Below are 57364 nucleotides of genomic sequence, written 5' to 3'. Positions count from 1 at the left end.
GGACTGGGAAGGCGCCCTGGTCGTCGGCCCGTGGGGGGACCGGCGCTCCGGGGCGCCTTCTTTTTTTCTCCTTCCGCTTCTTTTCTCCTTCGGCGCCCGCTCGCGCACGCGGAAAGCCCCCGTACCCGGCACGCGGATACGGGGGCCCGAAGCGGTACGGCGTACGGCGCCTCAGCGCTCCTCGACGGGGACGAAGTCGCGCTCGACCACACCCGTGTAGATCTGGCGCGGGCGGCCGATGCGGGAGCCCGGCTCCTTGATCATCTCGTGCCACTGGGCGATCCAGCCCGGCAGCCGGCCGAGGGCGAACAGGACCGTGAACATCTCGGTCGGGAAGCCCATGGCCCGGTAGATCAGGCCGGTGTAGAAGTCGACGTTCGGGTAGAGGCTGCGCGAGACGAAGTAGTCGTCGGAGAGCGCGTGCTCCTCCAGCTTCAGCGCGATGTCCAGCAGCTCGTCGGACTTGCCGAGGGCGGACAGCACGTCGTGCGCGGCGGCCTTGATGATCTTGGCGCGCGGGTCGAAGTTCTTGTAGACCCGGTGGCCGAAGCCCATCAGGCGGACGCCGTCCTCCTTGTTCTTCACCTTGCGGATGAAGGAGTCGACGTCGCCGCCGGAGTCGCGGATGCCCTCCAGCATCTCCAGCACGGACTGGTTGGCGCCGCCGTGCAGGGGGCCCCACAGGGCGTTGATGCCGGCGGAGATCGAGGCGAACATGTTCGCCTGCGAGGAGCCGACCAGGCGGACCGTGGAGGTCGAGCAGTTCTGCTCGTGGTCCGCGTGCAGGATCAGCAGCTTGTCGAGCGCGGAGACCACGGTCGGGTCCAGCTCGTACTCCTGCGCGGGGACCGAGAAGGTCATGCGGAGGAAGTTCTCGACGTAACCGAGGTCGTTGCGCGGGTAGACGAACGGGTGACCGATCGACTTCTTGTACGCGTACGCCGCGATCGTCGGGAGCTTGGCGAGCAGGCGGATGGTGGAGAGGTTGCGCTGGCGCTCGTCGAACGGGTTGTGGCTGTCCTGGTAGAACGTGGACAGCGCCGAGACGACCGAGGACAGCATGGCCATCGGGTGGGCGTCGCGCGGGAAGCCCTTGTAGAAGTTCTTGACGTCCTCGTGCAGCAGGGTGTGCTGCGTGATGTCGTTCTTGAACGCCGAGAGCTGGTCGACCGTCGGCAGCTCGCCGTTGATCAGCAGGTAGGCGACCTCCAGGAAGGTGGAGCGCTCGGCCAGCTGCTCGATCGGGTAGCCGCGATACCGCAGGATGCCCGCTTCGCCGTCCAGATAGGTGATGGCGGATTTGTACGCGGCGGTGTTGCCGTAACCGCTGTCCAGCGTCACCAGACCGGTCTGGGCGCGGAGCTTTCCGATGTCGAAGCCCTTGTCACCGACGGTGCTGTCGATCACCGGGTAGGTGTACTCGCCGTCGCCGTACCGCAGTACTACAGAGTTGTCGCTCACGTCTTCCCTCACCGACGTTGTGCCTCATCTTCGAGGTGCCCTGACTGTCTCTACCATCCCCCACTTGGCTCAGGAGAGTGCACTCGGGGTCGACCATCGGGCCTACTGACGGCACTGAGTGCCGCCAACTTGCCCATCCTGCCCCCTGTGATCCCCTTCCGGAAGTGGCTTGTGACCTTCACGACTCGTTTGATCGATCATTTTTTGCGGAACCGAGCCGGAAGTCGAGTGCCGTGCACCGCCGACCCGCCGAAACCGTGCGCACCGCCTGGCCGATCGCCTTGCGCGAGCCGACCAGGACGACCAGCCGCTTGGCCCGCGTGACCGCCGTGTAGAGCAGGTTGCGCTGGAGCATCATCCAGGCCCCCGTGGTGACCGGGATGACCACCGCCGGGTACTCGCTGCCCTGGGAGCGGTGGATCGTCACGGCGTAGGCGTGGGCCAGCTCGTCGAGCTCGTCGAACTCGTACGGAACCTCCTCGTCCTCGTCCGTCAGCACCGTCAGGCGCTGGTCGACCGGGTCGAGCGAGGTCACCACGCCCACGGTGCCGTTGAAGACACCGTTCTTGCCCTTCTCGTAATTGTTGCGAATCTGGGTGACCTTGTCGCCGACGCGGAAGACCCGGCCGCCGAATCTCTTCTCGGGCAGGTCCGGGCGGCCGGGCGTGACCGCCTGCTGGAGCAGGCCGTTCAGCGTGCCCGCGCCGGCCGGGCCGCGGTGCATCGGGGCGAGCACCTGGACGTCCCGTCGCGGGTCGAGCCCGAACTTGGCCGGAATGCGGCGGGCCGCCACGTCCACCGTGAGCCGTCCGGCGGCCTCCGTGTCCTCCTCGACGAAGAGGAAGAAGTCCTTCATGCCGTCGGTGACGGGGTGCTGCCCGGCGTTGATGCGGTGGGCGTTGGTCACCACCCCGGACTGCTGGGCCTGGCGGAAGACCCGGGTGAGGCGGACGGCCGGGACCGGGCTGCCGTCGGCCAGCAGGTCGCGCAGGACCTCGCCCGCGCCGACGCTGGGCAGCTGGTCCACGTCCCCGACGAACAGCAGGTGCGCCCCCGGCGGGACGGCCTTGACCAGTTTGTTGGCGAGGAGGAGGTCGAGCATGGAGGCCTCGTCGACCACGACCAGGTCGGCGTCGAGCGGGCGGTCCCGGTCGTAGGCCGCGTCGCCGCCCGGCTTGAGCTCCAGCAGGCGGTGGACGGTGGACGCCTCGGCGCCGGTCAGCTCGGACAGGCGCTTGGCGGCCCGGCCGGTCGGGGCGGCGAGCACGACCTTGGCCTTCTTGGCGCGGGCCAGTTCGACGATCGAGCGGACGGTGAAGGACTTGCCGCAGCCGGGGCCGCCGGTGAGGACGGCGACCTTCTCGCTCAGCGCCAGCTTGACGGCGGCCTCCTGCTCGGGGGCGAGCTCGGTGCCCGTACGGCCCTTCAGCCAGGTCAGCGCCTTGTCCCAGGCCACGGTCCGGAAGCCCGGCATCCGCTCCTCGCCGGTGCGCAGCAGGCGCAGCAGCTGGGCGGCCAGGGCGAGTTCGGCGCGGTGGAAGGGGACGAGGTAGACGGCGGTGACCGGCTCCGCGGCGCCGTCGGGGCCGGGGACCTTCTCGCGCACGACCCCGGGGTCGCCGCCGTCCTCGGGGACCTCGGCCAGTTCCGCGAGGCACTCGATGACGAGCCCGGTGTCGACCTGGAGCAGCTTGACGGCGTCCGCGATCAGCCGCTCCTCCGGCAGGTAGCAGTTGCCCTGGTCGGTGGCCTGGGACAGGGCGTACTGCAGACCGGCCTTGACGCGCTCGGGGCTGTCGTGCGGGATGCCGACGGACTGGGCGATCTTGTCGGCGGTGAGGAAGCCGATGCCCCAGACGTCGGCGGCGAGCCGGTAGGGCTGGTTCTTCACGACGGAGATGGAGGCGTCGCCGTACTTCTTGTAGATGCGCACGGCGATGGACGTGGAGACCTCGACCGTCTGGAGGAAGAGCATGACCTCCTTGATGGCCTTCTGCTCCTCCCAGGCGTCGGCGATCTTCTTCGTGCGCTTGGGGCCGAGACCGGGGACCTCGATCAGGCGCTTGGGCTCCTCCTCGATGATCTTCAGGGTGTCCATGCCGAAGTGCTGGGTGATGCGGTCGGCGAAGACCGGGCCGATGCCCTTGACCAGACCCGAGCCGAGATAGCGGCGGATGCCCTGGACCGTGGCCGGCAGGACCGTCGTGTAGTTCTCCACGTGGAACTGCTTGCCGTACTGGGGGTGGGAGCCCCAGCGGCCCTCCATGCGCAGGGACTCGCCGACCTGGGCGCCGAGCAGCGCGCCGACGACCGTGAGCAGGTCGCCGCCGCCGCGGCCGGTGTCGACCCGGGCGACCGTGTAGCCGTTCTCCTCGTTGGCGTACGTGATGCGCTCCAGCACGCCTTCCAGCGTGGCCAGTCGTCGTTCGCCCGGCTGGGCGGCCCCCGCCTGATCGGTCATGATCCGACCGTACCGCCCGGGTACGACAGTGCAGGGGTGCTCACCTTTCACGGTGAATTCACAGCCCCACCGGAAGCTTTACAGTTCAAGCATCCGTGTCGTCCCTTTCGCGGGCGTTTCCCGTAGGACAATTCCAGGGTTGTCGGGGGGCGGACTCGAATTGCGACGAGGAACGATGTCACCCCAGGCCCAGAGTGTCGCCCTGTGGATCCTGTCCCTGGCCGTCAACGTCACGGCGATGTGCGCCGGGATCGTCTGGGGCTGGGAGGCCTTCGCGCAGTTGCTGCCGCCGGCGTTCGGGGCGGTGGTGGGAGCCTCCCTGGTGAGCTACAGCCTGCGGCGGTGAGGGGGCGCGGGCCGACGGCCGTCCCGGGGCCGGCCCGAGCGGCGTTCCCGCCCTGCCGCACGCCCGGCGCGCCGCACACCCCCTGGAGCCGTCAGTGCCCGCCGCTGCGGCGTGCGTACGCGCGGGCCGCGCGGGCGCGGTCGCCGCAGCGCGTGGAGCACCACTGGCGGCGTCCGTGCCGCAGCAGGAAGCGGTTGCAGGGCGGGGAGCCGCAGGCCGTCAGGCGCTCGGCGTCGGGCGAGGTGAGCAGATCGGCGGCGTCCGCGGCGAGCGTCGCCAGCGCCAGGTCCACGATCGCGGTCGTCGGGTGCGGCGCCGTGCGGTAGGGACCGGTCCCGTCGTCCCAGCGCAGCAGCGGGGCCGTCGGCACCCGGGTCAGCGCGTCGTTCACGGCGGCCACGGCCGCGGGGAGCGCGGGCACGCCGTCGGCCCGGGCGGCGAACAGCGACCTGATCTGTTCGCGCAGCGAGCGGAGCTGGGCCGCGCACATCTCCCGCATACCGGCGTCCGCCGGGGCGAGGCCCCGCTGGTTGAGCCACCGGTTCGCCTGCGCCGGGCTGCCCAGGAGATCGATCGTGTGCCCGCCGGGCAGTGCCATCGCGCTGTTGGCGAGAGCGAGCGAGGGGTGGTCCTCCTCGCCCCGGACGGGCGGCGGGACCGGCTGATCGACGACGTGCTCCATGGTTCTCATGGTACGGCTTGCCTCCATCCGTGAGAAACGGCTACGTTCTTCTCACGGTTCGATCGCGTCTATCCGTGAGGTGTCCCATGTCGTCCGTCCTTCCCGTCACCACCGAGCCCGTCCCCGTGCGCGTGTTCGGCGGCCCGACCGCCCTCTTCGACTACGGCGGCCTGCGCTTCCTGACCGACCCCACCTTCGACGCCCCCGGCGACTACCCCCGCGGCGACGGCCGGTTCCTGACCAAGACCGAGCCCTCCGCCGTCACCCCGGCCGACCTCGGCCGCGTCGACGCCGTCCTGCTCTCCCACGACGAGCACCCCGACAACCTGGACACCTCCGGCCGGGCCCTGCTGGCCCGCGTCCCCCTCACCCTGACCACACCAGGCGGCGGCAAGCGCCTGCGCGAGAGCCTCGGCGACCGGGTCAAGGGGCTGGCCGACTGGGAGTCCGTCGAACTGGACCGGCCGGGCGGAGGAACCGTCACCGTGACCGGCGTCCCCGCGCTGCACGGCCCGGGGCCGCGCGAGGAGGTGGAGCCCTTCACCGGCCAGGTCGTCGGCTTCGTCCTGACCGGCGAGGACCTGCCCACCGTGTACGTCAGCGGCGACAACGCCTCTCTCGACGCGGTCCGCGAGATCGCCGCCCGCTTCGGGCCCGTCGACACGGCCGTCCTCTTCGCCGGCGCGCCCCGCTTCACCGTCCTCTTCGACAACCAGGTGATCGTCCTGGACAGTGCCATGGCCGCCGAGGCCGCGCGGATCCTGGGGGCCCGCCGGGTCGTCCCCGTCCACTACGACAGCTGGGCCCACTTCACCGAGGGCCGCGAGGAGCTGCGGGCCGCCTTCACCGCCGCCGGGCTCGCCGACCGCCTGGACTGGGGCAGGGACGGCTGATCGGCCCGCGGCGCCGACGGACTGCCCGCCCCGGGAGCGAGGGTGGCCGATCGACCCCGGGGCAAAGGCGGCCGATCCGCCGGGGCAAAGGCGGCCGATCCGCCGGGGCAAGGGCGACCGATCCCCCGGGGCAAGGGCGACCGATCCCCCGGGGCAAGGGCGACCGATCCCCCGGGGCAAGGGCGAAGAACCCGCCCGGGGCGACGGCGGCCGATCCGCCGTCACTTCCGCCAGAACAGGTGGTGGACCACCCCGCTGGGACTGGGCACCACATCGCAGTGGAAACGGTCCAGCAGCTCCTCGGGGGACTCCCAGAGCCGTGAGCCGGACCCGATGACCACGCCGGGCGAGACCGCCACGTGCAGCGTGTCCACCAGGTCGGCGTCGAGGAACTCGCGGATGGTGGCCGCCCCGCCGCCGAGCCGGACGTCCTTGCCGCCGGCCGCCTCGCGCGCCCGCTCCAGGACCTCGGCCGGGTCGCCGCCGACGAAGTGGAACGTGGTGTCGGAGAGCGTGAACGAGGGGCGCTCGTGGTGGGTCATGACGAACACCGGCGTGTGGAACGGCGGCTCGTCGCCCCACCAGCCCCGCCACTCGTGGTCCTGCCACGGCCCGCGGTGGGGGCCGAACTTGTTGCGCCCCATGATCTCGGCGCCGATGTTGTTGCGGAAGTCGCGCGTCAGATAGTCGTCGAGGCCGCGGCTGCCGCCGGGTTCGGTGCGGTTGGGCCAGCTCGCCGTGGCGCCGGCCCAGGCGAACATCTCCCCGGGGTCGGCGTGGCCGAAGGGCCGCTCCAGGCTCTGGCCGTCACCGGCACCGTAGCCGTCACTCGAGACGTTGAAGTTCTGCACGCGCAGCAGCTGGGACACAGCGCTCCTCCTGTGGTCGACGCGGGGAAGACCCCCCGGGCAGCCGGAACTCATCGGTGCGGGAGCGGCGGCTTCCCCGGCGCCGTCGTCATGACTCCTCCGGTCCCCTCCTCGGACCTCGGGAAACGGCTCCTCTCCGTCCAGCCTGGACCCCCCGAGAGGCCAGCCGCGACATCACGATCCGGTCAAGAGGTGTCGTCGGGGTCTTGATTTACCGGCGTGTAATCGATTCCATCCACCCGTCGATGTAATCGATTCCACGAACCCGTGTCGGGTTCCGTTTCCACAAGGAGGTGGAGCGGCGATGGCGAGCATCAAGGACGTAGCCGCCGAGGCGGGCGTCTCCGTCGCCACGGTCTCGCGCGTCCTGAACGACCACCCGTCGGTCAGCGCCGAGGCACGCACCCGCGTGCTGGCCGCCGTCGAGACCCTGGGCTACCGCCCGAACGCCGTCGCCCGCTCCCTGCGCACCGACCAGACCCACACCCTCGGCCTGGTCATCAGCGACGTCCTCAACCCGTACTTCACCGAACTGGCCCGCTCCGTCGAGGAGGAGGCCCGCGCCCTCGGCTACAGCGTGATCATCGGCAACGCCGACGAGCGGCCCGACCTCCAGGACCACCACGTGCGCAACCTGCTGGACCGCCGGATCGACGGTCTGCTGGTCTCCCCCACCGACGGTGGCTCGCCGCTGATGCTGGACGCCGCCCGGGCCGGGACGCCCATGGTCTTCGTCGACCGGTGGATCCCGGGCGTGGACGTGCCGGTCGTCCGGTCGGACGGGCGGGCGGCGGTGCGCGACCTCGTGGCGCACCTGTACCGGCTCGGGCACCGGCGGCTCGCGATCATCGCGGGCCCGGCGGCGACCACGACCGGCCGGGAGCGCGTGGAGGCCTTCCGGGAGGCGCTCGGCGCGTACGGGCTCCCCCTGCCCGACGCCTACACAGGGCAGGGCGACTTCCAGGCGGAGAGCGGGCGCCGGGTCACCGAGGGCTTCCTCGACCTGGCCGAGCCGCCCGAGGTGGTGTTCGCGGCCGACAACCTGATGGCGCTCGGCGCGCTGGACGCCGTGCGGGCGCGTGGCCTGCGCGTGCCGGACGACCTCGCGCTGGCCGCGTTCGACGACATCCGGTGGTTCGTGCACACCGATCCACCGGTCACCGCGATCGCCCAGCCCACGGGCGAGCTGGGCCGGGCCGCCGTACGGGCCCTGGTCGACCGCATCGAGGGACGGCCCGGCCAGTCCGTGACCCTCCCCGCCCGCCTCGTCGTACGCCGCTCCTGCGGCGAGAACCCCGTAACGAACAGGAGCCAGTCGTGAGCAACGCGGACGAGTTGCTGCGCATCGAGGGCCTGCGGAAGTCCTTCCCGGGCGTGGTCGCGCTGGACGGCGTCGACTTCGACCTGCGCCGGGGCGAGGTGCACGTGCTGCTCGGTGAGAACGGCGCGGGCAAGAGCACCCTCATCAAGATGCTCTCCGGCGCCTACACACCCGACGCCGGCCGGATCCTGGTCGGCGGTGAGGAGACCCGCATCCAGAGCGCGCAGGACTCCGAGCGGCTCGGGATCGCCACCATCTACCAGGAGTTCAACCTGGTACCCGATCTCACGGTCGCCGAGAACATCTTCCTCGGGCGGCAGCCCCGCCGCTTCGGCATGATCGACCGCAAGCGGATGGAGGCCGACGCCGAGGCTCTGCTCAAGCGGGTCGGCGTGAGCGTGTCACCGCGGGCGCGGGTGCGCGAACTCGGCATCGCGCGGCTGCAGATGGTCGAGATCGCCAAGGCGCTGAGCCTGGACGCCCGGGTGCTGATCATGGACGAGCCGACGGCCGTGCTCACCTCGGAGGAGGTCGACAAGCTCTTCGCGATCGTGCGGGCGCTGCGCGAGGACGGCGTCGGGATCGTCTTCATCACCCACCACCTGGAGGAGATCGCCGCGCTCGGCGACCGGGTGACGGTGATCCGGGACGGGAAGAGCGTCGGGCAGGTGCCCGCCTCCACGCCCGAGGACGAGCTGGTCCGGCTCATGGTCGGGCGCTCGATCGAGCAGCAGTACCCGCGTCAACGGCCCGACCGCGGCACCCCGTTGCTCACCGTCGAGGGGCTCACCCGGGACGGCGTCTTCCACGACGTCGGCTTCGAGGTGCACGCCGGTGAGGTCGTCGGCATCGCGGGGCTGGTCGGGGCCGGGCGGACCGAGGTCGTCCGGGCGGTCTTCGGGGCCGACCCGTACGACGAGGGCAGCGTGAAGGTCGCCGGCAGCCCGGTCGCCAAGCACGACGTCAACGCGGCGATGACCGCGGGCATCGGGCTCGTCCCCGAGGACCGCAAGGGCCAGGGCCTGGTGCTGGACGCGTCGGTGGAGGAGAACCTCGGGCTGGTGACCCTGCGGTCGGCCACGCGCGCGGGGCTCGTCGACCTCAAGGGCCGGCGCGCGGCGGCCGCGCGGATCGCCGAGCAGCTGGGGGTGCGCATGGCGGGCCTCGGCCAGCACGTGCGGACCCTGTCCGGCGGCAACCAGCAGAAGGTCGTCATCGGCAAGTGGCTGCTCGCCGACACCAGGGTGCTGATCCTCGACGAGCCGACGCGCGGCATCGACGTCGGCGCCAAGGTCGAGATCTACCAGCTCGTCAACGAACTCACCGCCGCCGGCGTGGCCGTCCTGATGATCTCCAGCGACCTGCCCGAGGTGCTCGGCATGAGCGACCGGGTGCTGGTGATGGCCCAGGGGCGGATCGCCGGTGAACTCTCCGCCGACGAAGCGACCCAGGACGCCGTGATGGCACTCGCCGTCAGCACTCCCACCAGCACTCCCACCAGCACGACCGGAACGGAGGCCTCCCGTGGCCACTGACACGCTCAAGAGCACGACGGGCGCGCAGGGCGCCTCCGGGGGCCTGCGCCGCCTCCTGCTCGACAACGGCGCGCTCACCGCGCTCATCGTCCTCGTCGTCGCGATGTCGGCGCTGTCCGGCGACTTCCTGACGGCGGACAACCTGCTCAACGTCGGCGTGCAGGCGGCCGTGACCGCCATCCTCGCCTTCGGTGTGACGTTCGTGATCGTCTCGGCGGGCATCGACCTGTCGGTCGGCTCGGTCGCCGCGCTGTCGGCCACGGTGCTCGCCTGGAGCGCCACCTCGGCGGGCGTCCCGGTCTTCCTCGCCGTCCTCCTGGCCATAGCGACGGGCATCGTCTGCGGCCTGGTCAACGGCGTCCTGATCTCCTACGGCAAGCTGCCGCCGTTCATCGCCACGCTCGCCATGCTGTCGGTGGCCCGCGGCCTGTCCCTGGTCATCTCCGAGGGCTCCCCGATCGCCTTCCCCGACTCCGTCTCCCACCTCGGCGACACCCTCGGCGGCTGGCTGCCGGTGCCGGTGCTGGTCATGGTCGTGATGGGCCTGATCGCCGCGTTCGTGCTCGGCCGGACGTACATCGGCCGCTCCATGTACGCGATCGGCGGCAACGAGGAGGCCGCGCGCCTGTCCGGGCTGCGCGTGAAGAAGCAGAAGCTCGCCATCTACGCCTTCTCCGGTGTGTTCGCCGCCGTGGCGGGTGTCGTGCTGGCCGCCCGGCTCTCCTCGGCGCAGCCGCAGGCCGCCGACGGGTACGAGCTGGACGCGATCGCCGCGGTCGTCATCGGCGGCGCCTCCCTCGCGGGCGGCACCGGCAAGGCGTCCGGCACGCTGATCGGCGCGCTCATCCTGGCGGTGCTGCGCAACGGGCTGAACCTGCTGAACGTCTCCGCGTTCTGGCAGCAGGTCGTCATCGGTGTCGTCATCGCGCTGGCGGTGCTGCTCGACACGGCCCGCCGCAAGGCCGGGGTCACCCCGGTCGCCGGCGGCGCGGGCGGCGGCAAGGGCAAGCAGGCGACGACGTACGCGCTCGCGGCCGTGGTCACCGTCGCGATCGTCGGCGCCACGTCCTTCCTGCACAACGGCTCGTCCTCCACGGCCGCCCCGAAGATGGGCCTGTCGCTGTCCACCCTCAACAACCCCTTCTTCGTGCAGATCCGGGCGGGCGCCGAGGCCGAGGCGAAGAAGCTGGGCGTCGACCTGACCGTCACGGACGCCCAGAACGACGCCTCCCAGCAGGCCAACCAGCTGCAGAACTTCACCAGTTCGAATCTGGGCGCGATCATCGTCAACCCGGTGGACTCGGACGCGGCGAGCAACTCCGTGAAGGCCGCCGACAAGGCGGACATCCCGGTCATCGCCGTGGACCGCACGGTGAACAACGCCAGGACCGACACCCTCGTCGCCTCCGACAACGTCGCCGGCGGTGAACTCGCCGCGAAGACCATCGCCGACAGGCTGGGCGGCAAGGGCAAGATCGTGATCCTCCAGGGCCAGGCGGGCACGTCCGCGGCCCGGGAGCGCGCCGCGGGTTTCGCCCAGGGCCTGAAGGCCTACCCGGGCATCCAGGTCGTCGCCCAGCAGCCCGCCGACTTCGACCGCACCAAGGGCCTCGACGTGATGTCGAACCTGCTCCAGGCCCACCCGGACGTCCAGGGCGTCATCGCCGCGAACGACGAGATGGCCCTCGGCGCGATCAAGGCGCTGGGTTCCAAGGCCGGCACGTCGGTCTCGGTCGTGGGATTCGACGGCACGCCTGACGGACTGAAGGCGGTCGAGGGCGGCACGCTGTACGCCTCGGTGGCGCAGCAGCCGTCCCAGCTCGGGCGGATCGCCGTGGACAACGCCCTCAAGGCGCTGAGGGGCGAGAAGGTCGAGCAGACGGTGAAGGTGCCGGTGAAGGTGGTCACCAAGGAGAACGTGGCCGGCTTCAGCGGCTGACATCGGGGAACGGCGGGCGGTCGCACGGCTGGTGGGACCGCCCGCCCATGTCACTCACGTGGGGAGACGACTCATGTACGACTACGACCTCCTGGTCGTGGGGTCGGCCAACGCCGACCTGGTGATCGGAGTGGAGCGCCGGCCCGGTGCCGGCGAGACCGTGCTCGGCTCCGACCTGGCCGTCCACCCGGGCGGCAAGGGCGCGAACCAGGCGGTCGCCGCCGCCCGGCTCGGCGCCCGTACGGCCCTGCTGGCCCGGGTGGGCGACGACGACCACGGCCGGCTGCTGCTGGACTCGCAGCGGGCGGCCGGTGTCGACACGGTGGGCGTCCTGGTGGGCGGCGCCCCGACCGGCGTCGCGCTCATCACGGTCGATCCGTCCGGGGACAACAGCATCGTGGTCTCGCCGGGCGCCAACGGCCGGCTGACCCCACAGGACGTGAGCGCCGCCGGGTGCCTGTTCCAGGGGTCGAAGGTGGTGTCGGCGCAACTGGAGATCCCGCTGGAGACGGTGGTCGAGGTCGTACGGAACCTGGCGCCGGACAGCCGTTTCGTGCTGAACCCGTCCCCGCCGCGGCCACTGCCGTCGGAGGTGCTCGCGGCCTGCGACCCGCTGATCGTCAACGAGCACGAGGCGAAGGTGATCCTGGGCGGTTCGGCGGTCGGGGACGCCCCTGAGGACTGGGCGCGGATCCTGCTCGCGAAGGGCCCGCGGTCGGTGGTGGTGACGCTGGGCGGCCAGGGCGCGCTGGTGGCGTCGGCGCGGGGGGTCGAGCGAGTTCCGTCGGTGGCGGTGGAGGCCGTGGACACGACCGGCGCCGGAGACGCCTTCACGGCGGCGCTGGCCTGGCGGCTCGGGGCGGGCGAGTCCCTGGCCGAGGCGGCGGCGTACGCGGCGCGGGTGGGGGCGGTGACGGTCACCCGAGAAGGTGCGCAGGCGTCCTTCCCGACGGCCGCGGAGGTCGCCGCGCTGTGAAGAGGGCCGGAATACTCAACCGCCACCTCGCCGGCGCGCTGGCCGGGCTCGGGCACGGCGACGGGGTGCTGGTGTGCGACGCGGGCATGCCGATCCCCGACGGGCCGCGGGTGGTCGACCTGGCGTTCCGTGCCGGGGTGCCGGCGTTCGCGGAGGTGCTGGACGGGCTGCTGGCCGAGCTGGTCGTCGAGGGCGCGACGGCGGCCGAGGAGGTGCGGCGGGCCAACCCCGAGGCGGCGCGGCTGCTGGACGGGCACTTCCCCGGGCTGGAACTCGTGCCGCACGAGCGGCTCAAGGAGCTGTCGGCGGGGGCCCGGCTGGTCGTCCGCACGGGCGAGGCCCGGCCCTACGCGAACGTGCTGCTGCGCTGCGGCGTCTTCTTCTGACACCCGGCTCCGGTTCTTCCGGCGCCCGGCTCGGGGCCCGGGGTGCCCCGGAACGGTTTCGAGGGGCCCGATCCGTCGATCGGGCCCCTCGGCCTTTCCCCCCGTCAGGTCCCCCGCGATCCCCCCGGATCCCCCTCCAGAAGTCCTGACACCGAGTACGACCCGCGATGGGCGGGAAGGGTTGCACGGCGCGGTGAGATTTTCTCGCCGGATTTCCCGCGGCGGCGCCGCGGGTGGGGAACGTCCGGCTCGGACTCCTCCGGACCGTTGTGTGAACGGAGTTGGGCATCAGGTGTGCCGTCGCGGCCGGTTGAGCGACCGGAGCCGCGTGAACGGAGGCGATCCGTGACACCGGCTACGGATTTCGTCGCACCCTCCATCACCCCGGCGAGTGTGATTTGCGCGACGCCGGGACCGGGAACTGACACCCCGTTCCCTCTTCGACTCGGCCGAAGCCGCTGGCTGTTGCACTGATCGCCACAAGTGTGGCAAGACGAGCCCGGGAGCGCGTCACACCGTGCCAACACCGCCGGGCCTCGGCAGCCCGCACGGGTGACTTGCGTGGACCGTGGTTGCCTGTGGTGCCCGGTACTGTGTGGGGCTACCACCGCTCCCCGGAGGGTCCTCGACACGTCGTGGGCGTCCCCGCGGGGTTCACGAACGTGGACCGGAAAGGGGGCGGCCCGATGGCGCCACAGCCGGAGGGGCACCAGAACACCAAGGCGGACCGTGTCTACAACAAGGTCCGCTGGCTGGGTCCGATCTACACGATCTACAAGATCGTGAGGGAGGCCCTGGGCCATTAGAGCAAGAACCCCGGCCTCGCGGCCGGGGTCCTGCCCGTTCTGGTGATGCCGGAGGGCCTCATCTCTGCAGCTTGCCAGCGACCGGAGATGGGGCTCTCTTCGGTTGTCCGCGCGCCGAGCGCGCGTTCACCAAGATCCGCCCCGTGTTGAGAGTTGTTGACACGGCGCTGCGCCCATCTTGCCCTGAGCAACAGGCGGATGCGAGACCCGACGGCATGTTGAGACGGAAGCGGCCTTTCGCATGGCGGCGCGGAATCGGGCGTTCGGCCAGCTCAGAAAGTCGTGCACATGTGAAAGTGGCGCACATCACACACCGGACGGTGACGCGGCGCACACCGGTTCCCGCGCGTAGATGCCCTGATCGTCCCGGTCTACCGGCGCGTAACCGGTAGGTCCCATACGCGGCGGGGATCGTACAGGACGGCACTGACGAATGAGCTCGACTGCGGACAGCCCGCGTGCACCGTGCAGATGCACGGTGCAGCGAGGACGCACGCCGTGCCGCGCTCCGCGACCGTGCCGCGCCGGCGGCCCCGGCCGGTCGTCGGGACCGCCGGGGCGGCGGTCCTGCTCGGGGGCGGACAGGCGGACACGGAAGCGCACGCGTTCGCACTCGGCCGGCGCCCGCGCCCGGCGCCTCTGCGTGCCCGGGCGCTTCGGCACCGCCGGTTCTACGCGGACTCGTTCAGCAGCCTGCTCAGGTGCTCGCGGCCGGGTCCGAGGAGGTCCGGCAGCGGGGCCGCCCGCTCGTACCAGCGCTTCTCGTACTCCCAGCACAGCCAGCCGTCCCAGCCGTGACGGGAGAGGATCTCGACGCACTCGGCCAGGGGGAGGACGCCCTCGCCGAGGGGCAGGGGGGCGGTGTCGTCCGGTGAGGCGATGTCCTTGACCTGGACGTAGCCGAGGTGCGGGGAGAGGGCCGCGTAGGACTCTGAGGGCTGCTCGCCGCCGAGCCAGGTGTGCATGACGTCCCAGAGCGCGCCGACCTGGCGGTGGCCGACCAGACCCAGCACGCGCATGGCGTCCGCCGCCGTGCGGTGGGAGTCGTGGGTCTCCAGGAGGATGCGCACCCCGAGGTCGTTGGCGTACTCGGCGGCCGTGCCCAGGCGGCGGGCGGCCGTCGCGTCGGCCTCCTCGGGGGTCTGGGTGCCGGGATCGCCGCCGGGGAAGACGCGGACGTACGGGGCGCCGAGGTCGCGGGCCAGGTCGAGGAGGGCGCGGATCTCGGCCAGGACGGGCTCGTCGTCGCCCGGTGCGGCGACCCGCGCGTAGCCCGCGAGGCCGAGGAGTTCTACGCCGGAGCCCTTGAACTCGGCCGCCACCTCGGCCCGCCGGGCCGCGTCGAGGCCGGGGTGGACCGGTTCCTCGGGGTGGGTGCGCAGCTCGACACCGTGGTAGCCGTGGGTGGTCGCGAGTCGCAGGACGTCGGGCAGGGGCAGGCCGGGGACACCGAGGGTGGAGAACGCCAGCTTCATGTGGACGGACCCTACCCGGCACCCCCGCCGGTGATTCCCCTCCGCCCCCCGGGTGTTGCGTGAAGATCCAGCCGCCAGTCCTGGCCGGTCAGGTCCTGCCCGAAGGAGCGGTGCGGCTTCTCCGCGACCAGGACGAAGCCGTGGCGCCGGTAGATGCGGCGGGCCGCGCCGAGCACGTCGTTGGTCCACAGCACCACCTCGCGGTAGCCGGCCTCGCGGGCGAAGCCGACGACGGCGCCCACGAGGCGGTCGCCGATGCCCAGGCCCCGCGCGTCCGGCTCGACGAGCAGCAGGCGCAGGCGGGCCGCGCCGGGCGCGTCGTCCCGGACGCACATCACGCAGCCGACCGGCCGGCCGTCCAGCTCGGCGATCCAGGTCCGCTCCCGGCGCGGGTCGTGGTCCTCGGCCTGGTCGGCGACGATCCGGGCGACCAGGGCCTCGTAGTCGGCGTTCCAGCCGTACTCGGCGGCGTACAGCGCGGCGTTGCGCTGCACGATCCAGCCGAGGTCACCGGGGGCGGGCTCGCGCAGGACGACGTCCTCGGGGCGCGGGGGCGTGTCGTCGCCGAGGATCCGGCGCACGGTCCGCATGGCCTCGGCGAGCCGTGGCCGGTCCTCCGCCCGCACGGTGTCCAGCAGCGCCCCGACCGTTTCCCGGGCCCGCTCGTCGAGCAGCGCGGCGGCCTCCCGGCCGCGGGCGGTGAGCGTGACGCTGCGGCGGCGCGGGTCCGTGTCGGACGGGCCGCGCTCGACCAGTCCGTCCTCCTCGAACCGGTTCAGGATGCGGGTCAGGTAGCCCGCGTCCAGGTGCAGCCGGGTCCGCAGGTCGGCGGTGTCCGTGCGGGGCGCGCGGGCGAGTTCGTAGAGCACGCGGGACTCGGTGAGCGTGTAGGGGGCGTAGAGGTGGCGGCCGTAGTCGAGCGCGCCGATGACGTTCGTGTAGAAGCGGTTGAAGGAGCGGACGTCCTGGACGGTCATGGCCACGGCCCTCGATCTTTGACTCAGTCAGAGAATCGGATGGGACGAGCCTAGGCCGCGCGGTACGCCCGGGCCAGCCCTCGAGGCGGGCACGGGACCGCGCCGTCCGCCCCGGAACGCAGGTGACGGCGATCGGTGCGCTATCCGATCATGGGTCCATGCCCGTGAGAGAGACACTCGCCAAGGTCGACGCGGACCTGGCCGCCGGCCGGATCCCCATGGCGCGCCAGCGCCTGCGCGGCCTCGTCTCGTCCTTCCCGCAGGACCTGGCGCTGCGTCGGCGCCTGGCCGAGGTGTACCGGCTCTACGGCGACGCGGCCGAGGCAGGGCGCTGGACGTATCTCGAAGAGGACCGCGACGCTGACGAGACGGCCGCCTTCGAGGCACGGTACGCCGCGCCCGGGTGGCGGATGAAGGCCCTCGCCTGGCGCGGCCCCGAGGCGATGGCCGGCACCGCGTTCGCCCAGAGGCAACTGGCCGCCGTGCGCGCCGCCTGCGCCGAGGAAGTGGGGCACGCCGTCGACTGGGACGACCCCGCTTCCTATGAGGAGAGCCTGGAGAAGGACCGTGAGGAGGCACCGCCCGAGCCGTGGACCGTCGGCAGTGTGCTGGCGGGCGCCGGTTGCCTGATCGCCGCCCTCGCGTTCGTGGCGATCTGGGTGAACGGCCTCGTCGCCCTCTTCGACTGAGGGGCGTCCCGCGGGGTGCCGTACCGGCCCGGTGGCCGCGGTGCCCCATCGCGAAGCTGCCGCGGCTGCGTCCGTCCCTCGTGCCGCCGTCGTCGGTGACGAGGGGCGCGTGCGGCGCATCCGGCGTCCCAGGCAGCGCCGGCCCGCCGCACGTGGATCGGGGGTGCGGATCAGTGGGGTGAGTCGTCTCCTCCCCGCACATCGGCCAGGCCGAACAGGTCCGCCGCGTTGTCGTGGCACACCGCCCGCAGCCACTCCTCGCCCAGGCCCAGCCGTTCCAGGGCGTGGAGCTGGTGCAGGTAGGGATAGGGGATGTTGGGGAAGTCGGAGCCGAACAGGATGCGGTCGCCGAGGGCGGCGAAGCGGGGCAGGGCCCGGCGCGGGTACGGCATGAACGCCTCGGTGAAGTCGGTGAACGCCATGGTGGTGTCCAGCCGGACCTGGTCGTACCGCTCGGCGAGGCCGAGGAACTCCTCGTACTCGGGCATGCCCATGTGCGCGACGACCAGCCGGAGCCGGGGGTGCCGCGCCAGCACCCGGGCGACGGGCCCGGGGCCGGTGTGCCTGCCGGGGGCGGGCCCGGAGCCGCAGTGGATCACCACCGGGACGCCGGCCTCGGCCAGCACGCCCCAGGCCGGCCGGAGCAGGTCGTCGGCCGGGTCGTAGTCCCCGACCTGCACGTGCGCCTTGAACACCCGCGCGCCCGCTTCGACGGCCTCGCGCACGTACGTCCCGACGCCCGGCTCGGGGAAGAGGGTGGCGGTGTGCAGGCAGTCGGGGGTGCGGCGGGCGAAGCCGGCCGCCCAGCCGTTCAGCCACGCCGCCATGCCGGGTTTGTGCGGGTAGAGCATCGAGGTGAAGGCCCGGACACCGAACTCCCGCAGCAGGGCCGCCCGTTCCGACTCGGTCTCGCGGTACGTGATCGGCCACTCCAGTCCGCCGATCAGCGGGCCGTTGGCGTCGAAGTAGTCCCAGACCTTGCGCAGCACCCGCTCGGGCATGAAGTGCGTGTGCACGTCGACGAGCCCGGGGATCCCGAGCCGCTCCCAGAAGCGGCGGATGCCCGCGGCTTCCGCGGGGCCGCCGGTATCCGAACGGCGTCCGTCCTGCCCGCCGTCCCCTGTCCCGGCCATGTCGTATCCCCTCCGACCCGTTCCCCGCGGACACCGACGCCGACGCCGATGCCGACACCGACGTCCATGCCTACCCGGCCAACCGCGCACACCCCGCCCCGGCACGGGCAGGGCGGCCACGCCCGGCCCTCACAGGCCGCGGCACCTCACGAAGCCCGCGGCACCCCGGAGGACCCGCGCACCATCAACTCCCCGCGCACCGAGGCGATCCCCCCGGGCGGCGCCTCCTCGCGCCCCATCGCGATCCGCCCGGCCCGGGCCCCGGCCTCCGCCAGCGGCAGTCGCACCGTGGTCAGCGAGGGCACCGCGTCGATGCTGAACGGCAGGTCGTCGAAGCCCGCCACCGACACGTCCTCCGGGATCCGCAGCCCGGAGTCCCGCAGGGCCGCGCACGCGCCGAGCGCGACCGAGTCGTTCGCCGCGACCACCGCCGTCAGCGACGGGTCGCGGCGCAGCAGTTCCAGGGTCGCCTCGTAGCCGGAGCGGCGGTCGTAGCGGCCGTGGACCGTCCAGCGGGGGTCCTCCTCGATGCCGTGCGCGGCCAGTGCGGCCCGGTGGCCCTCCAGCCGGTGCCGGGTGGTGGTCCGCTCCTCCGGGCCCGCGATGTACCCGAGCCGCCGGTGGCCGAGCCCGATCAGGTGCTCGGTGAGTTCCTGCCCGCCCCCGCGGTTGTCGAAGGTCAGCGCGATCGCCCCGGTGTCCGGCGCCGGCGGGCGCCCGCACAGCACGACCCGCGTCCCGGCGTCCGTCAGCTTGCGCACCTTCGCGTCCATGGCCGCCTGGTGCGCCGCGTCCTCGATGGCCCCGCCGGTCAGCACCACGGCCGCGGCCCGCTGCCGCTGCAGCAGCGTGAGGTAGGTCAGCTCCCGCTCCGGGGAGCCGCCCGTGTTGCAGACCACCGCGAGCCGTTCCCCGCCCGCGCGCCCGCCCGGCCCGCCGATCTCGGCCTGGATCGCGCTGGCCATGATCCCGAAGAAGGGGTCGGCGATGTCGTTCACCAGGATCCCGACCAGGTCGGAGGTGGCGGCGGCCAGGGCGCTCGCGGGCCCGTTGAGCACGTAGTCCAGCTCGTCGACGGCCTTCAGCACCCGCTCGCGGGTGGAGGCCGCCACGGGGTAGTTCCCGTTCAGCACGCGCGACACCGTCGCGGGCGAGACCTGCGCGCGGGCCGCCACGTCCGCCAGGGTCACCGTCATCTCGTCGTCCTCCGGTCGCGCATCTCGTCGTCCGCCCTCGTACACATCCGGACCTGTGGCCATGGTTCCGACCAGACCTTAAGCCCCCGGCCCCCGGGTGTTCGCCCCCTCGAACAACTCGTCCTGGTCACGGTCTTGTCCGGACCGCCGTCAGAGGCTAGCTTCTTCCTGTATAGAAAGCGCTTGCTGTCACGTTCACCAGTCCACGGACGGTTCACCGGCTCCCCGGTGACGGGTGGGGCGTACGCGGCGCGACGACCGCGTACGAAGGGAACGACGTGACACGCAAGACGGTGCGTATCGCCATGAACGGCGTGACCGGGCGCATGGGCTACCGCCAGCACCTGGTCCGCTCCATCCTCGCCCTCCGTGAGCAGGGCGGACTCGACCTCGGCGACGGCACCGTGCTGTGGCCCGAGCCGGTCCTGGTCGGCCGCCGCGAGCACGCGCTGCGGGCCCTGGCCGAGCGGCACGGTCTTGAGCACGTCTCGACCGACCTGGACGCGGTCCTCGCCGACGGGACGGTGGACATCTACTTCGACGCCCAGGTCACCTCGGCCCGCGAGGAGGCCATCAAGAAGGCCGTGGCGGCCGGCAAGCACATCTACACCGAGAAGCCCACGGCCACCGGCCTGGAGGGCGCCCTCGAACTCGCCCGGCTGGCGAACGCGGCCGGCGTCAAGCACGGCGTCGTCCAGGACAAGCTGTTCCTGCCGGGCCTGCTGAAGCTGAAGCGCCTGATCGACGGCGGCTTCTTCGGCCGGATCCTGTCCGTGCGCGGCGAGTTCGGCTACTGGGTCTTCGAGGGCGACTGGCAGGCCGCCCAGCGCCCGTCCTGGAACTACCGGGCGGAAGACGGCGGCGGCATCGTCGTCGACATGTTCCCGCACTGGGAGTACGTGCTGCACGAGCTGTTCGGCCGGGTGAGGTCGGTCCAGGCGATCGCCACCACGCACATCCCGCAGCGCTGGGACGAGGACGGCAAGCCGTACGACGCCACCGCCGACGACGCCGCCTACGGCATCTTCGAGCTGGAGGGCGGCGCCATCGCCCAGATCAACTCCTCCTGGGCCGTGCGCGTCAACCGCGACGAGCTGGTGGAGTTCCAGGTGGACGGCACCGAGGGCTCCGCGGTCGCCGGACTGCGCAACTGCCGTGTCCAGCACCGCTCGGCCACGCCCAAGCCGGTGTGGAACCCGGACATCCCCGCCACGGAGGTCTTCCGCGACCAGTGGCAGGAGGTGCCGGACAACGCCGAGTTCGACAACGGCTTCAAGGCCCAGTGGGAGCTGTTCCTCAAGCACGTCTACGCCGACGCGCCCTACCACTGGGACCTGCTGGCCGGCGCCCGCGGTGTCCAGCTGGCCGAGCTGGGCCTGAAGTCCTCGGCCGAGGGCCGCCGTCTCGACGTCCCGGAGATCTCGCTGTGACCATCCGACTCCCGGGCCCGGGCGGGGCGCTGCGCACGTACGAGCCGCGCACCGAGCCCCTCGCCGTCACCCCCGGCACCCCCTTCACCTCCCGCACGGTCTTCTCGGCGGCGCACGTCGTGGCCGACCCGTACGCGGACGTCACGCCCGACTCGCCCGCCGCCGTCGACTGGGACGCCACCCTCGCCTTCCGCCGCCACCTGTGGTCGCACGGGCTGGGCGTCGCCGAGGCCATGGACACCGCCCAGCGCGGCATGGGCCTGGACTGGGCGGGAGCGGCGGAGCTGATCCGCCGCTCGGCGGCCGAGGCGAGGTCGGTCGGCGGCCTGATCGCCTGCGGCGTCGGCACCGACCAGCTGCCGGTCACCGAGTTCGGCCACCCCTACGGCCTGGCGGAGATCCGGGCCGCCTACGAGGAACAGCTCGCGCTGGTGGAGGAGTCGGGCGCGCAGGCGATCCTGATGGCCTCGCGGGCGCTGGCCGCGGTCGCCAAGGGCCCGGAGGACTACCTGGAGGTCTACGGGCACCTGCTCCGGCAGGCGTCCGAGCCGGTGATCCTGCACTGGCTGGGCCCGATGTTCGACCCGGCGCTGGAGGGCTACTGGGGCGCCACGGACCTGGACGCCGCCACCCGCACCTTCCTGGACGTCATCGCCGCGCACCCGGACAAGGTCGACGGCATCAAGGTCTCCCTGCTGGACGCGCAGCGGGAGATCGACATCCGCCGCCGTCTCCCGAAGGGCGTGCGCTGCTACACCGGCGACGACTTCAACTACCCGGAGCTGATCGCGGGCGACGACCAGGGCTACAGCCACGCCCTGCTGGGCGTCTTCGACCCGCTCGGCCCGCTCGCCGCCGAGGCGGTCCGGGTCCTGGACACCGGGGACGTGCGGGGATTCCGGGCCCTGCTCGACCCCACGGTCGGCCTGTCCCGCCACCTCTTCCGGGCTCCGACCCGCTTCTACAAGACGGGTGTGGTGTTCCTGGCCTGGCTGGCCGGGCACCAGTCGCACTTCACGATGGTCGGCGGCCTGCAGTCGGCGCGGTCGCTGCCGCACTTCACCACGGCGTACGAACTGGCCGACGGTCTGGGGCTGTTCCCGGACCCGAAGCTGGCGGAGGAGCGGATGAAGACGCTGCTGGGCGTGTACGGGGTGGGACAGTGAGCACATCCGGGCTGGAGCGTTTCTCCATCAACCAGATGACGGTGAAGCAGCTGTCGCTGCCCGAACTGGTCGAGGTCTGCGGCGACTTGGGCGTGGGCAACGTCGGCCTGTGGCGCGAGCCGGTGCGGGCGCACGGTCTGGAGGCCACGGCGAAGCTGGTGCGGGACGCGGGCCTGACGGTGACGACGTTGTGCCGGGGCGGCTTCCTCACCGCGATCGACCCGGGGGAGCGGGCCGAGGCCCTGGCCGACAACCGTCGCGCGGTCGACGAGGCGGCGACGCTCGGCACGGACACCCTGGTCCTGGTCTCCGGCGGGCTCCCGGCGGGTTCGAAGGACCTGCGCGGGGCGCGTGAGCGCATCGCCGACGCCCTGGCGGAGCTGGGCCCGTACGCGGAGCGGCACGGCGTCCGCCTGGCGATCGAGCCGCTGCACCCGATGTTCGCCTCCGACCGCTGCGTGGTGTCGACGCTTTCCCAGGCCCTGGACCTGGCGGAGCGCTTCCCGGCGCACCAGGTGGGCGTCACGGTCGACACGTACCACATCTGGTGGGACGACACGGCCCCCGCGCAGATCGCCCGCGCGGGCCGGGGCGGCCGGATCCACACCTTCCAGCTCGCCGACTGGACGACACCCCTGCCGGAGGGCGTCCTCACCGGCCGGGGCCAGATCGGCGACGGCGTGATCGACATGCGCGTGTGGCAGGCGTACGTGGAGGACGCCGGTTACTCCGGTCCGATCGAGGTCGAGCTGTTCAACGACGGGCTGTGGGCGCGGGACGGGCGTGAGGTGCTGGCCGAGACGGCGGCGAGGTTCACCGAGCACACCCGCTGATCCGCCGCCTGACCCGGTGCCGTGCCGGGTCCGGCGGGCACGGCGGCCGGGGGTGGAGTGGCCCTCGGCCGGATGCCGGTGCGGCGGCTGTACGCACCGGGGCGGGCGGGGGTGGCCCGGCGGCCCGCCTTCGCCGGGAGCGGGCGGGTGGTCGGCGGGCAGTGGCCCAAGGCGTCGGCGCACTCGCCCCACTGACGGCCTCGCACCCCGCCGACGGGGCGTCCGAAGTGCCCCCACGCCGTCCGTCCGGCCCGCCCGCGGGCAGCCCGGCCCCTCGCGGCCGGGCTCCGCGTCGCCCCTCCCCCGGGGCGGGGACGCGGACCGCTGCCCCGGGCGCGGTCGCGGTCACCCTCGCTCCCATCCCGGCGCGGCGGCTGCCCGTACGGTGGCGAGGGAGCGGCCCGGCGGCCGTCGCGGCAGGGCACGGCCGCCCGGGGCCAGCCGGCCCCGGCCGTGGAGCAACGAGACGGGAGACGGACGGCGGGGCCGGGATCAGGGGCGGGGCGGGTCGGGGGGACGGCGGGTCGGGGCGCCGACGGGTGGGAGCCGCCCTGGTCTGCCGGCCGGTGGCGGGACTTCCCCCGGGGGCGCGTGAGCCGCCCGCGCGCGGTTCAGCCGCCCCGCCCACCCCTGCCTCCTCCCCCGCCCCGACTTGCGGGAATCGGGGCGGGATCGGGAACCCGGACCGGACCCGGGTCGTCCAACCCCAGGCCGCCGGAGAGTCACCACGGTGCGGTGTCGGCCCTCGCTGCTGGCTGCGATCGCTGACCACCCTCTCCGCCGTACCGCGGCCGGCGGCACCACCGCCATCGGCGCGCCCCCCTCCAACCGCGCCGGTGGCGGCCCCTCGCTGGTTACTGTGCTTTCCCTTGACCGGCAGAAACTTCCCGGTTATTGCTGATCTCCTGGAAGTTTCCTTCAGCGGATCCGCCAGCGGATCACCTCCGGAAGGAGCGCACGTGCACGACACCGGCACGGGAAGCACGGGAAACACCGCACAGCCCTCCAGACGCACCCTCCTGGCCGCCGGCGCCGGTGTCACCGCCGCCCTCGCGGCCGCCCCGCCCGCCTCCGCGGCACGCACCCCGGACGACAGCGGACTGCGCGCCCTCGTCTCCCGCATGACGCTGGAGGAGAAGGTCGGACAGCTCTTCGTGATGCGGGTCTACGGCCACTCCGCCACCGCCCCCGACCAGGCCGACGTCGACGCCAACCTCAAGGAGATCGGCGTGCGTACGGCCGCCGAGCTGGTCGAGAGGTACCGGGTCGGCGGCATCATCTACTTCGCCTGGGCGCACAACACCCGCGAGCCGCACCAGATCGCCGACCTGTCCGACGGCATCCAGAAGGCCTCCCTCGGCCTGCCGCGCGGTCTGCCCGTGCTCATCTCCACCGACCAGGAGCACGGCATCGTGGCCCGGGTGGGCAGGCCCGCCACCCTGTTCCCGGGCGCCATGGCCGTGGGAGCGGGCCGCTCGCGGCCGGACGCCCGGGCGCTCGGCCGGATCGCGGGCGCCGAACTGCGGGCGATGGGCATCCGGCAGAACTACTCCCCCGTCGCCGACGTCAACGTCAACCCGGCCAACCCGGTCATCGGCGTACGGTCCTTCGGCGCCGACCCGCGGGCCGTGTCCGCACTGGTGGCCGCCGAGGTCACCGGGTACCAGCGGTCGGGCGTCGCCGCCACCGCCAAGCACTTCCCCGGGCACGGGGACACCAACGTCGACAGCCACACCGGCTTCCCCACCATCACGCACAGCCGTGAACTGTGGGAGAGGCTGGACGCCCCGCCGTTCCGGGCCGCCATCGCCGCCGGCATCGACTCGATCATGACGGCGCACCTGATGGTCCCGGCCCTGGACCCCTCCGGCGACCCGGCCACCCTCTCCCGGCCGATCCTCACCGGCATCCTGCGCGAACGGCTCGGCTACGACGGCGTCGTGGTCACCGACTCCCTGGGCATGGAGGGCGTCCGCACCAAGTACGGCGACGACCGCGTGCCGGTGCTCGCGCTCCGGGCCGGCGTGGACCAGCTGCTCAACCCGCCCGACCTGGACCTCGCCTGGAACGCCGTACTGACCGCCGTACGGGAGGGCGAGCTCACGGAGGCGCGGCTCGACGCGTCGGTGCTGCGGATCCTGCGGCTGAAGGCGAAGCTGGGGCTGTTCCGCACGCCGTACGTCGGTCAGGCCGGTGTCGACCGGGCCGTCGGGACCCGGGCGCACCTGGCGGCGGCCGACCGGATCGCCGAGCGGACCACCACACTGCTCGTCAACGAGGGGCGGCTGCTGCCGCTGTCCCGGCGCCGGTACCCGAGGGTGCTGGTGGTGGGCGCGGACCCGGCCTCGCCGTCGGGCACCACCGGTCCGCCCACGGGTGTGCTCGCGGGCGCGCTGTCGGAACTGGGCTTCGCGGCCACCGCCCTGCCGACCGGCACCGCCCCCTCCGCGGCGACGATCGCGAAGGCGGTCGCGGCGGCGCGGGAGGCGGACGCGGTGGTGGCCGCCACCTACAACGTCACCGCCACCAGCGGCCAGCAGGCGCTGGTCGAGCATCTGGTGGCGACCGGCAGGCCGGTGGTGGCGGTGGCGGTGCGCAACCCCTACGACGTGGCCCGGCTGCCGTCCGTGCCGGCCGTCCTGGCCGCCTACTCCTGGACCGACGTCGAACTGCGGGCCGCCGCCCGGGTCATCGCGGGGCGGGTGAGGCCGCGCGGACGGCTGCCGGTCCCGGTGCAGCGGGCGGATGATCCGGAGCAGGTGCTGTACCCGATCGGTCACGGGCTGACGTACTAGACGTACGCCACGGAACGGGCGCACCACCCCCAAGGTGCGCAAACCGCCCCAGGTGCCTGGCGTGCGCCCGCCCGTGCGGGTCACGCTGGGCGGAGGTACTCGGGGGGTCGGCGATGCGTGTGAGAAGTGCGGCTGGGGCGGTGTGCGGGCTGCTGGTGCTGCTCGGGGCACTGCTGACCGGGTGCCAGCAGCCGTCGGGGGGCGTGGCGGAGGACGGCCGGCCGGGCGGGCCGGCCTCCGGGTCCGGCCGGACCTCCACGGTGTCGCCGGCGCCGACGCGGCCGTCCGGGTACGGGGCGGTGTTCCTCGCGGTCGGCGAGTGCAGCTCCTTCGGCACGACCAGCTTCTCCGAGGTGCCGTGCTCGGGGGAGAGGGCGGCGGCCCGGGTCGTGACACGGCACGACGGCACGGTCCGGGACGGACCGCGCTGCCCGGCGACCACCGACTTCGTGCTGCACATCAGCGAGCAGCGGCCCTCCTCCGACGAGGACGGCGACGGGGCGGTACCGCAGGGCTACGCCTGTATGCGCAACCTCCAGCCGCCGCACCCGGGCGACCCGGGCGGCGGGGGCGGGCCGCGCACCATCGTCGGCGACTGCGTCTACAGCGCCGGCGACGGGCAGGTCCGCGAGACGGCCTGCGACGGCGAGGGCGAGCGGGAACCGGAGTTCGAGGTGACGCGGGCCGTCACCGCGCGGGCCGGCTGCCCGGGCTCGACGGCCCTGTACGTCCGGCTCGGCGGGGACCGGCCCGTGGGGTGCGCCCGGCCGCTGTGAGCGGCGGCCGGGCGCGGGGATCGCGCGATCGGTCGGGATCACGGGATCCGCGGGATCACGGACGCAGCGTCATCTCCCGGCGCACGTCCCGCTTGTCGAGCTTGGCGTCGAACTTCGCCAGCGGCTTCGCCGCCCGCGGGTCGTCCCGCACCGCGCTCGGGGCGACACCGGCCCAGTCGAGGATGCGGGCGGTGGCGAGCGCCTTCTGCTCGGGCACCAGGCCCGCGACGTTGGCGCCGTGGTTCATGCCGGGGGCGGTCATGACGTAGGAGTCCTTCGCGCCCTTGCCGAGGCGGAACGGTTCCGCGCTCCAGGGGTCGTTCTGGCCGTTGACGAACAGCATCCGGCGGGCGTTGTGCCGCACCCAGGTGTCGACGTCGCGCATCGCGTGCGGCTGGAACCGCATCGGGATGTCGCGCGGGACGAAGTTGCGCGGCGGCTGGTAGCCGTAGCGGATGTACTGCTTCTCGATGTGCGGGAAGCGGATCGTCGGCGCGCCGAGCTGGGTGCCGGCCTGGTAGTAGTACGGCGTGTAGTTCGACAGGCCCTGGTCGGCGTAGGCGGAGAAGCCGGAGATGGTGTCGACGGAGGTCCAGATCTCGTCGTCGGTGGCGTTCTTCGCGTCGGCCGGGATCCGGTCGCAGTCGGACAGGCCGCTGTACTGCCAGAAGCCCCACACGTAGTCCAGGACGGTCGCCTCGTAGGCCTTGTCCAGGCTGCCGATGGTGGTGAAGGTGAGGCCGTTCTCCCCGGCGTAGGCGGCGTACTTCTTCTCCAGCGGCTCGCGGCGCACCAGCGCCTCGCGCTGCACGGCGTTCAGCCGGTCGCGGCACTCCTTGGTGCCGACGGTGGCGAAGAAGCGGTCGTAGGCCGAGTCCTCCTTGTTCACCACGTCGTTGGGGGCGACGTAGGCGACCACGCCGTCCATGTCGCGCGGGTAGAAGCGCTCGTAGTAGGTGGCGGTCATGCCGCCCTTCGAGCCGCCCGTGGAGAGCCACTTCTTGGTGTAGATGCCCTTCAGGGCCGTGAAGACGCGGTGCTGGTCGCTGGCGGCCTGCCAGATGTCCAGCTTCGACCAGTCGGCCGGCTGGGGCCGGGACGGGGTGAAGAAGCGGTACTCCAGGGAGACCTGGTTGCCGTCCACGATCTGCGTGGGCTCGCTGCGGCGGGGCGACGTGGAGACGTTGTAGCCGCTGGTGAAGAACACCGTCGGGCGCGCGACGTCCTTGTGCAGCACGGTGATGCGCTGCTGGAACGTGCCCTTGGACGGCTTGCGGTGGTCGATCGGCTGCGTGTAGTTCAGGACGAAGAAGCGGTAACCCGCGTACGGCTTCTCCTCGACCAGGCTCATGCCCGGTACGGAGAGCAGTCTCTCCTTGATGTCGGTGGTGCCGGCCTCCGGCGCGGCGGCGGTGGCCGCCCCGGCCGTGCTCAACGTGCCTATGAGCACCGTGAGCGCCAGCAGCCATCTGAGCGCCTTGCGCATGCGCACTCCCCTGTGAGACAGATGTGCGCCGGAAGCTAGCGGACCAACTCACCGGAGCACCAGGGGACATAGGGAAAACCCTGTATCAGCACAGGATCCAGCCGGAGCTGTAACGCCCGGCCCCGACCCGGCCCTTGAGCCAGACGCAGCGGCGTCCGGCGTGCACGGTCACCGGGCCCGCGTGGTGGGCGTACCTGCCCTCGTCGACGACCGGCCGGTTGCCGCGCGCCTGCACGCTCACCGACATCGTGCGCTTCGTGCCGGGCCGTTTGGCGAGGGTCACGGCGCAGACGTAGCCGCCGCGCTTGTAGACGAGCACGGTGCCGGTCGAGAAGGGCAGGGTGCGGACCTTGCGGCCGGGACAGTGGGCGGAGGCGGCGGCCTGCGCCTCGCCGGGGGCCGCGACCACGAACAGGCCGGAGGCGGTCAGCACGGCCAGGCCGAGCGCGAACCGCCGGCGTATCGCTCCACTGTCCACTGTCGTCCTCCCGTACCGCGTCGTCCGCGACCATCGGCGTACGGCAGTACGGACGCATGACGTATGCCGGATGGTTGCACGGGCGTTACGGAAACGCGGTCCGGGGCCTCAGCGGGACGCGCCGACCGGCTCCTCCGGCTCGGCGGCGCCGACGAACGTCCGCCACAGCTCGGCGTACCGGCCGCCGCGCGCGAGCAGTTCCTCGTGCGTGCCGTCCTCGGCGACCCGGCCGTGGTCCATGACGACGACCCGGTCGGCGCGGGCGGCGGTGGTGAGCCGGTGGGCGACGACCAGGGTGGTGCGGCGGCCCGCGAGCCGGTCGGTGGCCTGGTTGACCTGGGCCTCCGTGGCCAGGTCGAGGGCGGCCGTGGCCTCGTCGAGCAGCAGCACGTCCGGGTCGACCAGCTCGGCACGGGCCAGGGCGATCAGCTGGCGCTGCCCGGCGGAGAGGTTGCGGCCCCGCTCGGCGACCTCGTGCAGGTAGCCGCCCTCCAGGGTGGCGATCATGTCGTGCGCGCCGACCGCGCGGGCCGCCGCCTCCACCTCGGCGTCGGTGGCGTCGGGGCGGCCGTAGGCGATGGCGTCGCGGACGGTGCCCTGGAAGAGGTACGCCTCCTGCGGGACGACCCCCAGACGGTGCCGGTACGAGGTGAGGTCCAGGGTGCGCAGATCGGCGCCGTCGACGGTGACCCGGCCGCGGGTCGGGTCGTAGAAGCGGGCCACGAGCTTGACGAGGGTCGACTTGCCCGCGCCGGTCTCGCCGACGAACGCGACGGTCTGTCCGGCCGGGATGCGCAGGTCGACGCCGCTGAGGGCCGCGTCCTCCTCTTCGGCGGCGCCGTACGCGAAGTGCACGTCCTCGAAGGCGATCTCGCCGCGCAGGGAGAGGACCTCGCGCGGTTCGTCGGCGGACTTCGTCGACGTCGGCTCCCGCAGCAGTTCCTGGATGCGGCCCAGCGAGACGGACGCCTGCTGGTAGCCGTCGAAGACCTGGGAGAGCTGCTGCACGGGCGCGAAGAACAGGTCGATGTAGAGCAGGTAGGCCACCAGGGAGCCGATCGCCAGGGTGCCGTCCTCGACCCGGGCCCCGCCCACGATCAGCACGGCCGCGGCCGCCACCGACGACAGGAACTGCACGAACGGGAAGTACACCGAGATCAGCCACTGGCCCCGGATGCGCGCCCGGCGGTAGCTGTCGCTGTGCTCGGCGAACCGCCGCCCGCCGTCGCGCTCGCGCCGGAACGCCTGCACGATCCGCAGCCCGGACACCGACTCCTGCAGGTCGGCGTTGACCGCCGACACGCGCTCGCGGGCCAGTTCGTACGCCTTCACGCTCGCCCGGCGGAAGAAGTACGTGGCGATGATCAGCGGCGGCAGCGTCGCGAAGACGACCAGCGCCAGCTCCAGGTCGATCACCAGCAGGGCGCCCATGATGCCGAAGAAGGTGACGACCGAGACGAAGGCCGTGACCAGGCCCGTCTGCAGGAACGTCGACAGCGCGTCGACGTCGGTCGTCATCCGGGTCATGATCCGGCCGGTCAGCTCCCGCTCGTAGTAGTCGAGGCCGAGGCGCTGGAGCTGGGCGAAGATCTTCAGGCGGAGGGAGTACAGCACCCGCTCGCCGGTGCGTCCGGTCATCCGGGTCTCGCCGACCTGGGCCGCCCACTGCACGGCCACCGTCAGCAGCGCGAGCAGGGACGCCGCCCACACCGCTCCGAGCGAGGCCTGGGTGACGCCCGAGTCGATGCCGTGCCGGATCAGCACCGGCAGCAGCAGGCCCATGCCCGCGTCGGTGGCGACCAGGGCGAGGCTGACCAGCAGGGGCAGTCCGAAGCCGCGCAGCAGCCGACGCAGGCCGTAGGACTCCTCCGGCCGCACGGCCCGTGCCTCGTCGACGTCCGGCACGTCGGTGGCCGGGGGCAGCGCCTCGACCTGGGCGAGGAGCTCGGGGGTGGCGGGGCTCTCGGCGAGGGCGAGGTCCTTGCGCTCGCGGTCACCGCCCCACAGCCGCGGGGTGACGCCGCGCTCGGCGTCGAACTCGGCGTCCAGCTCCTCCCGGACGGAGGTGTCCTCCTCCGGGCAGGCGGGCGGGGTGTGGCCCGGGGAGAGGGCGCCCAGCTCGTCGGGGTCGGTGAGCAGGCGCCGGTAGAGCGCCGAGCGCTCCTGGAGCTCCTCGTGGGTGCCGATGTCGGCGAGCCGGCCGCCGTCCAGGACGGCGATCCGGTCGGCGAGGTTGAGGGTGGAGCGGCGGTGGGCGATCAGCAGGGTCGTCCGGCCGCGCATGACGCCCTTGAGCGCCTCGTGGATCTCGTGCTCGACCCGGGCGTCCACGGCGGAGGTGGCGTCGTCCAGGACCAGCAGGCGCGGGTCGCTGAGGATGGCGCGGGCCAGGGCGATGCGCTGGCGCTGGCCGCCGGAGAGGGTCAGGCCGTGCTCGCCGACGGTGGTGTCGTAGCCGTCGGGCAGCTCGGCGATGAACCGGTCGGCCTGGGCGGCGCGGGCGGCCTTCTCGATCTCCTCCTGGGTGGCGTCCGGGCGGCCGTAGGCGATGTTGTTGCGGACGGTGTCGGAGAAGAGGAAGGAGTCCTCCGGGACCAGTCCGATCGCGGCCCGCAGCGACTCCAGCGTCAGCTCGCGCACGTCGTGCCCGCCGACCAGGACGGCACCGCGGGTGACGTCGTAGAAGCGCGGCAGGAGCAGGGAGACGGTGGACTTGCCGGAGCCGGAGGAGCCGACGACGGCGAGGGTCTCGCCGGGGCGGATCTCGAAGGAGAGCCCGTCCAGGACCGGGCGGCCGTCCTCGTAGCCGAAGGAGACGTCGTCGAACTCGACGGTCGCGGGCGCGTCGTCGGGCAGCTCCTTGGTGCCGTCGGCCAGGGACGGCTCGGTGTCGATCAGCTCCAGGACGCGCTCGGTGCCGGCGCGGGCCTGCTGGCCGACGGTGAGCACCATGGCCAGCATGCGGACCGGGCCGACCAGCTGGGCGAGGTAGGTGGAGAAGGCGACGAACGTGCCGAGGGTGATGTGCCCGCGCACCGCCAGCCAGCCGCCCAGCGCCAGCATCGCGACCTGGCCGAGGGCGGGGACGGACTGCAGGGCCGGGGTGTAGACGGAGTTCAGGCGGATGGTGCGCAGCCGGCCCGCGAAGAGCCTGCGGCTGACGTCCCGGAGCTTGCCGGTCTCCTGCTCCTCCTGCCCGAAGCCCTTCACCACGCGCACGCCGCTGACGGCGCCGTCGACCACGCCCGCGACGGCGGCGGCCTGGGCCTGGGCGTACCAGGTGGAGGGGTGCAGCCGGGTGCGGCTGCGCTTGGCGATCCACCACAGGGCGGGGGCCACGGCCAGGGCGACCAGGGTGAGCGGCACCGACAGCCACGCCATGATCACCAGGGAGATCAGGAAGAGCATGAAGTTCCCGATGGTCATCGGGAGCATGAAGAGCAGGCCCTGGATCAGCTGGAGGTCGCTGGTGGCGCGGCCGACGACCTGGCCGGTGGACAGCTCGTCCTGGCGGCGGCCGTCGAGCCGGGTGATCGTGCCGAACATCTCCGTCCGCAGGTCGTGCTGGACGTCGAGGGCGAGGCGTCCGCCGTAGTAGCGGCGGACGTAGGTGAGGACGTAGACGGCCAGGGCGGCGACGACGAGGAGGCCGGCCCAGGTGGTCATGGACCTGGTGTGGTCGGTGATGACGTCGTCGATGATCACCTTGGTGATCAGCGGGACGAGGGCCATCAGGGCCATGCCCGCGAGGGAGGAGCCGAGGGCGAGGACGACGTCCTTCGGGTGACGCCACGCGTACGCCCACAGTCGTCGTGCCCATCCCCGTTTCGCTGTCACACCGGTGCCTTCCATCCGTCCTGATCTGCCGGAAGGCACCAACGCGCCGGGCAGCGGATTTCATCCCGCGCCGGCCCTTTCCCGACCTGCGACCGAGGAACACCCGTCCGAGGACGTAGGACCGCGCTAGGGTCGTCCGATCATGCTTCTCTCCCTCGTGCAGGCGGGTCGGCGGCCGCGCTTCGCCCGGGCCGAGGCCGTGGCGAGCCTGGGCGCCGCCCTGTGCTGGCGCGTGCTGGCCTTCGCGATGTACGCGGAGGGCTACGACCTGGATCCGAGCGCGCCGCGCCAGGTGTCCGGCGCGGCGGAGATCGCCCGCCTGGCGCTGCTGCTCGCCGCCTCGGTCGCGGTGACGTGGTCGCTGCGCCTGCCGCCCTGGCCGCCGCTGCGCACCGCGGTGGACGCGGTCGCCGTCGTGCGGCTCGCCGCGGTGCTGCTGCTGTCGGCGGTGCTGGCCCTGGCCCTGCTCACCGGGGTCCGCGTGCCGGTGCTGGGCTGGCAGATGTGATCAGAGGCGTACCCGCAGGGCGTAGAGGCGGGTCGTCTGGGCCGGGTTCTCGTTGTCGTCGCTGGCCAGGACGACCTTCAGGCGGCCCCGGTCGCGGCCGGTGACCGTCATGGCCTCGATGTTGTCCAGCAGTGGGTTCGGCTGGGGCTGCTTGGCCGTGGCGCCCAGGGGCGGGCAGGTCACGAGGTCGGTGAGCAGTCTCTTGCGCAGGCCGTGGCGCGGGTCGGCCAGGTAGAGGCGGACCGTGTTGCCCACACCGGCCGTGAAGCCGCGCTCCAGGACCAGCAGGCGGCCGTCGGGGGTGGCCCGGATCTCGGGGACGCCGAGGCCGGGGTCGGTGCGGTAGGTGTACTGGGCGCCGAGCCGGAAGCCGGAGCCGTGACGCCGCCAGGTCTGCAGGCGGACGGTGTCGGCCGGATCGCCGGCCAGCGGGTACTCCATCGACGCGACGAGGGTGCGGCCGCCGGGCAGCAGGGTCAGGCCCTCGAAGGTGCCGTTGGGCCGGCCGCCCCCGGCGGGGCCACGCGCAGCTCGTCCGGGACCGGGAGCCGGTCGAGGATCGCGCCGGTGCGGGAGTAGCGGCGTACCGACGGCTCGGTCTCGGAGGACACGAGGTAGGTGCCGTCCCGGTCCACGACCAGGCCCTCGGAGTCGAGTGCGGCCCCGTTCTCGTCGGCGAGGGGGAGCACGGCCCGTGGCCGCGGGGTGCGCGCGTCCAGGCGGAAGAGGGCGGAGCGGTCCGAGAGGGCGGCCAGGGAGCCGTCCCGGTCGACGGCGAGCGCGGAGAGGTTGCCGACGACGGTGTTCTCGTACGTCGTCTTGTCGAGCGCGTCGGAGAAGCCGTCGAGGGAGACGGAGGGCGAGCAGGCGTGGGGCGCCGACGCCTGGGCGGGGCCGGCGGCGGTCAGGCACGTGGCCGCCGCCAGGCCCGCCGTCAGGAGCGCGAGGTGGGTTCGCAAGGGCATGGGCGTCACCGTAGGGCGGACCGGTGACGCCCGGTGGGCGGTGCGGTGAAGCGTCGGCTCAGCTCGCGGCCAGGTCCCGGTGGATGACCTTGGCCACCGCCTGGATGGTGGCGATGCCGTAGTTCATCGTGCTGTTGCCGTGCGTGAGGACGGTCATCGTGTAGTCGTGGCCACCGCCCTTGAAGGCGCCGATGCTGTGCACCCGCCAGCCGTTCGTGGAGCGCTGCAGCCAGCCGTTCTTGACGGCGACGGTGACGCCCGCGGGCACGCCGTACGGGGTGCCCCAGCGCTGGGACGAGACGACCTGGCCCATCAGCTTGAGGATGTAGGCCCGGGAGTTGTCGCTCAGGACCGCGTTCTTGCCGGTGATGAGCTGCAGCAGTTTCTGCTCGTCGTTGACGGTGATCTGGGTCAGGCCCCAGTAGCCGTCCGCGCCGGGCTTGGTCTGGGTCATGCCGGCCGCGGCGAGGAATCCCTTGATCTTCGTCATGCCGAGCTGCTTCCACAGGGTGGAGGTCGCGGCGTTGTCCGACTTGGTGATCATGGCCTTCGCGAGGGTGTTCTCGCGGTCGGTGAGGTAGCGGCCGGTCTTCTTCGCGTCCCACAGCAGCGTGGCGAGGACGGTGACCTTGACGACGCTGGCCGAGTCGTAGGCCGAACTCGCGCGCAGGGTGCAGGTGGTGTTGGTGCTGCGGTCGTGGAGGCCGACGGCGACGGTGCCCTTGCGGGTGGCGAGCGCGGCGGTGATGTCCTTCTTCAGCTTGGCGGCCAGGCCGGCCTTGGCCGAGGTGCAGGTCACGGCCGGCGTGGCGGCGGCGGCGGGCGTGGCGGCGGCGGCGAGCGGCACGAGCACACCCGTGCCCACGGCCGCCGCCAGCACTCTCGCGCGGCGGGATATCGCAGGAGTCATGCACGTCTTGACTCGCGGACGCCGGGCGAGGGTTGTAGGCGTTGCCCAAGGCTTGTGCGATTCGTTACCGGGCGCCGTGCGGTTCCAGGTGCACGCGCTGCTCGCGGCCGGGGCGAGCGACTACGGCAACAGCACGAACTACGGCGCGAGTTCCGTCCCCGGCCCGGGTGCCTCCTCGCGGTCGGACCGGTCGGCGGCCCACCGCCCGGACCCGTCCGACGTCGACGGACGCCTCGCCGGCCCGCGCGGTGGTGCCGGCGATCGGCCCCGACCCCTGAGCCCCGGGGCCGTCGCGCCGTCCCCGATCATGGACACCGGTGTCCGGCGACCGGGTGAAGGGAAGCACAGGGTGGGCTACTGCCTCGAGATGAGCACCGGCGACATGAGAACGGTGGTGCGGCTGCTCACCGCGGTGGAGCGGACCGAGCAGCAGGAGCGCACGCTCGCCCGCATCCGCACGGAGTGCGAGCGCACCGACGCGCGGTTCGAGGAGCAGGGCATCGCACTCGACGTGTCCATCGGCCGGGCCCTGGACGAGCTGGTCGAGGGCGCTTGCAGCACCGACCTCTGCCCCGCGTACAGCTACGCCTTCTACCAGGTCGTCGCGGCCCACTTCGCCGACCCGACCGACCTCGGCGCCTGGCGGCGTCCGGCGTGGTTCTCCACCCTGGACGACGAACTGGCCCGGCACGGCGTCCCGTCGGACCTGCTGCCCGGCACCTTCCTGTTCAGCGGCCCGCCCGTGCGGCTGCCCCACCCCGGTGACGCGGTGCCCGCCATCGGGACGCTGCCCGCCCAGCGGGCCGCCGCGCTCGCCGAGGCCTACACGGCCGTGCTGGACCGGCTCGACCCCGAATTCCGCGACGCCGCCCGCCGGTTCGCCGACGTCATGCGGTTCGAGGCGGAGGAGTGGGAAAGCGCGCGCGAGCGCGGGACGAACCCGGACACGCTGCTGTTCTGGTTCCACTGACCCCTGCCGGAACCCGTGACGCACGGGAGAGAGCGGACGGCCCCGCACATGGACCTCCCGGGTGGTCCTGTCGTCCCCATGTCTGGTGGTGCGGCCGCCGGGTACCCGGTCCGGGCAGGTATGAGGACCGAGGGAGATGAGGTCGGGCGGTGGCGGTGAAGGCGATGGGATGGGCGCATTCGTTTCCCCATGTCCGAGAGTGTGCGCGCCGGGCGGGAGTGGACGCGCGAACGTCTGGCGTCCCTGCCGTGGGCCGCCGCGGAACCGGACACGGTGGACGCCGTGGTGCTGGCCGTGTCCGAACTGATCACCAACGCGCACGTCCACGCGCACAGCGACGCCCACCTCGTCCTCACCTGGGACGGCGACTGCCTCCATGTGAGCGTCCACGACGAGGACCCCACCCTGCCCCGCCCGCGCCAGTCGGAGCCGGGGGACGTCGGCGGCCGTGGAGTGGCCATCGTGCAGAAGCTCGCCGACGAGTGGGGGATGCGCTGCCAGCGGCACGGCAAGTCGGTGACCGCGTGCTTCCGCCCCGCCGAGTCCGCCACCGAGTGACGCCCCTCCTCGCCGGAGTGACGCCCCTCCCCCCGGGGGCGCCCCGGGGGGAGGGTGCGGTGGAGCGTCAGTCGGTCTCCGGGTGCCGCCCGGGGCCCTCGGCTCCCGCGGACAGCGGGGTGGGCGACAGGGCGGTGTCCTCCTCACCGGGTTCCAGGAGGGTGTCGGCGGCGCCGACGATGAGCGGGTCGGGCGTGCCGACCGCCTCGTGGTCCTTGTTGGCGTAGTCGATGCGCCAGAGCAGACTGCGCATGGTCTCCAGCCGGGCGCGCCGCTTGTCGTTGCTCTTGACCACGGTCCAGGGGGCGTGTTCGGTGTCCGTGGCGCGGAACATGTCGACCTTCGCCTCGGTGTAGTCGTCCCACAGGTCCAGCGAGGCCAGGTCGGTCGGGGAGAGTTTCCACTGGCGCACCGGGTCGACCTGCCGTATCGCGAAGCGGGTGCGCTGCTCCGCGCGGGAGACGGAGAACCAGAACTTCACCAGCAGGACGCCGTCGTCGACCAGCATCCGCTCGAACGCGGGGCACTGGTCGAGGAACAGCTCGTACTCGTCCTTGGTGCAGAAGCCCATCACCCGCTCCACCCCGGCCCGGTTGTACCAGGAGCGGTCGAAGAACACGATCTCCCCGGCCGTCGGCAGGTGCGCGATGTAGCGCTGGAAGTACCACTGGCCCGCCTCGCGCTCGGTGGGCTTGTCCAGGGCGACCACGCGGGCGCCGCGCGGGTTGAGCCGCTCGATGAACCGCTGGATCGTGCCGCCCTTGCCCGCGGCGTCGCGCCCCTCGCACACGACGACCAGGCGCGCGCCGGTGTCCTTGACCCACCGCTGCAGCTTGAGCAGCTCGATCTGCAGGATGCGCTTGGACCGCTCGTACTCCTTGCGCCCCACCTTGCGGTCGTACGGATAGTTCTCCCGCCAGGTGCGGACGGGACGCCCGTCGGCGTCCAGGACGATCGGCTGCTCGCGTCTGCTGTCGTCGACGGTGAGTCCGTCGAGCAGCTTGTCGGCGTCTTCGGCGTTCATCTCCGCGCTCCCCGCTCAGCCCGCGTGCCGGTCAGAAGGGCAGGCGGCCGCGGGTGCGGCGGCCCGCCGAACCGCTGCGGCTCACCGCGCGCGAGCTGGTGTGGAAGGGCTTGCTGAAGATCCGGCCCAGGAAGCCGGGCGCCTTGCCGCCGGCCCGGGCCCCGGCTCCGAGCGTGCGCTGGGTGCCGCGTTCCGGATGACGGGACAGGCGCGGGACGAGGAAGGCCAGGACGGCCAGGACGACACAGACGGCTATGACGGCGGCGATTGCCATGGTGAGCTCCCTTTCGCTGGTGGGCGGATACACAGGTGCCCCGTCCAGGCCCTCCCATGTGGGAAGCGGGAAACTCACCCCGGCCGATCAACACATCCGGCACATCCGCCACATCCAGGACATCCAGCCCCTCCGGCCGGTGTTCAGTCCAGGTGCGTCGGCGCGAACATCCGCAGCACGGCCGGGAGCAGGACCACCGCGGGCCCGGGTGTGCGCAGCGCTTTCGCGAGGTCCTGCTCCAGGTGCTCCGGGGTGGTGCGGATCCCGGGGACACCGAAGGACTCGGCCAGGGCCACGTAGTCGGGCCGGGTCAGTTCGGTCGCGGTGGCCTCGCCGAACGCGTCGGTCATGTACTCGCGCAGGATGCCGTAGCCGCCGTCGTCGACGATCAGCCAGGTGACGTCCAGGCCGTACTGGCGGGCCGTCGCCAGCTCGGCGATCGAGTACAGGGCGCCGCCGTCGCCGGAGACGGCGAGGACCGGCCGGGTCGGGTCGGCCGCCGCGGCGCCGAGCGCGGCCGGGAAGGCGTAGCCGAGGCCACCGGCGCCCTGGGCGGAGTGCAGGTGGTTGGGGCCCTTGGCGTCGAAGGCCGACCAGGCCCAGTAGGCCAGGATGGTCATGTCCCAGAAGGACGGGGAGTCGGCCGGCAGGGCCCTGCGCACCGAGGCCAGCACGTCCTGCTCCAGGGTGAGGTCCTGGGCGGCGATGCGGTCGGCGACCTTCGCCAGCACCTCACGGACGCGGTCCGCCGCCGTCGCGTCCTCGCGGGGCGACACCGTCTCCAGCAGGGCCTGGAGGGCGAGGCGGGCGTCGGCGTGGATGCCGAGGGCCGGGTGGTTGGACTCCAGCTTGCCGAGGTCGGCCTCGATCTGGATCATCCGGCCGCGCGGCTTGAACGTGTGGTAGTTCGAGGAGAGTTCGCCGAGCCCCGAGCCGACGACCAGCAGCACGTCGGCGTCCTCCAGGAAGTCGGTGGTGTGCCGGTCCTCGATCCAGGACTGGAGGGAGAGGGGGTGGTTCCAGGGGAAGGCGCCCTTGCCGCCCGGGGTCGTGACGACGGGGGCCTGGAGCCGCTCCGCAAGCTGCCTCAGCTTGCCCGAGGCGTCCGCGCGGACCACTCCCCCGCCCGCGATGATCGCCGGGCGGGACGCGTGCGACAGCAGGTGCGCGGCGACGGCGGTCAGCTCGGGGCGGGGCGGCAGTTCCCCGGGGAAGGCGTCACCGCCCGTCACCACCGGGATCGCCGTCTTCGCGAGCAGCACGTCCTGCGGGATCTCCACCCACACCGGCCCGTGCGGGGCGGTCAGCGCCGACTTCCAGGCCGCCTCGATCGCGGAGGGGATCTGCGACTGGGTGCGCACGGTGTGGACGGACTTCACCACGCCCCGGAACGAGGCCGCCTGGTCGGGCAGTTCGTGCAGGTAGCCGTGGCGTCCGCCGCCGAGGCCCGCCGTCGGGACCTGGCTGCTGATCGCCAGCACGGGCGCGGAGGCGGCGGCCGCCTCCTGGAGCGCGGCCAGGGACGTCAGCGCGCCCGGCCCGGTCGACAGCAGCAGCGGCGCGGCCTCGCCGGTGATCCGGCCGTAGGCGTCGGCCGCGAACCCGGCGTTGTTCTCCACCCGCAGGCCGATGTAGCGCAGGTCGGAGCGGCGCAGCGCGTCGAACATGCCGAGGGCGTGCTGGCCGGGCAGGCCGAAGACGGTCGTCGCGCCGAGCCCGGCCAGCGTCTCCACGACCAGGTCCCCGCCGTTGCGGCCGTCGGGAGGGTTGAGGGCGGCCTCCGTCTGGGCGGGCGTCGGGCGGAGCACCAGGTCGTGGTCGTGGGTCACTTGGCTTCCGAGTCCTTCCGGGCCGCGGCGATCTGGCGGGACATGATCGTGGTCAGTTCGTACGCCGTGTGGGAGGCGGCCACCGACGTGATCTCGGCGTGATCGTACGCGGGGGCCACCTCGACGACGTCGGCCGAGACCAGGTTGCAGGAGGCCAGGCCGCGCAGGATCTCCAGCAGCTCGCGCGAGGTCATGCCGCCGGCCTCGGGCGTGCCGGTGCCGGGGGCGTGGGCCGGGTCGAGGCAGTCGATGTCGATGGAGATGTACAGCGGCCGGTCGCCGATGCGCTGGCGGAGCTGGTCGGCGACCTCGTCGGCGCCGCGCCGGTAGACGTCGGCGGAGGTGACGATGCCGAAGCCCATCTTCTCGTCGTCGGTGAGGTCCTGCTTGCCGTAGAGCGGGCCGCGGGTGCCGACGTGGGACAGGGCGGAGGTGTCGAGGATGCCCTCCTCCACCGCGCGGCGGAACGGGGTGCCGTGGGTGTACTCGGCGCCGAAGTAGGTGTCCCAGGTGTCGAGGTGGGCGTCGAAGTGCAGCAGGGCGACGGGGCCGTGCTTCTTCGCCACCGAGCGCAGCAGGGGCAGCGCGATGGTGTGGTCGCCGCCGAGGGTCATCAGCCGGGCGCCCGTGCCGAGCAGGTCGTCCGCGGCGGCCTCGACGGTCTCCACGGCCTCGTTGATGTTGAACGGGTTCACGGCGATGTCGCCGCCGTCCGCGACCTGCGCCAGCGCGAACGGGGAGGCGTCCTGCGCCGGGTTGTACGGGCGCAGCAGCCGGGACGCCTCGCGGATCGCGTTGCCGCCGAAGCGGGCGCCCGGCCGGTACGAGACACCCGAGTCGAACGGCACGCCCACGACGGCGACGTCGGCGCGGCCGACCTCGTCCAGCCGGGGCAGCCGGGCGAAGGTGGCGGGTCCGGCGTACCGGGGGACGCGGGAGGAGTCGACGGGCCCGCGGGGAGTCTCGTTGCTGGTCATGGAGAAATGCCTTCTTTCCTACGCTTCATCGCGTATGTACTGCTTGCCGTATGACTCTACTGGGAAGCCGGGACCGGTTCGGACGCGAGTTCGGGGGAGCGTCCGGCGAGGCGTTCGCGCCAGGCCGCGAGGACGGCCGCGTCGGTGGCCGGGGTCGCCAGGGAGACGATCACGTAGGCCGCGAGCGAGGCCAGCAGGCCGTAGTAGACCGGCTCGTTGGCGAGGATGCCGCGAGTCGCCATCAGCACGACGACCGCGACTCCGCCGACCACGACGGAGGCCAGGGCGCCGTACACCGTGCCGCGCCGCCACACCAGGCCGCCGAGGATCGGCACGAGCAGTCCGCCGACGAGGAGGTTGTAGGCGACGGTCAGGGCCTCCACGACGTTGTCGATCGCGACGGCCGTGCCGATCACCGCCAGGCCCATGAGCAGGATGAAGGCCCGGTTGCCCCGCACCTCGTCGTGGTCGCCGGCCGGTGCGCCCCGGCCGGTCCCGCGCAGCCGGGACCAGATGTCGTTGTTGGCGACGGTGGCGCAGGCGATCAGCGCGCCGGAGGAGGTCGACATCACGGCGGCCAGCGCGGCGGCGAGCACCAGCCCGCGCACACCGACGGGCAGTTCGTCCTTGACGATGGTGGCGAAGGCGTCGTCCGGGCTGCCCAGCTTCGGGTACAGCACCTTGGCGGCCGTGCCGATGACGGCACCGGCGAGGGCGTAGGCGAGGCAGTACGTGCCGGCGATGGTGCCGCCCCACTTGGCGGTGCGGTCGCTGCGGGCGGTGAAGACGCGCTGCCAGATGTCCTGCCCGATGAGCATGCCGAAGGTGTAGATCAGCACGTAGGTGAAGATCGTCTCGCCGCCGATGCCCAGCGGGTCGAAGTACGCGGTGGGCAGCTGCGCCTTCATCTCGGCGAAGCCGCCGGCCTTGACGACGGCGATGGGCAGCAGCAGGAGCAGCACGCCGATCGTCTTGACGACGAACTGCACCATGTCGGTCAGCGTGATCGACCACATGCCGCCGAGGGTCGAGTACGCCACGACGATCGAGCCGCCGAGGACGATCGCCAGGGTGCGGTTGATGTCGAACAGGACGTCGAAGATCGTGGCGTAGGCGATGGTCGAGGTCACCGCGAGCATCAGCGTGTACGCCCACATGACGAGCCCGGAGATGATCCCGGCGCGGCCGCCGCCGTAGCGCAGGTCGAGCATCTCGGAGACCGTGTAGACCTTCAGGCGGGCGATGCGCGCGGAGAAGAAGACGGACAGGGCGAGCAGACCCAGGCCGATGGTGAAGACCATCCAGGCGCCGGACAGGCCGTACTGGTAGCCCAGGCCCACACCGCCGATGGTGGAGGCGCCGCCGAGGACGATCGCCGCCATGGTGCCGGAGTACATCGCCGGGCCGAGGCGGCGCCCGGCCACCAGGAACTCGCTCTTGGAGCGGGCGCGGCGCATGCCCCACCAGCCCATGGCCAGCATCCCGGCCAGATAGACGACGATCACGAGGTAGTCGACGGCCATGGGGCTCCTTCGCACGCGCTCGCTCGTTGGGGGACGAGAGGGGGACGAGCAACGACCCTAGGTGGCCGGAAAGCGACTGCGAAGTGTACGTTTCATCCATTCGAGGTGGCCGTGGATGGAGGGAACGCACACCATGCCGGAGCCCGCCGTCCCACCCACCCCGCCGGTGGCGCTGGACGCCCTGCTGGCCCGCGAGGACCTGGCGCTGCGGCAGCTCGCCGGACCGCCCGCCGCCGGCACCGTCGTCCACTGGGTGCACACCTCGGAGATGGCCGACCCGTACCCGTACCTGCTCGGCGGGGAGCTGCTGCTCACGGCGGGCGTGCACATCCCGGAGGCCGCGGGGTCCGGCACCTACTTCGACGACTACGTGTCCCGGATCGTCGCGGCGGGCGGCGCGGCCCTCGGCTTCGGGGTGGCCCCGGTGCACGACACCGTCCCGAGGGCGCTGGCCGACGCCTGCGAGACGCACGGCCTGCCGCTGCTGGAGGTCCCGCCGCGGACCACCTTCTCGGGCGTGGCCCGCGCGGTCTGGCAGCTGATGTCGCAGGCCCGCCTGTCGGAACTCCGCCGCGTGACGGAGGCCCAGCAGAGCCTCGCCTCCGCCGCCGCGCGTCCCGACCCGGTCCCGTCCGTGCTCCGGCAACTCGCCCGGCGGGTGGGCGGCTGGGCGGTGCTGTACGGGGCCGAGGGTGCCGTGGTCGCGGACGGCGGGCGGGAGCCGGGCGGCGCGGCGCGCGAGGCGCTCGCCCGCCTGGCCGAGGTGGTGCGGCCGGCCGCGGCCCCGTCCGAGCGCCCCGCACCCGCCTCCGCCACCGACACCGTCGCCGGCACGCACCTGGCCTCCTACGCGCTCGGCGCCGGGCACGGCTTCGTGCTCGGGGTCGCCGCCCCGCGGCGGGCCGCCGGGGACCACACCATCGCCTCCGTCGCCGCCGTGCTGCTGTCCCTGCTCACCGGGGAGCAGCAGAGCGGCACGGGCACGGCCCGTTCCGCCGCGCTCGTCCGGCTGCTGCTGGGCGCGTCCCCCGAGGACGTCGCCGGGCTGCTCGGCGGCGAACGCTGGGTGGTGGTGCACGCGCGCCCGGAACCGGACGGCGCCCCCGACCCGGTCGCCGCCTCCGCGCTCGGTGCCGCGCTCGGCTCCGCCCTGGTCGACCCGGCCGGCGACGTCGTCCGCGTCCTGCTCCCGGCCGGCCGGGCACCGGCCGAACTGCCCGGCTGGACCCTGGGCGTCAGCGCCGCCGTCGCGCCGTCCGACTGGCCCCTCGCCGACACCCAGGCCGCCCGCGCCCTGGCCCGGGCCCGCGCGACCCGGGCCCCGCTGGTCCGGCACGGCGCACGCCCCGCCCTGGCCGACCTGGTGCCCGGCGAGGCGGCGGCGGCCCACGCCCGCGCCCTGCTCGCCCCCGTCGCGGCGCATCCCGCGCTCACCGAGACCCTGCGCACCTGGCTCTCCCTGCACGGCAGTTGGGACCGCACGGCCGTCGCCCTGTCCGTGCACCGCAACACCGTCCGGCAGCGCATCACGCGCTGCGCGAGGCTGCTGGAGACGGATCTCGACGACCCGGACACGCGCATGGAACTGTGGTTCGCGCTGCGGCACGTGTGAGTACGCGGACGGGCGTCCTTCTGAGTACGTGACGCACGTCCCAGCGTCCGATACGCCAGGGACGCCCCCGGACGGCTGCCTCACAATGGATGCCATGCCGATATCCGGGACACCCAGCCGCGCCGAACTCGTCGAGCACCTCGTCAGGACGCGCATCGCGGGCGACGTCGCCACCCCGCGCGAGAACAACCTCTCCCACTACCGCAAGCTGGCGAACGGCGACCGCCACTACTGGCTCGGCCTGGACCTCGGCGACCGCTGGACCGACGAGCAGGACGTCCTCGCGGTGATGGCGGAACGCGTCGGCGTCAACGACGACCCCGAGCACCGGTACGGCCAGGACACCATCGACCCGGAGCTGACCGTGGCCGGCCTGGAGCGGATGGCCGGGCGGCTGCGCAAGGCGGCGGACGGGCAGCAGCGGGTCCTCTTCGCCACCGGCCACCCCGGCGGCCTGCTCGACGTGCACCGCGCGACGGCGGCGGCCCTGCGCGCGGCCGGCTGCGAGATCGTCGTCATCCCGGACGGCCTGACGACGGAGGAGGGCTACGTCATGCAGTTCGCGGACGTGGCGGTCCTGGAACACGGCGCGACCCTCTGGCACACCCACTCGGGCGAACCGATGAAGGCGATCCTGACGGCCCTGGAGCGCGAGGGCCGCCCGCTGCCCGACCTGGTCGTCGCCGACCACGGCTGGGCCGGCTACGCGGGACAGCACGGCGTGGACTCCGTGGGCTACGCCGACTGCAACGACCCGGCCCTGTTCCTGGCGGAGGCGGAGGGCACCGTCCAGGTCACGGTGCCCCTGGACGACCACGTGGTCAGCCCCCGCCACTACGACCCGATGACGGCGTACCTCCTCGACCAGGCGGGCCTGACCGGGGCCTGACCCGCGCCCCGTCGCGCCCTGATCATCCGGCCGTCCGTCCGGCCGGCCGCGCCCTGCGGGACGCGGGCGGGCACCGGCGGTGGGAAGCCCCGGCCCTCGACGCGGCCGGACCGCCCCGCGGCCCTGCCCTGCCCGGTCTGACCCGGCCTGACCCGTGACCGGGCGGGCCGGGCCGCCCTCGGTCCGGCACCTGCCCGGATCCGGCGGCGGGGGCCGGCTCGGGTGCGGCGGCTGGTATGACTGACGGCATGGAGGAAGCAGCCGCCGAGTCGGCGATCGACATGTTCCTGTCCGCGTTCAACGTCCCGGACGACCGGCACGTGACCGAACTGCTGTCCCAGGCCCTCACCTCCGACGTCGTCTTCTGGGGGCCGCTGGGACGCAGTGAGGGCGTGGAGGCCGTCGAGCGGTTCGTACTGGAACTGCGCCGCCACCCCGCCGGGCCCGGCACCATGGTCCGCTGCTCGGGGGTGGACATGCCCGGCGAGTGGGCCCGCTACCGGTGGGTCTTCACCACGCCCGGCGGCGGGCCGCGACTGGCCGGCACGGACGTCGTCCACCTGCGGCGCGGCATGATCGACCAGATGATCGTCTTCGCCGGCGACATCGAGCCCGCCGCGGCGGACGTCTGACCGTCCGCCCCGGGCTCAGCGCTCCCGCGGGACCCGGACCACGCCCTCCTGGATCACCGTGACGGCCAGCCGCCCGTCCTGCGTGTAGATGCGGGCCTGTCCCAGTCCCCGGCCGCCGTGCGCGGACGGGGACTCCTGGTCGTACAGCAGCCACTCGTCGGCGCGGAACGGCCGGTGGAACCACATCGCGTGGTCGAGGGACGCCCCGACGACGTCGCCGACGGCCCAGCCGCCGCGCCCGTGCGCGAGCAGCACCGAGTCGAGCAACGTCATGTCGGACACGTACGTGGCGAGGACGACGTGCAGCAGCGGGTCGTCGACCTCGCTGTCGAGCTTGCCGTTGGTCCGGAACCACACCTGCGAGTGCGGCTCGCGCGGCTCGCCGAACTGACCGTAGGGCGGCTCGTCGACGTACCGCAGGTCGACGGCGGCCCGCGCCTCCAGGAACCGCTCGACCACCTCGGGGTCGAGGTGGCCGTAGCCGCGCAGCCGCTCCTCGCCGGTCGGGAGCGTCACCGGGTCGGGCGAGGCGGGCATCGGCGCCTGGTGGTCCAGCCCGTCCTCCGCCACCTGGAACGACGCCGACAGGTGGAAGATCGGCTTGCCGTGCTGGACGGCGACGACCCGTCGGGTGGTGAAGGAGCGCCCGTCCCGGATGCGGTCCACGGTGTAGACGATGGGCGCGCCGGCGTCGCCCGGCCGCAGGAAGTACGCGTGCAGCGAGTGCGCGGGCCGGTCCGCGGGGACGGTCCGTCCGGCGGCGACGAGCGCCTGGGCCGCGACCTGGCCGCCGAAGACCCGGGGGATGACGGCGGTCCGGGACCGGCCGCGGAAGATGTCCTCCTCGATCTGCTCCAGGTCGAGCAGGTCGAGGAGGGCCTGAAGTGCCTGACTCATGAGGTAGTTGTACCGGCCAGTGATCGCGTGCCGGTGTCGGGGCCCTTACAGGCCCATGTCCTTGGCGATGATCGTCTTCATGATCTCGCTGGTGCCGCCGTAGATGCGGTTGACGCGGTTGTCCGCGTACAGACGGGCGATCGGGTACTCGTTCATGTAGCCGTAGCCGCCGTGCAGCTGGAGGCAGCGGTCGATGACGCGGTGGGCGACCTCGGTGCAGAACAGCTTCGCGGAGGCGGCCTCGGCGGGGGTGAGCTCACCGGCGTCGAGGGCCTCGGTGGCGCGGTCGGCGACGGCCTCGGCGGCGTCCACCTCGGCCTGGCACGCGGCCAGTTCGAACTTGGTGTTCTGGAAGTGCGCGACGGGCTTGCCGAAGACCGTGCGCTCCTGCACGTACTGCTTGGCGAACCGGACCGCGGCCTTGGCCTGGGCGTAGGCGCCGAAGGCGATGCCCCAGCGCTCGGAGGCCAGGTTGTGGCCGAGGTAGTAGAAGCCCTTGTTCTCCTCGCCGAGGAGGTCCTCGACGGGCACCTTGACGTCGACGAACGCGAGCTCGGCGGTGTCGGAGGTCTTCAGGCCGAGCTTGTCCAGCTTGCGGCCGACGGAGTAGCCCTCGGACTTGGTGTCCACGGCGAACAGGGAGATGCCGTGGCGGCGGTCCTCGGCGGTGGGCGCGGCGGTGCGGGCGCACACGATCACGCGGTCGGCGTGCACGCCGCCGGTGATGAAGGTCTTGGCGCCGTTGAGGACGTAGTGCGTGCCGTCCTCGCTCAGCTTGGCGGTGGACTTCATGCCCGCGAGGTCGGAACCGGTGCCCGGCTCCGTCATCGCGATGGCCCACATCTCCTCGCCGGTGACGAACTTCGGCAGGTACCGCTTCTTCTGCTCGTCCGTGGCCAGCATCTTGATGTAGGGCAGGGCGAGCAGCACGTGCACACCGGAGCCGCCGAACTGGACACCGGCGCGAGCGGTCTCCTCGTACAGCACGGCCTCGAACTTGTGCGTCTCCAGGCCGGCACCGCCGAACTCCTCCGGCACGTTGATGCCGAAGATGCCCAGCTCACCGAGCTTGTAGTAGAAGTCGCGGGGCGCCTGGCCCGCCGCGAACCACTCGTCGTACACGGGTACGACCTCGGCCTCGATGAAGGCGCGGATGGTCTCCCGGAACGCCTCGTGATCCTCGTTGAACACCGTACGGCGCACGCCGCCACCTCCACGACCTCTGTCTAAGCGCTTGCTCAGCCCAAGATACCGGCGAGTATCGAGGGGAGTCCAGGGAGTCGGAAGCGGGGGTGGGGTGGCGCTCGTCACGCCGGGAGGGCGGGGTGTGGCGGAGGGGAGGGTGGGGTGTGGCGGCTGGATGAGGTGACGTGATTCGAGGTGGGCGAAGCCAGGCCTGCGAGGCGGCAGGGGGGGGTGGCCGGGGGGCGGCCGGGCCGACCCGTGCTGGGGGGGGGGCAGGGGCTGGGGCCCTCTTGGGGCAAGAGACTGAGGCCCTGCCGGGGGCCAAGGGCTGAGGCCATACCTGGGCCAGGGGCTGAGGCTCTGCCAGGGGCCAGGGGCCAGGGGCCAGGGGCTGAGGCCTGCTGACGGGCACAGGGTGAGGCCCTGCTGGGGGGCAGGTCGAAGTCCCCTGGGGGCGCAGGGGGCGGAGCCCCCGCCGGGGCCCGGGGCGGAGCCCCGAGCCGGGTCCGGCCTCCTGGCCCACCGTGTCGGGCGGGCGGGTGGGCAAAGGTCCGGGGGCGCAGGGGGCGGAGCCCCCGCCGGGGTCCGGGGCGGAGCCCCGAGGCGGGTCCGGCCTCCTGGCCCACCGTGTCGGGCCGGCGGGTGGGCAAAGACCCGGTGGCCCACAGGGTCAAGCCCCCGCCGAGGCCCGGGCCGGATGCCCCGAGCCGGCTCCGGCCTCCTGGCCCACCGCGCCGGGAAGGGGGCAGCCCCCTCAGACCCCCACCGCCGCAAACGCCCCCCGGGCCATCCGGTGCAGCAACTCCGCCGTCGCCGCCCGCCCGGGCAACACCCCACCCCTGCCCAGATGCGGCGTCGAGTTCAGCAACCCGAACACCGAGTGCACGGCCGACCGGGCCGCCGGCTCCTCCAGCCCGGGGTACACCTCCCGCACGACCCCCACCCACAGCTCCACGTACTGCCGCTGCAGCTGCCGCACCATCTTCCGGTCGCTGTCCCGGAGGCGATCCAGCTCCCGGTCGTGCAGGGTGATCAGAGGCCGGTCGTCCAGCGCGAAGTCGATATGCCCCTCGATCAGCGAGTCCAGCACACCCTCCGCCCCGCCCCCGTCCGCCTCGGCCACCCTCCGCTTCGCCCCGGTCAGCAACTGCCCACTGATCCCCACGAGCAGCTCAGCGAGCATCGCGTCCTTGCCCGCGAAGTGCCGGTACAACCCGGGCCCGCTGATCCCCACCGCGGCGCCTATCTCGTCGACCCCGACCCCGTGGAAGCCCCGCTCGGCGAACAGCCGCGCGGCCTCCTTGAGGATCTGCTCACGGCGGGTGGGGGCGTCGGTTCTGGTGGCCATGAAAACAATTCTAGACAGCGACGTTAGCGGTCGTTAACCTGGAGGAAATGCGTTAACGCTCATTAACAAGTGAGGGGACCCGCAGGATGCACGAGGCACCGGAGCTCACGAGCGCGGCAGACCCCGCGTCGGAGGCCTTTCGGGCCAACGAGGAGGCGCACCGCACCCTCGTCGAGGAGCTGCGCACCAAGCTGGCCGCGGCCGCCCGGGGCGGTGGCGAGAAGGCCCGCGCCCGCCACACGGCCCGCGGCAAGCTGCTCCCCCGCGACCGCGTCGACACCCTCCTCGACCCCGGCTCACCCTTCCTGGAGCTCGCCCCGCTCGCGGCCGACGGGCTGTACGAGGGGCAGGCCCCGGCCGCCGGGGTCATCGCCGGCATCGGCCGGGTCAGCGGCCGCGAGACGGTGATCATCGCCAACGACGCCACGGTCAAGGGCGGCACGTACTACCCGATGACGGTGAAGAAGCACCTCCGCGCCCAGGAGGTCGCCCTCGACAACCGCCTCCCCTGTGTCTACCTGGTGGACTCCGGTGGCGCGTTCCTCCCCATGCAGGACGAGGTCTTCCCGGACCGCGACCACTTCGGCCGGATCTTCTACAACCAGGCCCGCATGTCCGGCGCCGGCATCCCCCAGATCGCCGCCGTCCTCGGCTCGTGCACGGCCGGCGGGGCGTACGTCCCGGCGATGAGCGACGAGGCCGTGATCGTGCGCAACCAGGGCACGATCTTCCTCGGCGGCCCGCCGCTGGTGAAGGCGGCCACGGGCGAGGTCGTCACGGCGGAGGAGCTCGGCGGCGGCGAGGTGCACTCCCGCGTCTCGGGCGTCACGGACCACCTCGCGGAGAACGACGCGCACGCCCTGCGCATCGTCCGCACGATCGTCTCCACCCTCCCGGCCCGGGGCCCCCTCCCCTGGGAGGTCACCGAGCCCGTCGAGCCCAAGGTCGACCCGCACGGCCTGTACGGCGCGGTCCCGGTCGACTCCCGCACCCCGTACGACGTGCGCGAGATCATCGCCCGGGTCGTCGACGGCTCCCGCTTCGCCGAGTTCAAGTCCGAGTTCGGCCAGACGCTGGTCACCGGCTTCGCCCGGATCCACGGCCACCCGGTGGGCATCGTCGCCAACAACGGCATCCTGTTCGCCGAGTCCGCCCAGAAGGGCGCGCACTTCATCGAGCTGTGCGACCAGCGCGGCATCCCGCTGGTGTTCCTGCAGAACATCTCGGGCTTCATGGTCGGCAAGGACTACGAGGCGGGCGGCATCGCCAAGCACGGCGCCAAGATGGTCACGGCCGTGGCCTGCACGCGCGTCCCGAAGCTCACGGTCGTGGTCGGCGGCTCGTACGGCGCGGGCAACTACTCGATGTGCGGCCGGGCGTACTCCCCCCGCTTCCTGTGGATGTGGCCGAACGCCAAGATCTCGGTCATGGGCGGCGAGCAGGCCGCCTCGGTCCTGGCCACGGTCAAGCGCGACCAGCTTCAGGCCCGCGGCGAGTCCTGGCCCGCGGAGGACGAGGAGGCCTTCAAGGCCCCGATCCGCGCCCAGTACGAGCGCCAGGGCAACGCCTACTACGCGACGGCCCGCCTGTGGGACGACGGTGTGATCGACCCGCTGGACACCCGTCAGGTCCTGGGCCTGGCCCTGACCGCCTGCGCCAACGCGCCCCTGGGTGACCCCCAGTTCGGCGTCTTCCGGATGTGAGGGGACGGACGACGATGTTCGAGACAGTGCTGGTGGCCAACCGTGGCGAGATCGCCGTGCGCGTCATCCGGACGCTGCGGTCGATGGGCGTGCGCTCGGTGGCCGTCTTCTCCGACGCGGACGCCGACGCACGGCACGTCCGCGAGGCGGACACGGCGGTGCGGATCGGCCCTGCCCCCGCCTCCGAGAGCTACCTGTCGGTGGAGCGCCTGCTTCAGGCCGCGGCCCGCACGGGCGCGCAGGCGGTCCACCCGGGCTACGGCTTCCTCGCGGAGAACGCCGCCTTCGCGCGCGCCTGCGCCGAGGCCGGTCTGGTCTTCATCGGCCCCCCGGCGGACGCGATCGCGCTGATGGGCGACAAGATCCGCGCCAAGGAGACGGTCCGGGAGGCCGGAGTGCCGGTCGTGCCCGGCGGCCGGGACCCGGAACTCGCGGAGGCGGCCCGCGAGCTGGGCGCGCCGGTGCTGCTGAAGCCCAGCGCGGGCGGCGGCGGCAAGGGCATGCGCCTGGTGCGGGACCTGACCCGCCTGGAGGAAGAGATCGCCTCGGCCCGCCGCGAGGCCCGCGCCTCCTTCGGCGACGACACCCTGCTGGTGGAGCGCTGGATCGACCGGCCCCGCCACATCGAGATCCAGGTCCTGGCCGACGGCCACGGCAACGTGGTCCACCTGGGCGAGCGCGAGTGCTCCCTGCAGCGCCGCCACCAGAAGATCATCGAGGAGGCGCCCAGCGTGCTCCTCGACGAGGAGACGCGTGCGGCGATGGGCGAGGCGGCGGTCCAGGCGGCCCGCTCCTGCGGCTACCGGGGCGCGGGCACGGTGGAGTTCATCGTCCCGGGCACCGACCCGTCGTCGTACTACTTCATGGAGATGAACACCCGGCTGCAGGTGGAGCACCCGGTCACCGAGCTGGTCACGGGCCTGGACCTGGTCGAGTGGCAGCTGCGGGTCGCGGCCGGGGAGCCCCTCGGCTTCACGCAGCAGGACGTACGGCTGACGGGCCACGCGGTGGAGGCCCGCGTCTGCGCCGAGGACCCGGCCCGCGGCTTCCTCCCCTCCGGCGGCACGGTGCTGCGGCTGCGCGAACCCCAGGGCGACGGCGTCCGCACCGACTCGGGCCTCAGCGAGGGCACGGAGGTCGGCAGCCTCTACGACCCGATGCTCTCCAAGGTCATCGCGTACGGCCCGGACCGGGCGACGGCCCTGCGCAAGCTGCGCGCGGCCCTGGCGGAGACGGTCACGCTCGGCGTGCAGACCAACGCCGGGTTCCTGCGCCGCCTGCTCGCCCACCCGGCGGTGGTCTCCGGCGACATGGACACCGGCCTGGTCGAGCGCGCGGTGGAGGACCTGGTCCCCGCGGACGTCCCCGAGGAGGTCTACGAGGCGGCGGCGGCCGTACGCCTGGAGGCCCTGCGGCCCGAGCCGGGCGGCTGGACGGACCCGTTCTCGGTGCCGAGCGGCTGGCGCCTGGGCGGCGCCCGCAAGCCACCGGCGTTCCACCTGCGGGTGCGGGAACCGCTGGAGTACACCCCGCGCGGCACGGCCACGGTCTCCGGCGACCGGGTCACCGTCACGCTGGACGGCGTCCGGCACACCTTCCACCGCGCCGCCGACTGGCTCGGCCGCGACGGCGACGCCTGGCACGTCCGCGACCACGACCCGGTCGCCGCGTCCCTCACCCGGGCGGCCCACGGCGGCGCCGACTCCCTCACGGCCCCGATGCCCGGCACGGTGACCGTCGTCAAGGTCGCCGTCGGCGACGAGGTGGGCGCCGGCCAGAGCCTGCTGGTGGTGGAGGCGATGAAGATGGAGCACGTCATCTCGGCCCCGCACGCCGGCAAGGTCACCGAGCTGGACGTGGCCCCGGGCGCCACGGTCGCCATGGACCAGGTCCTGGCGGTCATCGCACCCCACGAGGAGGCGGCGCCATGACAGCACCGGGACTCCCGATGGCCGTGCCGGCCCGGGACCTGCCCACCCGGGTACGCATCCACGAGGTGGGAGCGCGCGACGGCCTGCAGAACGAGAAGGCGACGGTCCCCACGGAGGTCAAGGCGGAGTTCATCCGCCGCCTGGCCGACGCCGGTCTGACCACGATCGAGGCGACGAGCTTCGTCCACCCCAGGTGGGTGCCCCAACTGGCGGACGCCGAGCGGCTGTATCCCCTCGTCGGCGACCTCCCGGTGGCCCTCCCGGTCCTCGTGCCGAACGAGCGGGGCCTGGACCGCGCCCTGGCCCTGGGGGCCCGCCGGGTGGCGGTCTTCGCCAGCGCCACGGAGTCCTTCGCCAAGGCCAACCTCAACCGCACGGTGGACGAGGCCCTGGCGATGTTCGAGCCGGTGGTGAGCCGGGCGAAGGCCGAGTCGGTCCACGTCCGCGGCTACCTCTCCATGTGCTTCGGCGACCCCTGGGAGGGCCCGGTGCCCGTCCCCCAGGTGGTGCGGGTCTGCCGGGCCCTGATGGACATGGGCTGTGACGAACTGAGCCTGGGCGACACGATCGGCGTGGCGACACCGGGCCACGTGGTGGCACTCCTCGCGGCCCTCGACGAGGCGGGGATCCCGCCGTCCGCCCTGGGAGTCCACTTCCACGACACCTACGGCCAGGCCCTGGCCAACACCCTCGCCGCCCTCCAGCGGGGTGTCACGACGGTCGACGCCTCGGCGGGCGGCCTGGGCGGCTGCCCGTACGCGAAGTCGGCGACCGGCAACCTCGCGACGGAAGACCTCGTGTGGATGCTGCGGGGCCTCGGCATCGACACCGGAATCGACCTCGGCCGCCTCGTCGCCACGAGCACGTGGATGGCCGCCCACCTGGGCCGGCCCAGCCCGTCCCGCACCGTCCGAGCCCTGTCCCACGAGGACACCGAGGAGCAGTGACCACCATGGACTACCGCCTTCCCGCCGAGCTGGAAGAACTCCGCCGCACGGTCGAGGAGTTCGCACACGAGGTCGTGGCGCCCAAGATCGGCGACTTCTACGAGCGGCACGAGTTCCCGTACGAGATCGTCCGGGAGATGGGCCGCATGGGCCTGTTCGGCCTGCCGTTCCCGGAGGAGTACGGCGGCATGGGCGGCGACTACCTGGCCCTCGGCGTGGCCCTGGAGGAACTGGCGCGGGTCGACTCCTCGGTCGCCATCACCCTGGAAGCCGGCGTCTCGCTGGGCGCGATGCCGATCTTCCTCTACGGCACGGAGGCCCAGAAGCGGGAGTGGCTCCCCCGCCTCTGCTCGGGCGAACTCCTCGGCGCGTTCGGCCTGACGGAACCGGACGGCGGCAGCGACGCCGGCGCGACCCGCACGACGGCCCGCCTGGACGAGTCGACGAACGAGTGGGTCATCAACGGCACGAAGTGCTTCATCACCAACTCGGGCACGGACATCACGGGCCTGGTCACGGTCACGGCGGTCACGGGCCGCAAGCCGGACGGCAAGCCGCTGATCTCCTCGATCATCGTCCCCTCGGGCACCCCCGGCTTCACGGTCGCGGCCCCGTACTCCAAGGTCGGCTGGAACGCCTCGGACACCCGCGAGCTGTCCTTCTCGGACGTCCGCGTCCCGGCGGCGAACCTGCTGGGCGAGGAGGGCCGCGGCTACGCCCAGTTCCTGCGCATCCTCGACGAGGGCCGCATCGCGATCGCGGCCCTGGCGACGGGCCTGGCGCAGGGCTGCGTCGACGAGTCGGTCAAGTACGCCAAGGAACGCCACGCCTTCGGCAGGCCGATCGCCGCGAACCAGGCGATCCAGTTCAAGATCGCGGACATGGAGATGAAGGCCCACACGGCCCGCCTCGCCTGGCGCGACGCGGCCGCCCGCCTGGTCACCGGCGAGCCCTTCAAGAAGGAAGCGGCCCTCGCCAAACTCCACTCCTCCACGGTCGCGGTCGACAACGCCCGCGACGCCACCCAAATCCACGGCGGGTACGGCTTCATGAACGAGTACCCGGTCGCCCGCATGTGGCGGGACTCGAAAATCCTGGAAATCGGCGAGGGCACGAGCGAGGTCCAGCGCATGCTGATCGCCCGGGAATTGGGTCTGGCGGGCTGATACGGCCCCGTCCCGCGCGCAAAGCCCCACCGGCTGCGAGCCGGTGGGGCTTTCGGCATCGAGCCACCCGCTCGGAAGGGTGCTCCGAGCTGCCGCTTCTCCCCGGGCTGAATTCGTGTACACGGCTACTTCATGGTAGTTTCACGGACATATGACATCTCCCCTCCGCCGCGCGGACTGACCTTCCGCGCGTTCCGGCCGAGCCGAGCGAGGGGACGTGCTTCGTTTTCCTGGGGGAGTTCACGATGGCCGGCCCTGTCGTTTCCGTGGTTATCGCCGCGTACAACGCGATGCCCTATCTCACGCGCTGCATCACTTCCGTGGCCGAGCAGAGCATCGGCCGGGACGCCTTGGAAATCATCGCGGTCGACGACGGTTCCACGGACGGCACGGGTGAGGAACTCGACCGGCTGGCGAAGGAATACCCGACGCTGTTGCGCGTGTTCCACCAGGAGAATTCCGGTGGGCCGTCGGCGCCGCGCAACAAGGGGCTCGACCACGCCCGGGGCACGTTCGTCTTCTTCCTGGACGCCGACGACTACCTGGCTCCCGAGGCGCTGGAGCGCATGGTGGCCATGGCCGAGGAGAACGGCACCGACATCGTGCTCGGCAAGATGGTCGGGGTCGGCGGACGCGGGGCGCCCACCTCGATGTTCCGGCGCGACCAGCCCCGCACCGACGTCTTCTCGTCCCGCGTGTACTGGACCCTCAACCCCATGAAGCTGTTCCGCCGGGAGCTGCTGGAACGGCTGGGCCTGCGGTTCCCGACGGACCTGAAGATCGGCGAGGACCAGCTCTTCGTGGGCCCCGCCTACCTCCACGCGAACGGCATCTCCGTACTCGCCGACTACGACTGCCTCTTCTGGGTCGAGCGCGAGGACAGCGGCAACATCACCCTGCAGACCGGCGGCTCCGAGCCCCGTCTGCGCTTCCTGCCCCGGGTGGTCGACCTGCTCCTCGAACAGGTGCCGCCCGGCCCCGGCCGTGACCACCTGGCCCACCGCCACCTGACGGTGGAGGTGCAGCAGCTCCTCGGCCATCTGGCGCGCGAACCCCGACCCGAGCAGGAGAAGGGGCTGGCCCGGCTCGCCGAGATCATCGCGCCGCTCTGGCACGACGGGCTGAACGACCGGCTGTCGGCGATGGCCCGCCTGCGCCTGCACCTGGTACGGCACACCATGCTGGACGAGGTACTGGAACTGGTGCGGTTCGAGAAGGAGTTGGCGAGGAGCGGTGTCGCCACCCCGGTCCTCGTCGACGGTGGCCGCGCCTACGCCCGTTACCCCTTCCTCCGCGACCCGTCCCGCGGCATCCCCGACGCCTGCTACGACGTGACCCGCCAACTCGGCGTGCGCCACCACGTCACCCGCGCCGAACTGCGCGGCACCGAGCTGCACCTGGCCGGGCACGGCTATCTGCACCGGGTGGCCACCGAGGACGTGTCCACCGAACTGGTGCTGCGCGAGCGGGAGAGCGGGACGGAGTACCGGCTCCCGGTCACGCACACGGCGACCCCCGGGCTCGGCCAGGACGAGGACGAGGGGCACTACGTCTACGACAAGGCCGGTTTCGAGGCCGTCGTCGACGTCGGCACCGCCGGCCACGGCGCACCGCTTCCCGACGGGCTCTGGGACGTGTTCCTCGCGATCGGCGCCCAGGGCGTCTCCCGGGAGGCCCGGATCGGCAGCAAGCGGGACCGCGAGGTCTCCGGCTCTCCGGCGACGCACCTCGTCGGCACCGGCGACGAGCTGCGTGCCGTGACGCTGTACGCCACCAAGCCGCACGGCAACTTCACGCTCGACATCGGCGAGCGGAAGCACGCGGTGCTGCCGCAGCTGAACATCGCCACGGTGCGGTGGGCTCCCGGGTCGTCCACGGAACTGGAGCTCGCCGGCCGGTGCACGCTCGCCGCCGTGCCGGACGGGGCCCTCGTCGTGCGCCTGGAGGACGGCCGGGGCCGCGGCGCCGTCTTCCCGGCCCGGCAGGCCTCGCGTGCGGGCGGCGACTTCCTGGTGCGGGTGCCGGTCACCGAGCTGGCCGCCGGAGAGTGGGAGGGGCGGCTGCGGCTCGGGCCCTGGACCGTGCCGCTCCCGCCGGCCCCTTCGCTCGCCCCCGCCCGATGGCGCCGGCGCGGCCTGCCCTGGTACGCGAAGCCGACCGTGCAGGGCGGCGAGGCGTTCGCGCTCCGGGTCGCGCGTACCGACCTGGTCCGGGCCGTGCGACGGCGTCTCAACTCGTAGGCGGGGCGGCCGGGGAGCCCCGGCGCCCCGTGATCCGGATCACCGCCTCCGGCGGCATCCCGGCGTCTGCGCCGGGCACGCGTACCAGGGCCCCTCTGGACAAGATCTGAGGTTAGGCTAACCTAAGCCTGATTCCAGCCAAGCGGCTCTCCGTCGCGCCCGCAGTGGCTCCGTACGCATGAAAGCAGACCCACCCATGTCGAACGCCAGAACCGCCCGCTTCTCCCGCCGCGGCCTCCTCGCCGCCGGTGGTGCACTCGGACTCGGCGCCCTCGTGACCGCGTGCGGCGGCGAGGACGCCAAGGACGGCGGCTCGGAATCGACGGCCGGTGCCCAGTCCGGCCCGTGGTCCTTCAAGGACGACCGCGGCAAGACCGTCAAGCTCGACAAGGCGCCCGCGAACATCGTGGCCTTCACCGGCGTCGCCGCCGCGCTGTACGACTACGGCGTCTCGGTCAAGGGCGTCTTCGGCCCCACCAAGACGCAGGACGGCAAGCCCGACGTCCAGGCCGGCGACATGGACATCAGCAAGGTGACCATCCTCGGCAACACCTGGGACCAGTTCAACGTCGAGAAGTACGCGGCCCTCGCCCCCGACGTGCTGATCTCCACGATGTTCGACGACGCCGGCACCCTCTGGTACGTCCCCGAGGCCTCCAAGGACAAGATCGCCAAGCTCGCCCCGAGCGTCGGCATCTCCGTCTACGACCGGCAGCTCACCGCCCCGCTGCAGCGCATGTGGGAGCTGGCCGAGTCGCTCGGCGGCGACATGAAGTCCGCCAAGGCCACCGACGCCAAGAAGCGCTTCGAGGAGGCCTCCGAGCGGCTGCGCAAGGCCGCCAAGGCGCACCCCGACATCAAGGTGATGGCCGGTTCCGCGAGCCAGGAGCTGTTCTACGTCTCCGGCACCAACCTCTCCATCGACCTGGAGTACTTCAAGGCCCTCGGCGTGAACTTCGTCGAGCCGCCGGAGAAGGCCAAGGCCCAGGGCGGCGGCTGGTTCGAGAGCCTCAGCTGGGAGAACGTGGACAAGTACAAGGCCGACGTCATCATGATGGACGACCGCTCCTCCGCCATCCAGCCGGCGGACATCACCGAGGCGACCTGGAAGAAGCTGCCCGCGGTCAAGGCCGGCCAGGTCATCGCGCGTTCGGCCGAGCCGATCCTGTCCTACGACAAGTGCGTGCCGCTGGTGGAGAACCTCGCGAAGGCCATCGAGACCGCGAAGAAGGTCAGCTAGGCAGTTTCGTTTGGATCACCGGGCGGACCAGAGGAAGATGCCCGCGATGTGGAGTCCGGCCAGGTAGATGGCGGCGGTCTTTTCGTAGCG

Annotated in this window: 45 protein-coding genes and 1 pseudogene; 25 read left to right on the top strand and 21 right to left on the bottom strand. The window is 72.6% G+C overall.

Going from position 1 to position 57364, the window contains the following annotated elements:
• Positions 1-171: 171 nt before the first annotated feature.
• Both AC07DA_RS30820 and recD2 read right to left on the bottom strand, forming a co-directional pair.
• A complete protein-coding gene (locus AC07DA_RS30820; RefSeq protein ID WP_362274997.1) occupies positions 172-1461 on the bottom strand; it encodes a citrate synthase in 1290 nt (429 codons plus the stop codon).
• Between the two features lie 178 nt (positions 1462-1639).
• Complete coding sequence (gene recD2, locus AC07DA_RS30815; protein ID WP_479131527.1) at positions 1640-3922, bottom strand: SF1B family DNA helicase RecD2; 2283 nt, start codon at positions 3920-3922, stop codon at positions 1640-1642.
• A 175-nt stretch (positions 3923-4097) separates the two neighbouring features.
• On the opposite strand from recD2, the gene AC07DA_RS30810 reads away from it, so the two are divergent.
• Positions 4098-4268, top strand: coding sequence for a hypothetical protein (locus AC07DA_RS30810; RefSeq protein ID WP_479131526.1), 171 nt, complete (start codon positions 4098-4100; stop codon positions 4266-4268).
• Positions 4269-4359: 91 nt separating this feature from the next.
• On the opposite strand, the gene AC07DA_RS30805 is transcribed toward AC07DA_RS30810, so the two are convergent.
• A complete protein-coding gene (locus tag AC07DA_RS30805; protein WP_479131525.1) occupies positions 4360-4959 on the bottom strand; it encodes a CGNR zinc finger domain-containing protein in 600 nt (199 codons plus the stop codon).
• 77 nt (positions 4960-5036) lie between these two features.
• On the opposite strand from AC07DA_RS30805, the gene AC07DA_RS30800 reads away from it, so the two are divergent.
• Positions 5037-5843, top strand: a complete 807-nt coding sequence (locus AC07DA_RS30800; RefSeq protein WP_479131524.1) for an MBL fold metallo-hydrolase — start codon at positions 5037-5039, stop codon at positions 5841-5843.
• A 221-nt stretch (positions 5844-6064) separates the two neighbouring features.
• On the opposite strand, the gene AC07DA_RS30795 is transcribed toward AC07DA_RS30800, so the two are convergent.
• Entirely contained in the window at positions 6065-6712 is a 648-nt protein-coding gene (locus tag AC07DA_RS30795; protein ID WP_479131522.1) for a dihydrofolate reductase family protein, read from the bottom strand.
• A gap of 304 nt (positions 6713-7016) precedes the next feature.
• On the opposite strand from AC07DA_RS30795, the gene AC07DA_RS30790 reads away from it, so the two are divergent.
• From AC07DA_RS30790 to rbsD, 5 genes are all read left to right on the top strand, one after another.
• Positions 7017-8033 carry a LacI family DNA-binding transcriptional regulator gene (locus AC07DA_RS30790; protein ID WP_479131521.1) on the top strand — a complete coding sequence of 339 codons (1017 nt, stop codon included), beginning with the start codon at positions 7017-7019 and terminating at the stop codon, positions 8031-8033.
• A complete protein-coding gene (locus AC07DA_RS30785; RefSeq protein WP_479131520.1) occupies positions 8030-9568 on the top strand; it encodes a sugar ABC transporter ATP-binding protein in 1539 nt (512 codons plus the stop codon). The genes AC07DA_RS30790 and AC07DA_RS30785 overlap by 4 nt, the downstream gene beginning before the upstream one ends.
• Positions 9558-11507: an ABC transporter permease/substrate-binding protein gene (locus AC07DA_RS30780; RefSeq protein WP_479131519.1), complete on the top strand. Its 1950-nt coding sequence runs from the start codon at positions 9558-9560 to the stop codon at positions 11505-11507. Before AC07DA_RS30785 ends, AC07DA_RS30780 begins: the two co-directional genes overlap by 11 nt.
• Before the next feature lie 73 nt (positions 11508-11580).
• Positions 11581-12483, top strand: a complete 903-nt coding sequence (locus AC07DA_RS30775; RefSeq protein ID WP_479131518.1) for a ribokinase — start codon at positions 11581-11583, stop codon at positions 12481-12483.
• Positions 12480-12869: a D-ribose pyranase gene (gene rbsD / locus AC07DA_RS30770; protein ID WP_479131517.1), complete on the top strand. Its 390-nt coding sequence runs from the start codon at positions 12480-12482 to the stop codon at positions 12867-12869. The genes AC07DA_RS30775 and rbsD overlap by 4 nt, the downstream gene beginning before the upstream one ends.
• Positions 12870-14346: 1477 nt before the next feature.
• Here the strand turns inward: rbsD and AC07DA_RS30765 are convergent.
• Entirely contained in the window at positions 14347-15150 is an 804-nt protein-coding gene (locus tag AC07DA_RS30765; RefSeq protein WP_479131516.1) for a sugar phosphate isomerase/epimerase family protein, read from the bottom strand.
• 11 nt (positions 15151-15161) lie between these two features.
• Positions 15162-16127: a bifunctional helix-turn-helix transcriptional regulator/GNAT family N-acetyltransferase gene (locus tag AC07DA_RS30760; protein ID WP_479131585.1), complete on the bottom strand. Its 966-nt coding sequence runs from the start codon at positions 16125-16127 to the stop codon at positions 15162-15164.
• 158 nt (positions 16128-16285) lie between these two features.
• Here AC07DA_RS30760 and AC07DA_RS30755 point away from each other — a divergent pair, with 158 nt between their 5' ends.
• Positions 16286-16816, top strand: coding sequence for a DUF6584 family protein (locus tag AC07DA_RS30755; RefSeq protein WP_479131515.1), 531 nt, complete (start codon positions 16286-16288; stop codon positions 16814-16816).
• Between the two features lie 170 nt (positions 16817-16986).
• Here the strand turns inward: AC07DA_RS30755 and AC07DA_RS30750 are convergent, their stop codons facing one another.
• Complete coding sequence (locus AC07DA_RS30750; RefSeq protein WP_479131514.1) at positions 16987-17949, bottom strand: amidohydrolase family protein; 963 nt, start codon at positions 17947-17949, stop codon at positions 16987-16989.
• 146 nt (positions 17950-18095) lie between these two features.
• Positions 18096-19145: a LacI family DNA-binding transcriptional regulator gene (locus AC07DA_RS30745; protein ID WP_479131513.1), complete on the bottom strand. Its 1050-nt coding sequence runs from the start codon at positions 19143-19145 to the stop codon at positions 18096-18098.
• 278 nt (positions 19146-19423) lie between these two features.
• Here AC07DA_RS30745 and AC07DA_RS30740 point away from each other — a divergent pair, with 278 nt between their 5' ends.
• The 5 genes from AC07DA_RS30740 (at position 19424) to AC07DA_RS30720 (ending at position 26145) form a co-directional block, all read left to right on the top strand.
• On the top strand, positions 19424-20575 hold the full coding sequence (locus AC07DA_RS30740) for a Gfo/Idh/MocA family protein (protein WP_479131512.1): 1152 nt from the start codon (positions 19424-19426) through the stop codon (positions 20573-20575).
• Positions 20572-21741, top strand: a complete 1170-nt coding sequence (locus AC07DA_RS30735; RefSeq protein ID WP_479131511.1) for a dihydrodipicolinate synthase family protein — start codon at positions 20572-20574, stop codon at positions 21739-21741. Before AC07DA_RS30740 ends, AC07DA_RS30735 begins: the two co-directional genes overlap by 4 nt.
• A gap of 35 nt (positions 21742-21776) precedes the next feature.
• Positions 21777-22574: a sugar phosphate isomerase/epimerase family protein gene (locus AC07DA_RS30730; protein ID WP_479131584.1), complete on the top strand. Its 798-nt coding sequence runs from the start codon at positions 21777-21779 to the stop codon at positions 22572-22574.
• 959 nt (positions 22575-23533) lie between these two features.
• Complete coding sequence (locus tag AC07DA_RS30725) at positions 23534-25369, top strand: glycoside hydrolase family 3 protein (RefSeq protein ID WP_479131510.1); 1836 nt, start codon at positions 23534-23536, stop codon at positions 25367-25369.
• A gap of 113 nt (positions 25370-25482) precedes the next feature.
• On the top strand, positions 25483-26145 hold the full coding sequence (locus AC07DA_RS30720) for a hypothetical protein (protein ID WP_479131509.1): 663 nt from the start codon (positions 25483-25485) through the stop codon (positions 26143-26145).
• Positions 26146-26200: 55 nt separating this feature from the next.
• On the opposite strand, the gene AC07DA_RS30715 is transcribed toward AC07DA_RS30720, so the two are convergent.
• The 3 genes from AC07DA_RS30715 to AC07DA_RS30705 all read right to left on the bottom strand — a co-directional run bounded on the left by AC07DA_RS30715 (position 26201) and on the right by AC07DA_RS30705 (position 31946).
• Positions 26201-27631 (bottom strand): S28 family serine protease, encoded by a 1431-nt coding sequence (locus AC07DA_RS30715; protein ID WP_479131508.1) that lies wholly within the window; start codon positions 27629-27631, stop codon positions 26201-26203.
• An 85-nt stretch (positions 27632-27716) separates the two neighbouring features.
• On the bottom strand, positions 27717-28109 hold the full coding sequence (locus AC07DA_RS30710) for a hypothetical protein (RefSeq protein ID WP_479131506.1): 393 nt from the start codon (positions 28107-28109) through the stop codon (positions 27717-27719).
• Between the two features lie 108 nt (positions 28110-28217).
• Entirely contained in the window at positions 28218-31946 is a 3729-nt protein-coding gene (locus AC07DA_RS30705) for an ABC transporter ATP-binding protein (RefSeq protein WP_479131505.1), read from the bottom strand.
• A gap of 142 nt (positions 31947-32088) precedes the next feature.
• Between AC07DA_RS30705 and AC07DA_RS30700 the strand changes: the two genes are divergently transcribed.
• Positions 32089-32454 carry a hypothetical protein gene (locus AC07DA_RS30700; protein WP_479131504.1) on the top strand — a complete coding sequence of 122 codons (366 nt, stop codon included), beginning with the start codon at positions 32089-32091 and terminating at the stop codon, positions 32452-32454.
• Here AC07DA_RS30700 and AC07DA_RS30695 read toward each other — a convergent pair.
• Positions 32455-33419, bottom strand: a pseudogene (locus tag AC07DA_RS30695) (esterase-like activity of phytase family protein).
• Positions 33420-33477: 58 nt separating this feature from the next.
• On the bottom strand, positions 33478-34329 hold the full coding sequence (locus AC07DA_RS30690) for a serine hydrolase (RefSeq protein WP_479131503.1): 852 nt from the start codon (positions 34327-34329) through the stop codon (positions 33478-33480).
• 307 nt (positions 34330-34636) lie between these two features.
• Between AC07DA_RS30690 and AC07DA_RS30685 the strand changes: the two genes are divergently transcribed.
• Together AC07DA_RS30685 and AC07DA_RS30680 are read left to right on the top strand one after the other, a co-directional pair.
• Entirely contained in the window at positions 34637-35299 is a 663-nt protein-coding gene (locus tag AC07DA_RS30685) for a DUF7691 family protein (protein ID WP_479131583.1), read from the top strand.
• A gap of 189 nt (positions 35300-35488) precedes the next feature.
• Positions 35489-35857 carry an ATP-binding protein gene (locus AC07DA_RS30680; RefSeq protein WP_479131502.1) on the top strand — a complete coding sequence of 123 codons (369 nt, stop codon included), beginning with the start codon at positions 35489-35491 and terminating at the stop codon, positions 35855-35857.
• Positions 35858-35924: 67 nt separating this feature from the next.
• Here the strand turns inward: AC07DA_RS30680 and ppk2 are convergent, their stop codons facing one another.
• From ppk2 to AC07DA_RS30655, 5 genes are all read right to left on the bottom strand, one after another.
• Positions 35925-36881, bottom strand: a complete 957-nt coding sequence (ppk2, locus tag AC07DA_RS30675) for a polyphosphate kinase 2 (RefSeq protein WP_479131501.1) — start codon at positions 36879-36881, stop codon at positions 35925-35927.
• Positions 36882-36912: 31 nt separating this feature from the next.
• Positions 36913-37155, bottom strand: coding sequence for a DUF6411 family protein (locus AC07DA_RS30670; protein WP_479131500.1), 243 nt, complete (start codon positions 37153-37155; stop codon positions 36913-36915).
• 143 nt (positions 37156-37298) lie between these two features.
• Positions 37299-38984, bottom strand: coding sequence for a thiamine pyrophosphate-binding protein (locus AC07DA_RS30665; protein WP_479131499.1), 1686 nt, complete (start codon positions 38982-38984; stop codon positions 37299-37301).
• Positions 38981-39961, bottom strand: coding sequence for an agmatinase (speB, locus tag AC07DA_RS30660; protein WP_358559368.1), 981 nt, complete (start codon positions 39959-39961; stop codon positions 38981-38983). The genes AC07DA_RS30665 and speB overlap by 4 nt, the downstream gene beginning before the upstream one ends.
• 56 nt (positions 39962-40017) lie before the next feature.
• The gene (locus AC07DA_RS30655; protein ID WP_479131498.1) at positions 40018-41484 is read right to left on the bottom strand and encodes a sodium:solute symporter family protein; all 1467 of its coding nucleotides are present in this window, start codon (positions 41482-41484) and stop codon (positions 40018-40020) included.
• Between the two features lie 115 nt (positions 41485-41599).
• Between AC07DA_RS30655 and AC07DA_RS30650 the strand changes: the two genes are divergently transcribed.
• The 3 genes from AC07DA_RS30650 (at position 41600) to AC07DA_RS30640 (ending at position 44617) form a co-directional block, all read left to right on the top strand.
• Entirely contained in the window at positions 41600-43096 is a 1497-nt protein-coding gene (locus AC07DA_RS30650) for a PucR family transcriptional regulator (RefSeq protein WP_479131497.1), read from the top strand.
• Positions 43097-43190: 94 nt separating this feature from the next.
• Positions 43191-43985 carry a phosphatase gene (locus AC07DA_RS30645; RefSeq protein WP_479131496.1) on the top strand — a complete coding sequence of 265 codons (795 nt, stop codon included), beginning with the start codon at positions 43191-43193 and terminating at the stop codon, positions 43983-43985.
• Between the two features lie 248 nt (positions 43986-44233).
• The gene (locus tag AC07DA_RS30640) at positions 44234-44617 is read left to right on the top strand and encodes a nuclear transport factor 2 family protein (RefSeq protein WP_479131495.1); all 384 of its coding nucleotides are present in this window, start codon (positions 44234-44236) and stop codon (positions 44615-44617) included.
• A 15-nt stretch (positions 44618-44632) separates the two neighbouring features.
• On the opposite strand, the gene AC07DA_RS30635 is transcribed toward AC07DA_RS30640, so the two are convergent.
• The 3 genes from AC07DA_RS30635 to AC07DA_RS30625 all read right to left on the bottom strand — a co-directional run bounded on the left by AC07DA_RS30635 (position 44633) and on the right by AC07DA_RS30625 (position 48047).
• Positions 44633-45514 (bottom strand): acyl-CoA thioesterase, encoded by an 882-nt coding sequence (locus AC07DA_RS30635; protein WP_479131494.1) that lies wholly within the window; start codon positions 45512-45514, stop codon positions 44633-44635.
• A gap of 45 nt (positions 45515-45559) precedes the next feature.
• A complete protein-coding gene (locus AC07DA_RS30630; RefSeq protein ID WP_479131493.1) occupies positions 45560-46717 on the bottom strand; it encodes an acyl-CoA dehydrogenase family protein in 1158 nt (385 codons plus the stop codon).
• A 736-nt stretch (positions 46718-47453) separates the two neighbouring features.
• A complete protein-coding gene (locus tag AC07DA_RS30625) occupies positions 47454-48047 on the bottom strand; it encodes an SACE_7040 family transcriptional regulator (RefSeq protein WP_479131492.1) in 594 nt (197 codons plus the stop codon).
• A gap of 86 nt (positions 48048-48133) precedes the next feature.
• Between AC07DA_RS30625 and AC07DA_RS30620 the strand changes: the two genes are divergently transcribed.
• From AC07DA_RS30620 to AC07DA_RS30595, 6 genes are all read left to right on the top strand, one after another.
• Positions 48134-49750: a carboxyl transferase domain-containing protein gene (locus AC07DA_RS30620; protein ID WP_479131491.1), complete on the top strand. Its 1617-nt coding sequence runs from the start codon at positions 48134-48136 to the stop codon at positions 49748-49750.
• Between the two features lie 14 nt (positions 49751-49764).
• Entirely contained in the window at positions 49765-51681 is a 1917-nt protein-coding gene (locus AC07DA_RS30615) for an acetyl/propionyl/methylcrotonyl-CoA carboxylase subunit alpha (RefSeq protein ID WP_479131490.1), read from the top strand.
• On the top strand, positions 51678-52628 hold the full coding sequence (locus AC07DA_RS30610) for a hydroxymethylglutaryl-CoA lyase (RefSeq protein ID WP_479131489.1): 951 nt from the start codon (positions 51678-51680) through the stop codon (positions 52626-52628). Before AC07DA_RS30615 ends, AC07DA_RS30610 begins: the two co-directional genes overlap by 4 nt.
• 5 nt (positions 52629-52633) lie before the next feature.
• Complete coding sequence (locus AC07DA_RS30605; protein ID WP_479131488.1) at positions 52634-53794, top strand: acyl-CoA dehydrogenase family protein; 1161 nt, start codon at positions 52634-52636, stop codon at positions 53792-53794.
• A 245-nt stretch (positions 53795-54039) separates the two neighbouring features.
• Positions 54040-56034 carry a glycosyltransferase gene (locus AC07DA_RS30600; protein ID WP_479131487.1) on the top strand — a complete coding sequence of 665 codons (1995 nt, stop codon included), beginning with the start codon at positions 54040-54042 and terminating at the stop codon, positions 56032-56034.
• Between the two features lie 196 nt (positions 56035-56230).
• Positions 56231-57274, top strand: coding sequence for an ABC transporter substrate-binding protein (locus AC07DA_RS30595; RefSeq protein WP_479131486.1), 1044 nt, complete (start codon positions 56231-56233; stop codon positions 57272-57274).
• Positions 57275-57364: the final 90 nt, after the last annotated feature.

Source organism: Streptomyces sp. NPDC044921, from assembly GCF_056432865.1.
The sequence above is the reverse complement of the archived record's forward strand: the minus strand, read 5'-3'. Positions and strand labels throughout refer to the sequence as shown.

What these genes read in the sequence shown, in the direction of transcription:
- recD2 (WP_479131527.1), bottom strand. Translation starts at nt 3,922, where the DNA reads ATGACCGATCAGGCGGGGGCCGCCCAGCCGGGCGAACGACGACTGGCC.
- AC07DA_RS30810 (WP_479131526.1), top strand. Translation starts at nt 4,098, where the DNA reads ATGTCACCCCAGGCCCAGAGTGTCGCCCTGTGGATCCTGTCCCTGGCC.
- AC07DA_RS30805 (WP_479131525.1), bottom strand. Translation starts at nt 4,959, where the DNA reads ATGAGAACCATGGAGCACGTCGTCGATCAGCCGGTCCCGCCGCCCGTC.
- AC07DA_RS30800 (WP_479131524.1), top strand. Translation starts at nt 5,037, where the DNA reads ATGTCGTCCGTCCTTCCCGTCACCACCGAGCCCGTCCCCGTGCGCGTG.
- AC07DA_RS30790 (WP_479131521.1), top strand. Translation starts at nt 7,017, where the DNA reads ATGGCGAGCATCAAGGACGTAGCCGCCGAGGCGGGCGTCTCCGTCGCC.
- AC07DA_RS30775 (WP_479131518.1), top strand. Translation starts at nt 11,581, where the DNA reads ATGTACGACTACGACCTCCTGGTCGTGGGGTCGGCCAACGCCGACCTG.
- AC07DA_RS30765 (WP_479131516.1), bottom strand. Translation starts at nt 15,150, where the DNA reads ATGAAGCTGGCGTTCTCCACCCTCGGTGTCCCCGGCCTGCCCCTGCCC.
- AC07DA_RS30760 (WP_479131585.1), bottom strand. Translation starts at nt 16,127, where the DNA reads ATGACCGTCCAGGACGTCCGCTCCTTCAACCGCTTCTACACGAACGTC.
- AC07DA_RS30755 (WP_479131515.1), top strand. Translation starts at nt 16,286, where the DNA reads ATGCCCGTGAGAGAGACACTCGCCAAGGTCGACGCGGACCTGGCCGCC.
- AC07DA_RS30750 (WP_479131514.1), bottom strand. Translation starts at nt 17,949, where the DNA reads ATGGCCGGGACAGGGGACGGCGGGCAGGACGGACGCCGTTCGGATACC.
- AC07DA_RS30745 (WP_479131513.1), bottom strand. Translation starts at nt 19,145, where the DNA reads ATGACGGTGACCCTGGCGGACGTGGCGGCCCGCGCGCAGGTCTCGCCC.
- AC07DA_RS30730 (WP_479131584.1), top strand. Translation starts at nt 21,777, where the DNA reads ATGACGGTGAAGCAGCTGTCGCTGCCCGAACTGGTCGAGGTCTGCGGC.
- AC07DA_RS30720 (WP_479131509.1), top strand. Translation starts at nt 25,483, where the DNA reads ATGCGTGTGAGAAGTGCGGCTGGGGCGGTGTGCGGGCTGCTGGTGCTG.
- AC07DA_RS30715 (WP_479131508.1), bottom strand. Translation starts at nt 27,631, where the DNA reads ATGCGCAAGGCGCTCAGATGGCTGCTGGCGCTCACGGTGCTCATAGGC.
- AC07DA_RS30700 (WP_479131504.1), top strand. Translation starts at nt 32,089, where the DNA reads ATGCTTCTCTCCCTCGTGCAGGCGGGTCGGCGGCCGCGCTTCGCCCGG.
- AC07DA_RS30690 (WP_479131503.1), bottom strand. Translation starts at nt 34,329, where the DNA reads ATGACTCCTGCGATATCCCGCCGCGCGAGAGTGCTGGCGGCGGCCGTG.
- AC07DA_RS30685 (WP_479131583.1), top strand. Translation starts at nt 34,637, where the DNA reads ATGGACACCGGTGTCCGGCGACCGGGTGAAGGGAAGCACAGGGTGGGC.
- AC07DA_RS30680 (WP_479131502.1), top strand. Translation starts at nt 35,489, where the DNA reads ATGTCCGAGAGTGTGCGCGCCGGGCGGGAGTGGACGCGCGAACGTCTG.
- ppk2 (WP_479131501.1), bottom strand. Translation starts at nt 36,881, where the DNA reads ATGAACGCCGAAGACGCCGACAAGCTGCTCGACGGACTCACCGTCGAC.
- AC07DA_RS30670 (WP_479131500.1), bottom strand. Translation starts at nt 37,155, where the DNA reads ATGGCAATCGCCGCCGTCATAGCCGTCTGTGTCGTCCTGGCCGTCCTG.
- speB (WP_358559368.1), bottom strand. Translation starts at nt 39,961, where the DNA reads ATGACCAGCAACGAGACTCCCCGCGGGCCCGTCGACTCCTCCCGCGTC.
- AC07DA_RS30655 (WP_479131498.1), bottom strand. Translation starts at nt 41,484, where the DNA reads ATGGCCGTCGACTACCTCGTGATCGTCGTCTATCTGGCCGGGATGCTG.
- AC07DA_RS30650 (WP_479131497.1), top strand. Translation starts at nt 41,600, where the DNA reads ATGGAGGGAACGCACACCATGCCGGAGCCCGCCGTCCCACCCACCCCG.
- AC07DA_RS30645 (WP_479131496.1), top strand. Translation starts at nt 43,191, where the DNA reads ATGCCGATATCCGGGACACCCAGCCGCGCCGAACTCGTCGAGCACCTC.
- AC07DA_RS30640 (WP_479131495.1), top strand. Translation starts at nt 44,234, where the DNA reads ATGGAGGAAGCAGCCGCCGAGTCGGCGATCGACATGTTCCTGTCCGCG.
- AC07DA_RS30635 (WP_479131494.1), bottom strand. Translation starts at nt 45,514, where the DNA reads ATGAGTCAGGCACTTCAGGCCCTCCTCGACCTGCTCGACCTGGAGCAG.
- AC07DA_RS30625 (WP_479131492.1), bottom strand. Translation starts at nt 48,047, where the DNA reads ATGGCCACCAGAACCGACGCCCCCACCCGCCGTGAGCAGATCCTCAAG.
- AC07DA_RS30620 (WP_479131491.1), top strand. Translation starts at nt 48,134, where the DNA reads ATGCACGAGGCACCGGAGCTCACGAGCGCGGCAGACCCCGCGTCGGAG.
- AC07DA_RS30615 (WP_479131490.1), top strand. Translation starts at nt 49,765, where the DNA reads ATGTTCGAGACAGTGCTGGTGGCCAACCGTGGCGAGATCGCCGTGCGC.
- AC07DA_RS30610 (WP_479131489.1), top strand. Translation starts at nt 51,678, where the DNA reads ATGACAGCACCGGGACTCCCGATGGCCGTGCCGGCCCGGGACCTGCCC.
- AC07DA_RS30605 (WP_479131488.1), top strand. Translation starts at nt 52,634, where the DNA reads ATGGACTACCGCCTTCCCGCCGAGCTGGAAGAACTCCGCCGCACGGTC.
- AC07DA_RS30600 (WP_479131487.1), top strand. Translation starts at nt 54,040, where the DNA reads ATGGCCGGCCCTGTCGTTTCCGTGGTTATCGCCGCGTACAACGCGATG.
- AC07DA_RS30595 (WP_479131486.1), top strand. Translation starts at nt 56,231, where the DNA reads ATGTCGAACGCCAGAACCGCCCGCTTCTCCCGCCGCGGCCTCCTCGCC.